This window comes from Nonomuraea sp. NPDC005501 (assembly GCF_040605905.1).
Taxonomy (GTDB): domain Bacteria; phylum Actinomycetota; class Actinomycetes; order Streptosporangiales; family Streptosporangiaceae; genus Nonomuraea.
This window is the reverse complement of the sequence record NZ_JBEXDT010000004.1, coordinates 1-56,650: the sequence shown is the minus strand read 5'-3', so window position 1 is coordinate 56,650 and position 56,650 is coordinate 1. Positions and strand designations below refer to the sequence as shown.

Genomic DNA, 56,650 nt, shown 5'->3' with positions numbered 1-56,650 from the left:
GGCGCGAAGGCCGGCTACGAGCGCCAGGCGCGCATGCGGGTCGGGCATCGGCTGCTGTCCTTTCACGGGGTTCGTGCGGGGTGGATGGTGTGGAGCAGGTCGGCGGCGAGTTGGTTGGAGACGCCCAGACGGGTTCGGAGCAGGTCGCGGGTGATGGGTCTGCCGTGCTTGGCGGTGTGCTCGTCGGCCACGCGCCTGGCGTAGTCGACAAGGGCCGGGTCGGGTGCGGGCCCGCCGTCCTGGCCGTCCTCGGTGGCGGGGACGAGAGCGGGACGGCCCGGGACCACTGAGGACGTCTCGGGGACGGCCGGGGACGCCGACACCGTGACCGGGGACGTCTCCGGGACGTCCCGCGGACGCGGAGTGGAAACCCTGCGTTCGAGCATCGAGACGGCGACGAGGAACGCGCCCGCGGGTGTCGCGGCGGTGATCCAGCCCCAGGCGGTGGGTTCGGCCTGGGCCAGGTTGGCGGCCAGGGACAGGGCGATGCCCCCGCTCAGGACGAGGGCGGGCCAGGAGATCGGGCCGCGCCGTTCGCGGCCGGTCTTCTTGTCGCGTTGGCGTTCGCGGGCGGCCATGACGCAGGTGAGGTCGATGCAGACGGCGATGGCCCAGGACATCCAGCCCGTCTGGCCGTGCTCGCCGGCGGTGTCGCGAATGTGGGCGAACGAGCCCGCACCAGCGATGACGGCCAGGACGAGGACGGGGCCGGTGTCCACAAGCCAGGCGGCGAAGTGTCGCATCGGTGTTCCCTCCCTTCGTGAGTGCGGTCAGGCTGCGGGGATCTCGTGCGACTGGGCGGCCATGACCTCGTCCCAGGCCGGGGCGAGATGGGCGTGGGTGCGGGCGGCGTGTTCGGCCGCCTGCTCGGTGACGTAGAAGGAGCGGGCGCGGTACCACTGGCCGTCCTGGCCGGCGACGATGGCGACGCCGGGTGTCTCGGCCGGGATGGCGCGGGCGGAGACGAGGGCGGCCGGGTCGAGGTCGCCGAGCGTCATGGTCGCAGTCTCCGGGTCGTTGACCCGGTGGCAGATCCGGCCGGAGCACTGGGCCCGTAGGGCGGTGACGCCGGGACCAAGGTCGGAGCCGATGCGCTGGCCGCAGCAGAAGAGGTAGATGCCGAACGCCCGCCCGAGCTGGGCCACCCGTAGCAGCGCGGTGGAGGTCTTGGCGATCTCGTCTTTCTCGCTCTTGTCGGCCATGAGGTACAGCTCGGCCAGCTCGTCGACCAGGACGACGATCGGGACTGGCCGTACGGCGGGCGGTAGCTGCCAGATGTTGCGGGCCCCGGCCATCCGGCACACGCCCATCCGGTCGGCCATGAGCGTGACCAGGTCGTCCAGCAGGGCCCCGCATTCGGTCCTGGTGGTTGCCAGCGCGGACAGGCGCGGCGCGTACGGGGTGAACTCCACCCCTCCCTTGAGGTCGAACCCGACCAGCACCACGGGTTGCGGTGCCAGGCCGACGATGAGGGCGTTGGCCAGGTTGGACTTGCCCGACTGGGTCGCTCCGGCGTTGATCCAGTGCGGGACGGTCGTGAAGTCGATCGTCCATGGCCCGCCGGTCTCCAGCTTGCCCACGGTGACCTTCAGGAGTTCGGTCGAGGCCGGGAGGTCGGCGACCTTGACCAGTGGATCGCGCATCGTGGTGGCTAGGACGACCCGGCCGGGGCGGGGCGAGGAGACGCGGACGGCGTGCACGCCCCAGGAGTGCGCGAGCCGTTCGGCTACCTCGGCGTAGTCGGCCGGGATCTGCCCTTCGAGCGTGTGCAGGGTGACGCGCCAGCCGTGCCGGGTCGGCATGGGCAGCCACATGAACGGCTTGGTGTCCACGGCGATGCGCTGCCACTTGCGCCGGACGCGGACGACGCCGGTCGAGGCCACCAGCCCCGGAACGGTGGTGAACCAGAAGCGCTGCCGCTTCTTGGTCAACCCGCAGCCGAGAGCGACCTTGCGCCAGGTGGCCCACACACTGATCGCGGCCAGTGGGTAGCCGAGGACGAACCAGTAGGAGCGGTAGTGCCAGTGGTGCCAGGCCCAGAGCCCGGCCGCGATGGCGGCCGAGACTCCGAGCAGGGTGAGCAGGTCAGACATCGGCGGCCTCCCGTAGCGGGAGCAGGGCGGAGGCGCGGTAGCTGATGCCCCAGCGGCCGGCGATCTCCCAGACGTAGCCGATGAGACCGACGGCGTTGACCGGGTCGCCCGCGGTGATGGGCGGCTCGCCGGTGATGCCGATCTTGACGAGTTCGATCCGGCCGAACTCGTCCTCGACGGAGACGGTGACCTCGTAGACGGTGTTGCCGTTCTTGTCGGTCTTGATCTCGCCGGTGTCCTTGTTGAGCACGCGAGGCCGCGGTGCCTTCACGCAGGTGATGGTGAGCTTGCTGCTGTCCACAGGGATGGGGACGGTGCGCATGGCGATTTCCTTCGTTCGATCGGAGTGAACCTCTTGGCATACATAGAACGCTTGGAATTCTAAGTTGTCAAGGGATTCCACGAAGACTTGGTTGGCATGTCGGATGGGGTGTGCTGAACTGGAGGCAGACAACCTCGCGAAGGGCACGGGATGGTCGAGAAGACGGGTCGCCCCGGCTACCTACAGATAGCCGACGACCTGCGCACGCAGATCAGGACGGGATCACTCGGTCCCGGCGCCGCGTTGCCCTCGACCGCCCAGCTCTGCCAGCGCTACGACGTGTCCGCGAGCGTGGTCAAGGCGGCCATCAGCGTGCTCCGTACCGAGAGCCTGGTCGTCGGCCAGCAAGGCAAGGGCGTGTTCGTTCGCGAAGGGGCCGCCGAGGCCAGCGGCAAGACCAACGCCGAGGGGCCGGCGTCGCCGGCCGTCATGGACCAGCTCGCTCAGATGCGCCAGACCCTGGCTGATCTCGGCGGGCGGATCGCCGATCTGGAGAAGGCCGTGTTCCAAGAGCGGAAGCGATCTCGCTGACCCGGCAGGCCAACTCTTCTATCTCGGCCTGAATGGCACGAAGCTCGTCCAATAGCCGCTTGTTTGTGGTCATACCGGCACCCCTTTTCTGGTCGGTCGTTATCCCGGCGGGGATGCCGTTAGTTCATCGCTCATTCGCGCTGTTGAGTATCACGGAGCGTTAGCTAAGCTTCTTCATTGCTGCCTGCACGGCGGTTACACATGCGCTTTCACATGCCCGCTTCTCAAAGTGCGCAAAAGGATGCGATGAAGACAATCCAGCGCCCCGGATGGCGACCCCTGCTGCTGCGCCAGCATCGCGAAGCGCATGGTCTCACCCTCGAAGCAGCAGGTGATCAGCTCCGCCAGATCGCCCACCGGCACGGCTTGGTCGCTCCAGCCGCCAATTTCCAGACACTCTGGGCACACGAGCAGGGATCGGTATATCCCGGACCTCACTACCGACGGGCATATTGCCTCCTCTATCAGGCAAGTGAGCCCAGGCTAGGTTTCCGGCTACCACTACCCGGCGAAATACCCGAAGTGGAAAATTCCATCTCGGATTTGCCCGCGCCCACCGACCCCGCAGCCGACAACGCCGCCGCCCAGGTCATCGAACAGACCCTTATCAAAGTGTCGGGCAGCCCTTCCAACGCCGAGCAGAACGCACTCCTCAGCCGCGTGGTCGACGCCTGGCGCCGCCGGCACGGCAAAGGCAGCCCGAAGCCGATTCTCACCCTCGTCGGCGGCTACGCCGGATCCGGCAAGACCGAGTTCTCACGGTTCCTGTCCGACATCACCGGCTGGGCCTTCCTCGACAAGGACTCCCTCACCCGCGCCATGGTCGAACGCCTGCTCGTCTCCCTCGGCGGCGACCCGCACGACCGGCACACCGAGCTGTACCTGCGCGAGGTCCGGCCACTGGAGTACCGGTGCCTGATGGAGACCGCGTTCGACAACCTCAACGTCGGCACCTCGGCCATCCTGTCGGCCCCGTTCATCGCCGAGCTGGCCGACCCGGACTGGATCTCCCGCCTGACCAACCGCTGCGCCGCCAAAGGCATCGACGTCGCCGTGGTGTGGGTGCGCTGCGACGCCGAGTCCATGCGCGAGTACATCGAATTCCGCGGAGCACCCCGCGACGCCTGGAAGCTCGGCAACTGGGACACCTACACCAGCGGCCTGAACACGGAGACTTGCCCACCCACCGCGCACATCACCGTCGACAACCGTCTCGGAGCCGCGATCAGCCTGGCCGACCAGACCCGCGAGACCCTCAAGCGGATTCTGTCGTGAAGGGCATCGTCCTGTACGGCCCGCCGGCCAGCGGCAAGAGCACCATCACCGCTGCCCTGACGGCCCTCGACCCGCGGTTCGTCCTGCTCCGCAAGCTCAAGGCCGGCGACCGGCGCGGCACCGAATACGACTTCGTCACCTCCGAACACCTCGCCCGGCTGCGGGCCGCCGGACGGCTGCTCGCGGAGACCCACCGCTACGGCAACGTCTATGCCATCGACCGCCACCAGATCGAGCAGTCAGCCCAGGCGGGGCAAATGCCTGTCGTGCACATGGGCAACATTCCAGACATACTGCGCCTGGCAGAAGCGGGCCCTTGGCTGCCCGTCCTGCTGTGGGTGCCGCGCGACGTCTGCGAGCAGCGGTCTCGGCAACGTGGTGACGGCGACACCGCCAGGCGCCTGAGCGCATGGGACGAGACCCTGCTCGACCTGCAAGCCCACGACACTGGCCTCTTCTCGCTGCGGATACGGACCGACCAGACGACGCCTGAGGACGCGGCGCGGCAGATAGCCCATGCCTACCTCCGCCAGGAGGTGCCGCCGCTCGGTCACCACGCCTGACCATTCAGGATCCGGTGCCATAGGTCCTTCGCCGCACGCTCCCGCATCCAGCTTGTCTCGACGACGTCGGCCGGCGACCCACCTGACATGCGCCGGACGAACCACAGACCACCCGCCGTACACAGCTCGAAGGACGGGCGCCGGCAGCAGCAGGTGTGTGCCCGTACGCGCAACCGGTCGGCGCGTGGCAGGCTCGGCTCCCACTCCACCGGCTCGGCCCACGGCTGGGGAGGATCAGCATGCGGCCCGTGGTAGTCATACACGTCCATGACGCCGCCGCATCAGTGCCGGACCTGCTGCGCTTGCAGCAGTGTCACGAGGGTCACGTAGTCGTCGGCGCTCACCGTCTGATCAAGCCCCGCGTCGATCTCTGCATTGCGTAGGGGAGTGCCCCGCCTGGTCGCGTAGAGGGCGCCAGCATCGCTGCGGAAGAACGACCAGCCGGGGAACGTGGCGCGAAGCGCGTCGAGGTCGCAACCGGGGAGTGCCATGGGGCCAGCGTAAGCAAAGCTCAGATGGGTTGTCTATAGGGCTCCATAGGGCCATCCGGAGAACGATGGGACATCACGGGTTCCTACAGTGACGTCATGATCGAGTTTCGCCACGACCGGCCTCGCTGGGAGCAGGTCGCCGACGTGATCCGCGAGCGCATCGCCGCCGACGTCTACCGCCCCGGCTCACGAGTGCCGAGCGAGAACGATCTGATGCAGGAGTTCGGCATCGCCCGCATGACCGCCCACAAGGTGATGCGAGCCCTCCGCGAGGAAGGCGCCATCTACACCGTCCGTGGCCTTGGCAGCTTCGTCAGCCAGCCGAGCGACACGAAACCGCCTGAAGATCAGGCATCCAGCACGTAGGCTCCGGACCGTGACCCGCAGGATCGACTTCTACAACGACCCGCAGGCGCCAGCCGCGAACAGCCTGGTGCCCTCGGTCAACGTCGTCGTCACCAACGAGGCCGGCCACATCCTCCTGATCCGCCGCTCCGACAACGACAACTGGGCCCTACCAGGCGGAGCCATCGATCTCGGCGAGTCCATCCCGGCAGCAGCCGTACGCGAGACGCTGGAAGAAACGGGCATCACCTGCGAGGTTACTGGGCTCGTCGGGACCTACAGCGATCCCGCCCACGTCATCCTCTACACCAGCAACGGCGAGGTCCGGCAGGAGTTCTCCATCGTCCTCACTGCCCGAGCTGTTGCCGGCAAGCCGACACCCAGCGCCGAGTCTCGCGAAGTCCGCTGGGTTCCGCGGGATGAGATGACGAACTACCGGATGGATCGCTCGATGAGCCTGCGCATCAGCCATTACCTCCAGGCGGATGGGAAACAGAGTCCGCACGTCGGCTGACTCAGTCCCTCCGCTCCAGCGGCAGCCAGCAACCGAATCCGGAGCACCAGCAGCGGAGCAAAACTCCCAGGTCACAGCCATGCCCGTTGCTGTCAGGTCTCAGGACCCGTGTGACAGATCCGGCTCGGGAGGTGGGTGACACTCCGGCTAGATGATCTGTTGTTCTCTGGTGCCTATTGAAGCGGGAATCTGTGCTCTGGTCGCTGTGATTCGGTGGGGAGTTCTTCGATGTGCAGGTCGGAGAAGATCAGGGTGAGGTCGTGGGCGTTGGTTTCGATCCGGACTTCATGGAAGTCGATGCCGACGGCGGCGGCCCAGGTCCGGGCGCTTGGCGAGTCGGTGATGAGGGTTGCTCCGGGGTAGAGCATCTGCCAGCTGACGCCCCAGACGTATCCGTCGAGGTCGACGCCGGTCTCGTAGGTGATGAGCCGGTCGTCTAGGGAGGTGCGCCAGGTGGCGGCCGGCACCGTTGTGGTGCAGGTGGCCTGCACGCAGTGGCGGAACAGGTAGCGCAGTGTCGTCGGCGCGATCCCCGTTCGAGGGTCGGCGGTCGTGCGGATGACGAGCTGGTAGTCGCGCATGTAGCCCACGAAGCCGTGGTGGAGCAGGGCGTGGTCGAAGATGTCGTCCAGGGCCTGTTGCAGCGTCACGGGATCCATGACCGCAGTTCTGTCCGCCAGGTGTGGTCTTCCGTGGATGCTGGGGCTTGCGGACTTTGAACCGGGCGATGGGTTTGGTGGTGGTGCGGGCGACCTCGGCGATGATCTGGCCGGCGTGGGTGATGCGGAAGGTCCCGTCGGTGTCCTCGACGGTCACGGTCGCTCCGGCGTGGCCGATGCCGACGCGGATGCGCTGACCAGCGATGGCGAGCTGACCGCGGCTGCTGACCCGCCGCTGCACCTGGACGGGTTGGAGGGCTGGTTGGGGCTCAGGTCCGGCGGGGCGAGCGTCGCGCAGGCGGGCCATCTCCTCGGTGGTGAGGGGATTGGGCAGGGTGCGCAGGAGTGTGTGTCCGTCGGTCAGGTGCAGCACGGCATCGTCGATGCGGACGGTCAGCCGGCGTCCGGCGAACTGGTAGCCGACCGGATGCTGCCTGCCGCCGAGGGAGACCAGGCCGCAGGCGTTGATGATCCTGTCGACCTCGACCGTCTGGCCGGGGCCGGGGCGGGCCGATTTGGGTGCGGGCTGGATGCGGGTGCCGCCTTCGGCGAGCAACCGACGCAGCTGCTGAGGCGTCAGCCGGGACGGGACCTTCTTGATCCTGACCCCAGCGGCCAGCAGTTCGACGGTGCCGGTATCGGCCCGCAGCGTGATGGTGAGACCGGCCCGGTGGGTGCCGAGCCAGAACTGCTGTCCGCAGACGGCCAGGTTTCCCGAGGCCGGGACGATCCGGGTGAACTCGACGGCCAGGTCGACCAGGTCGATCCCGTCCACCGGCATCACCAACGGGGCCGTCTCAACCTGAGGTTCGGGCTCCGGTGTGAGCTCGGGTTCGACGTGAGGATCGGGGAAGGACTGGAGGGCTGGTGGCAGCCGCAGCGGCAGCTGCTCGTCGTCGCGGGGTTGGAACCGGTCGGCGGGGCGGTCCATGTGCAGCGACTGGTGAGGCCGGCGGGTGTTGTAGTCGGCGACGAAGGAGTTCAGGACCTGCTGGGCATGGGCGATGCTGGTGAACGGGCCGTGGTCATCCAGCAGTTCTCGCCGCAAGGTCTGGTGGAAGCGTTCGACTTTGCCGGTGGCGGTGGGTGAGTGCGGTCGGGTCAGCCGGTGGGTGATGCCGTTCTCGCGGCAGATCCGGTCGAACAGCACTTCCCCGCCGCGGCCGAACCGGGCGGTGAACTGCTTGCCATTGTCAGTGAGCAGCTCATCGGGGATCCCGTAGCGGCGCATGGCCGTGGCGAGGGCCGAGCAGACGGCCCGGCCGGTGGGGCGGGCCACCACGGTGGCGGCGACGCAGTAGCGGGAATGGTCGTCGATGCCGGTGACGACCTTGCACTCGGTGCCGTCGGCCAGCATGATCCCGCCGACGATGTCCATCTGCCATAACTGCATCGGTTCAGATCGTTGCCAGCGCGTGTAGTCCTCCCGCCGCCGGCCTCTGGGGGTGGCCTGCACGAGGCCGTGGCGCACCAGCACTCGGTGCACCGTTGCCCGCGACGGCACCGGCCCGGGGCAGTTCCGGCGGGTCAGTTCCCACACCAGTCGGCGGGCGCCCCACCGGGGGTGGTTACGCCGCAGTTCGCAGATCAGCGCCTCTACCTGGGCCGGTGTCCGGGTCGGTGAGGTGCGGGGACGGGATGGACGATCCGACAGCCCGGCCAGTCCCTGATCGCGGTATCGGTTCAGCCATCGATGCACCGCCTGACGGGAGACCCCGAACCGTCGGGCGACCTCGGTGACACTCGCCCCTGATAACACCTGCAGCACGGCTTGGTACCGCTGCTCGACCACGCTCAACTCCACCAGCACTCGGCGAAGTGTTACGCACGTCCTGAGCACGATGTGTCACACGGGTCATGAGACCCGACAAGCCATGCCCGTTGCGTGGATGAGTACTTTCTCCACGGTTTCAAGGCGCGTGCCGCCTGCGGCGTCCCGCGCGCGTCGGGCGGTTGCTGGCCGCGCTGCGGCTCTTCGGCCGGTCGCGGCCAGCACCGCCCACGCGCACATGTCAACAGGCGCGTAGACGGATTAATTGTCGGACCTGGATTCTATGCTGTATCGCGTATCTGTCAGTCTAACTTGGCGCAGGCAGGGCATCATGGGCAAAGATCACATTCAATCGGCTGTCCAAAAAGCGCTCTTTTACCTCAGCCGCAATCAGTGCTACGCCCCAGACTGTCCAAGGCCAGTCTTGCAGGTTATCGACTGCCTTCCTTCCGTTTTTGCCGATATTGCACATATCTGCGCCGAGGAAAAGGGCGGAGCTCGGTACGACTCCCGCATGACGCGGGAAGAGCGAAGGAGCTTTAGTAATCTGATTCTTCTTTGCAAAGGCCATCATAAGCTGATTGACACCGAACCTACTGCGAGCGATTACACCGTTGAAATACTGCGCGGCTGGAAGGAGGACCGCGAGGGAAACTATATGTCGGAGCTCAATAGGCTGGGCTCCTTGACAGAAGAACGACTTCAGGAACTCATGCTCCAAGCGGTGAGTGACACCAAGCAAGATCTCTTGGCCGCTGTAGGTGATCTAAAATCCGTAAGTAGTGACACTGCAGAGACGATACGATCTCTACTGCTGGAATCCTTCGACAGGCCATATATTCTTGACGCAGCTCAGCTCCTTAATGAAGCGGCCAGAAGGCTCGGGGATCTAGAATACAATGCTCATATGCTATACCGCGCTGCAGGAATGCTCGGGAACCTCGAACAAAATACCAACCTTCTGGCGGATTCGGCGAACAAGCTGCGCCATCTAGAAGACAACGCCCAAGCGCTTAATTGGGCCGCATCAAAAGTAGCGCATCTTGAAGGAAATTCCTACGCTCTCTCGCAGGCGGTGGACAAGATCGAGTGGGGAACGATCAGAGAGATGTCGCAGCGCATTCAAGACGCAAGTTATCTTATGCAAGGACAACTAGAGCCGCCGACCACCAACAACGCATCTGCCTTGGAGGAGGTTGCACGAAAAGTGGAGATTGCGGTAAGTGCGCTTGAGGCCGAGAAAGCATCGTATATCACTGGAGGCGGCAAGCTTAGATGGCCTTCAAGTCGACTTGATTGGGATTTCCTCAAGCAGGGATTTTATTTTGGAGTAGGATTTTCAGCACTGATAGCCCTTTTAGTCCTTCTCCTAGTGCGCCATAACTCTTGATTGAATTTTTTGAGGTTCCTCTGTTCGAATATCAAATCAGTAACATGCTGATATCTTGACTTTTGCGGTTCTGAGTGTAGATCATGCGACGTCTGTTCAGGCCAGGAGATTAGCCAGCATTTCTTAGGACTTTGGCTAGTCAGGGCGACCCGGCTGATAATTGACGGTGATGACGCGCGGCGCAGGGCGGCAAGTCCTCAACGGGGTGACTGGCTCCTGTTTGCAAGCAGGCTCAGAGCGGCAATAGCTCAATTGGCAGTTCAAGATTCCTACACATGGAGCTGCTGGACATCAACTGCCGCTGCTTTAGCAAAGTCGAGAAGGGCTCGACGGGCCTTCCGGCCTCGGGCAGTACGATCTTCTTCGTCTGTAGCGTCGTGGATTTCCTCGGTCAACCTTAATGCCAACGATGCCAAGTCATCGAGTTCCTGGTTCGTTGTGACCAGCCGCAGCCTGAATAGCGCAGCCGTCGCGTTTGCGCGCTGGCGGTAGGACTCGTCTCGCACTGTAGAGTACGCAGCGCTCTGTGGGTCTTCCTGTTCCCTGTGCCATCGGTCGTTCTGGCTCTTCCGGAAGTCCGTAAGCGCGCCGGCGAAGGTGCTGTACGCCGCCAAACGTTCTTGCCACAGTCGTTCTTCCCGCGCGGACTGGCGTGCCTGCTTGGCGGTCCGTAGTTGAAAAACATATGTGGCGGCGGCTCCCATCAGCGTCCCAAAGATTGCTACTAGGCTCGTTACTACGCTCTCCATCTGACCAGTGGATCACGCGCACGTGCCGCTGTCATGCGCTTTCGCGTTTCCAGTACTACCGCCACATGTTGTGATCTGGCTAACGCGGCTGCTAACAACGACCTTGGATTGTCCTGGACGACTGTGGACTTCCTGTTCGCGTGTTCGCGCGATGACCTGGGCCTTTGACTGCTCGTGGACGGAAATGGACGCTGTCGGCCTTGCTACGGGTCAGAAGGCGGCGCAGTGGCTGAGGCCGATACGATCGCGGACTTCGGTGCCCGTCGTACGGGCCGGGGCGATCGCCGGCAAGGCCCTCCTTCGTCGGGCCTTGCCACCGGGTGACCATGGCTGAGGTGACAGCAGCGCTGACAGCAGCGCTGACAGCAACATCACCACACGCGGACGCACCCGCGCCACCGTCCACGCGTGCCTGACCACGGTTTCGATCAGCCGAGCAGGGTGATCGGTCCGCCTGAAAAGCGGAAGGTCATGCTGTCGCGCCGCGTCCGGGTGCTAACGACCGTGGGCAGGTCACGCCCCGTCGGCCGGAGCCACGTGGATGCCTACTTCCGGTGCAGGATGCTTGAGAGCGTTCCGCCCAGGATGAGGGCCTTGGACGACTGGCAGCTGGGCGTGTCTGCCTTTGATTAGAACGGCATCGAAGGCCACTCGCGCAGGGTTTGCAAGAGTCAGGTCTCGCTGCCGTTAGGCGGTTTCACGCATAGTCGCGACACTTCAGGGGTGAGGGGAAAGTAGAGCCGTGAGCTTGGTCACGAGCTCATCGGCACTGGCCTTGTGCTCGGGCATACCAACCGCGATACGCACGGCGACTGCCGTGACGGTATCGGTGTCATAGTTGATCGTACGAGCTATGTGCTCGGGTTGGTGGTGATGATCGAGGCCTTCCGCGCCAGCTACGGCGACGTCCAAAGCGTGACGAGAGACGCCGAGTCGCTCAGCAGCCAGGTCAGGGCATGCCCGAAGAGCTTGAAGCAGGAGCGCCTCGGGCGCATGGTCACCCGGCAGATACGCTAGGTGATCTCCGTTGAATTGCTGCCGTGCGTCACCGTCAAGCACACCGATCACCCGGACACCGAGCTCATGCTTGGCCAGAGTACGCACCCCACGCTCCAGGAACGCGCGCCGGCTCTCTCGGGAGTCCATCGCGACATTGAGTTTCTGACCCAGTACTTTGACTCCCAGATCGACTTTGCCGTCACCGCCGACCTTGGCAGCACGGACCTGGCCGATCAAACGTGGCGCATGTATGGCGATGATCGTTTCAAGCAGGTGGACGGCCAGATCGTCCTCCACAAGCGCGAGGACCCTTGGCAAGGGGTCAAGCCCGAGCGCCCTCACCGCCGCGGAGTGGTAATCCGCGGCGTCAACGTGGATCTCAGCAACCGACCGCTCCATGACACGTAGTGAAGAGGCCGGTAAGCGGGCAACGAACTCCGCCGAATGAGAGGCGATCACTACCGAGAGCTTCCTCTTCACGGCCCGAGTGGCGATGACATCGAGCAGGTGCGCACGAGCGCGTGGGGACAGGAAGTTCTCGGGCTCGTCAAGCAACAGAATCTGCCCCTCGCCGGCGCGTTGCACCAGGGTAAGGATGACGCATGCGGCGAGTTCGCCGAGGCTCATTTCGGCTGGACCGTAAGAACGTCCGCCGTAGTGGAGCGTGAAGTGGCGCCAGTGTTCGGACCGTCCGTCGTTTCGGCTGACTTCTCTTAGCTCGGCTTTCGAATAGTCGCGGCCGAGGACATAGCGGAGCCGGACCACCTCTTCCTCCAATGTCAGAGGCTCCGCGCTTTCCAGTCGGTCGGGCAGATCAGGTGAGGACGTCTGCTGAAGGATATCAAAGCACTCTCGAGCGAGATCCACATACTGGCACTTAGCGCGCCGCCGCATCACGTCGTGTGATGCGGGTGGTGTCGCGCCATAGAGGTCACAGAGATCTGTGGTGACAACTGAATGATCTCCATCGGCGAGATGGGCTGCCAGCGCCTTCAGAAACTGGCTCTTACCGACCCCGCTGGCGCCACACAGCACGGTCACTCCCGGAGCGATGGATGTCTCGAGGTATCCAAGATGAGGATGATCTCCCACATAAACATGGCGCAGAGCGGAGACCGCGGTGCTCTCGTGGAGCGCTCGATAGGTGGCGTCCAGCTCTGTTGCCTTCATGCCCATCGCCCCCAACCCGTCTTCGTCACGAAGCGGTTGAGCAAAGAACGCATGTCCGTGCCCTCGCTGATTTGGTGTGCGAGCTCCAGCAGATCCGGCGTCGGAGTCGACTCGCGAGCGGGAGAGCCGCCGTGTGCCACAAGCAGCAGCCAGAGGATGATGTCCCTGATCATGATGGACTCGAGGCGCCTGGCATCGAGAGCCGCGGCCTCGTTGAAGGCTGACAGCAAATCTGGGTAAGGCAGCTGACGAAAAGCGGGCCGAACTTGCGGTGGAGTCGGATCAAGCCCAGCTTTGAGTCGGTGGCGCTGGGGCTCGAACCACTCCATCACGGCACCGAGATAGTGCACGGCACTTTCGCCGAATCGCCGCCGCACGTGGATGATCAACAGGAGCCATGAGAGCAGGGTCGCTTGGCTGAAGCGCACTCCCTCGTTGTCCATCGCGGGCATGGTCAACAAGTCGCGAAGGGCAGCTGCCACCTCTTCCCGGACACCGGAAGCCACCGGATGACCGGCGCGGACTCTAGAATCGAGGCCTTCGTCCACAGCTGCGAGATGGTTCTGCTCCGCGGCGACCAATGCTCGTGTCACCACATCGTCGTAAACCAAAGCCGTGTTGGAGAAGCCAAGCCTCGGTCCATCCATGCCCCACTGCAGCGCTGCGTCGGCGATCAACTCGTGGGCCTGCTCGCCCAGTATCCCCGATTCTTTCAACAATCGTTGTTCCGATGTAAGGCGGTCGTTGTCGGCAAGTCGGAAAAGGGCGGGGCGGACGGACTCGGGCGGCAGGTCACGTAGCTCCACGACTGTCACCTGATAGTCATGAAGAGCCTGTTGCAGCCCGGCCGGCAGGCGGCTGAAGAACCGTCCGTCATTCTCGCGGAGCATGGGATCGGCCGGCGAGACAAAGCCGTCGAGCGCGAACTGGCCTTGCACGAAGTCACGCAAAGCCGCCAGCCTCCTGCCGCCATCGATGACACTCGACCGCCCGGCTTCCGTAAGCGTATAGACGGTGCCGATCGGCCAGCCACGTAGTACGGAATCGACCAATAGGCGGCGGCGTGCCAACGTCCAGTCAGGACTTCCGGTACGCCCTTGCTCCAGCCTGAGCTCGCCCGTATGCAGCTGGAGCAGCAACTGCGCCACCGTGCGCACCCGCGGCCTGACTGCCTCGCGCTGGGTATGAGAAGTGGCCACCGTCGGACCTTTCGGTTGGTGCCTGACTCAGTAGTGCTCAGCGATGTAGGCGTAGGCCCGGGCGAACAGGTCCTCGTCATGATGCATGCGATGGGCATAGAGAACCTTGCGTAGAGCTCGCTTCACCTCTCGCTCGCCCCTCGTCGTGCGTTGCCAGCCTTCCCAGCGCATCCCCATGACAATCCGGTCGATCTCCTCCACCACCTGCTGCACGTCAGCGGGTGTCTTCCCATCTCGGCCTGCCTGCTCGAACAGTCTTGTGAGTGCCTCTCGCCCAGATTCAGTATTACGTTCGAGACTGACAGATTCCATGCTGGCAGTGCCTGTCGCCTTCTCCGAGGCGACCACCTCCCGGGCAATGTGGAGGAGGCGCTTCAGATAGAGGATGCTGGTGAGCTGGTTCGCCTCGTAGGCGTTCCTGAGCTGCTCGAGCTTCTCGCTGAGCGGCGCATAGCTGGGATCGTCACGTCGCTCCAGCAGCCGCTGCTTCAGGTCGTCGTGGACTCTCCTAGCATGTGGGGCAGGGTTCTCTTCTAGCTGACGGGCCATGTCAGCGTCCAGCACGAGGGTGTCTAGGTCGGCGTGGACTGCCTCGAACTTGAGATGGGAGGCCACGAGCGCACGTGTCTGTGCGCCGAACTTGCGCCAAAGGATTCGGCCCTCATCGTCCCGTGGCCGTACTGACTCGTATATCTGGCTTAGCCATAGATAATCATCACGGTGCGGGGCCAATTGAGGATCCGGAGAGATCGCCTCCCAGATTCGGGAGAGTCTGAGATAGGCGGCGGCGAACTGGTCCCGCGTCTCGGGGTGCGCGAGCGCGCGCTGAGCCGCCTCCAAACCATGACCGCTGCCGTCGGTGCGATCCAGACCGGGGAAGAAGGCCAAGCACCCCGTGAGCGCCTCGGGCAGCTCGGACGCCAGGTCGGACAGCCGTTGTACGGCATGCTGCATGGACCGCTCGTCGAACTGCAGCGCGCGTTTGAGATCGCTGAACACCCCGACATAGTCGATTACCACGCCATGGTTCTTGCGCTGGTCGCCACGCGAGTAGGGGCGGTTGACCCGACAGATGGCCTGAAGCAGTGTGTGATCCTTCATCACCTTGTCGAGATACATCGTCTGCATGATGGGCGCGTCGAAGCCGGTCAGCAGCTTGGCGGTGACAATCAGAATCTGTAGCGCATCCTTGGGGTCACGGAAACGCTCCAGCAGATTCTCCTCCTCGGTCCGCGTGCGTACGAAGCGCTTGAGGTTGAGATCACGTGCCTGCTGCGTGAAGTCGCCGTCCGAGATGACGATGTCACTGGCCTCCTCTCCGAGCAGGAGATCAAGGCGCTGCTTATAGAGCCAGCAGGCCTCCTTGTCGAAGGTAACGACCATGGCCTTCAAACCCTTGGGCGCGACATGCTCGGTGAAGTGCTCGGCGATGTCCATGCATACAAGGTCGAGGCGGTCGGGCTGCTTGATGACCTCCTCCATCCGCGCCGTCCGGGTCACTAGCTTGTGCCGCTGAGTCTCCGTGAGACCTTCGGTAAGCGCTGCGAACTCCTTGTCTAGCAGCTCGCCAGGAAGGTGCAATGAGGTGAGCCGTGGTTCGAAGCGCAGCTCAACTGTGGTTCCATCGGTCAGCGAATCGGCCTGGCTGTAGCGGGACAGGTAGCGCTGTGAGTCCTCGTCTGCGCCGAAAGTTTTGAAGGTGTTGCGGTCCCGCTGGTTGATGGGTGTGCCGGTCATGCCGAAGAGGAAGGCGTTGGGCAGCGCGTCGCGCATCCGGGTGCCGAGGTCGCCCTCCTGTGTGCGGTGGGCCTCGTCTACCAAGCAGATGATGTCATCCCGATCCGACAGCACCTCCCGGGCGTCGCGGAATTTCTGAATCGTGGTGATGATGGTCATCCGCTGCCCAGACCTAAGCCAGTCTATGAGTTCCGGGCCGCTGTTGGTGCTCTTGACTCCCGACACGTCCGCGGCATTGAACGTGCTGCTGATCTGCGTGTCCAGCTCGATACGGTCCACCACGATGAGGACGGTCGGGTTGCCCAGCCGCGGGTGGCGGCGGAGCTTACCCGCGGTAAAAACCATGAGCAACGACTTACCCGACCCTTGGAAGTGCCAGATCAGCCCCTTGCGCGGGGACCCGGCCAATACCCGGCTCACGATGCGGTTCGCCGCGTCGAACTGCTGGTGCCTCGGCACGATCTTGGTCATCTGATGGTCGTCGTCTGAGCCGTAGACGGTGAAGTAGGCCAGCATGTCGAGCACCGTCTCGGGGGCCACGAGATGACGTACGGCTGCCGCCGCCCGCTCGATCTCCACACCTTCCGGGCTCGGTGCAGGCCAGGGGGTCCAGTCTGCGAAGTCGGTGCCGACTGCCGCGTATCGCACCTCGCGCCCGTCAATCGCGAAGCTGAACACGTTGGGCACGAAGAAGGGGGTGACCTCTTCCTCATACGAGCTGACCTGATAGGCGGCGTCCAGCCAACTTACCGACGGTCGTGTCGGATTCTTGGCCTCACCGATAACCAGCGGCATCCCGTTGACCCACCCCACCACATCGAACCTGCGCCTCTTGGTGCGATGGTGGAACGTCACCTCGGTCGACAAGATGAAGCGGTTGTTCTCTAGCACGTCGAAATCGAGCAGGCGGATGGCGACGTGTTTGCCGTTTTCACCGATCGGCAGCGTCTTCTCGCCCAGTAACCAGGACCGGAGGTCCTGATTGGCCTTCACCAGGCCCTGCCGGCCACTCGACAGGACGATAGCGCCAAGTTCGTACTGAATACGGTCAATGTGGCCGGGATCTGCAGCGATGTCCGGATTGAGGCGGATGAGGGCATCCCTGAACTCCTCATCGAGCCAACCGAATGCGCTCCGGTCGAGGTCGGTGGCGGGCACGAACCGCCAACCGCCTTCTATCTGGGTCAGCTCATCCCTGACCCGGTCTCTGACACTGCTCGCCTCATCGAAGCTCATCTGGGGGGTCGTCCTCGCCGAGAATCCGATCGATCAGCCCGTGCACGAGACATCTGGAGTTGGCGGCATGCTCCTCCAACCGCCGCCGCGCCTCCCGCGCCTCGGCGACTCGCTCAACGATCTTACGCTGCATGTCAATTGGGGGCAAAGGGAACGGCATCCTCTTGAACCTGGCGGCGGTGAGATGGGCCATGGAGGTGGTCTTCTTTGCCTGTTTGATGAAGTCGCCGCGGTAGAACGACCGCCGGAGCCATCCGTAAGCGAATTCGGGATCGAGGCTGTCACTCGCCCGGAAGCGCAGCAACGTCATCTGGAAGCAGCCTTCGTCTATCTCGCCGTTGTACATAGCGCACCGACCGACCAGTTCCAGGCTTTGACCTTCGTTCAGAAGTATGTCACCGGGCCGAAGCCGGTACTTGTCGAACTCGCCAGGCGGAAAGTCCATGTGGAGAACATCTTTTAGTAGGAGCTCGTCATCTCCGACATTAGCGACACGGAGGTAAGGCCTGGTGTAGTGGCCCGTCTGGTCACGCGAGTTGAGCTTCTTACCCAGCTGTACGTCACCTGCCTCGCCTGTCGCAATGGTCGGCCAGGTGGGGTCGCTGTAAGCGTCTTCCAGTACCCGCTTCTCCACGTCCCAGGCCGCAGCGGCGGCATGCTCAGCCCGGATCGTCACCGTCTCCGCCGCCCAGACCAACCTGGCGATGCGCTCCTGCTCTTCCAGATCTGGAAGGCTGAACTCATAATCCGCGAGCGCCTTCCAATTGGTTCGCGGCGATAGCGAGCCGGCAGACCGCGTGACGGCATGCTGGATGAGACCTTCGCTCTGCATCACGAGGGGCAGGAACAGGGGATTCATACCGGGAAGCGCTTCCAAGACGAGAATGTCACCCGAGCAAACGCCGGCGAACTCCGCTCGCGCGGCTTTACGCTGATAGGCGCGGCGCCTGCCGAAGAGCACGTGTCCTGCACCGAATCGACGCGTGAAAGTGTGCTCCAGATCAGCCCTCGCCCACTTGCGAACGGTCAGCACACCGGATTCCAGGTGCTCCAATCCCACCACGCGTTCGCCGGGCGAGGCCGAAGGCTCCTTAGCGATTCTGGCGACTTCGCCCAAGCGGACGCGCTGCCACGTTGGCCGGTCGACGTTCACTCGGATTCCTTGATGTTCAGCAGCGCCTTGACCGCTGCAGTGGCGGCCTTAGAGCTGTCTTCCCACAATCCGCGCACGAGCTCCAATTGGGGTCGGTCGGCGTCGAAGCCGCCCACGACATATAGCGGGATGGCGAGCGAGGCGTCGCGGGAGAGGATTTCGTCGGTGGTCGCCACCTTGGCGAATCCGGGTTCGTCGGCGAACGCCTCGTAGGCGTCGAGGATCCGGGTGATGTGCTCCTCATCCAAGCGGCTCTGGCCGTTTCGCGGCCGAGTGACCTCGTTGACCGCGTTGATGAACAGCACCCTGTCTCGCTCGCCGGGCGGACGTCCCGTACGGCACACCACCACACAGGCCTCCATCGGCGAGTTGTAGAACAGTCCAGGCCCGAGACCTAGCACGCACTCCAGCAGACCGGAGCGGATAAGTGCCTCCCGCATATCACGCTCCTCCTTACGAAAGAGCACGCCGTGTGGGAAGAGGATCGCGCACCGACCGCTGCCGGGCTTGAGTGAGGCCGCGATGTGCTGGAAGAACGCATAGTCGGCTCGGCCTTGCGGTGGAGTTCCCCAGGTGTTTCGCCCCCATGGGTCATTGAGGAACTTGGCGCGGCTCCACTGCTTGATCGAGTACGGCGGATTGGCCAGCACAACGTCGAAAGTGCGCAGTCCGTCGTCCGCGACGAACGCGGGTGCATCCAAGGTGTCACCGCGGGCAATTTCGAACTCTTCGATGCCGTGCAGGAACAGGTTCATCCTGGCGATCGAGGAGGTCATCACGTTGCGCTCCTGGCCATACAGACGCAGGGCACGATGTTCCAGCCCTCGATCGCGGACGACGCGCACGGTCGTGATCAGCATGCCGCCAGTACCGCAAGTGGGGTCGTAGACGCTCTGGCCGGGCAGTGGTTTGAGCATGCGGGCCATAAGGTCGACGAGGGTGCGGTTAGTGTAGAACTCCTGTGCTGTGTGTCCGGAGTCATCGGCGAATTTGCCAATGAGGTATTCGTAGGCGTTGCCCAGTTCGTCTTCAGGGACGCGCGCCAGGTCGAGCGTCTGCGTGGAGAAGTGCTCCAGCAAGCTGGAGAGTGTCGCGTCGGGGAGGCGCTCAGCGTTGGTCCAGTCGGCATCACCGAAGATTCCCGCCAGGTGCCGTGGGTTGGCATTCTCGATGGCGCGCATCGCTTCGCCGATGGCCTTGCCGACCTTCTGCGGCTTGCGGCGGACGTCGTCCCAGTGCGCATTGTCGGGGATCTGGAAGCGGTGGTTCTCTGGAGCGTTGGCGATTGCGTCGTCTCCGTAGTCGACCAAGGCCTGGGCGCACTCCTCGTCGTAGACGTCGCTGAGACGCTTGAAGAACAGCAGCGGGAAGATGTACTGCTTATAGTCGCCTGCGTCAATGAGGCCGCGCAGCAGCGTGGCGGCGCCCCACAGATACTTCCGGAGCTCGGCCTGGCTCAGGCGAGCCGGCTCTTCGGGAAGCACGGATCCCTGATTCACCATGAGGCGAGTTCCTCCCGGAGACGGCTCTCCGCGACCGTGAGCGCGTCGAAGGCCGCACGAAGCTCGGCCAGGGCTTCCGGCATACCGGGCAGTTCCGTCGTAGCGCGAGATTCGAGGTAGAGCGAAACGTTTAGGTTGTGGTCGTTCTTGATGACCTCTGCCAGGTCGGCGGCCTTGGCTCGGCCCGGCTTGTCGCGGAAGTCCTGATACCAGGTCAGAACCTGCGCGATGTGGCGGCTGTCCATCGTGGCCTGCGCTCTGCCCTTGGTGAACTGGTCGGAAGCGTCCACGAAAAGGATCTTCCCGAGGTGCGAGGGCGCGTGCCGTATAACAAGGATGCAGGGGGCGAGGCCGGTTCCGTAGAAGAGCTGCTCGCCGAGGGTGATGACCGCTTCAATTTTGCCGCTCTCAACGATGCTACGGCGGATCTTGCCCTCCTCACCACCGCGGAAGAGCGCGCCTTGCGGCAGGACAACAGCCACCCTTCCTGAATCCGACCGCATCGAGGACATCATGTGCTGTACCCAGGCCCAGTCGCCGCTGCTTTCCGGAGGCAAGCCGGCAAACGCTCGGCCATACGGATCCTTCGTCCAAACCTCGCGACCCCAGGCACGGAGAGAGAAAGGGGGATTCGCGATCACGCAGTCGAAGGTCCGCAGGCGATTGCCCTCGATGAACGCGGGCCTGCGCAGAGTGTCACCACGGGCAATCTCGAAGTCCTCGATGCTGTGGAGGATCAGATTCATCCGGGCGATACCGGCAGTAGTGAGGTTCTTCTCCTGGCCGAAGAGCGTCCCACCCAACTCGGCGGTATTGGCTCCTGCCTCGATCGCGTGCTGGACGACTTCGATCAGCATGCCGCCCGTCCCGCAGGCCGGGTCGTAAACGGTCTCGCCTGGCCGCGGATTGAGGATCGCGACCAGGAGCTTGACGACGTTGCGCGGTGTGTAGAACTCCCCAGCTTTCCTATTAGACATGTCGGCGAACCGCTTGATGAGGTATTCGTACGCCTGCCCGAGCATGTCCGGTTCCACCGCGGAGTTCCCCAAGAAGCGAGCGGAGAAATGCTCGATGAGCCTGGTGATCACCTCGTCCGAGATACGCTCCTTGTTGGTCCACGGCGCATCGCCGAAGATCCCCCAGAGGGTGTCCTGGTTGGCCTTCTCGATGGCCCGTAGCGCCTCTGACAGAGCTTGTCCGGGTGGCTTCGTGGCGGTCCGGACGGCTTCCCAGGAGTGCCCAGCAGGGATCTGGAAGCGGTGGTTCTCGGCGAAGGCGGCGGCTTGCTCGTCGCCCTCGAAGTCCGCCAGGGCCTGCTGAAACTCCTCCTGATAGACATCGCTGATCCGCTTGAAGAACAGCAGCGGGAAGATGTAGCTCTTGAAATCGGCTTGGTCGATCGGTCCTCGCAGGATGTTGGCAGCCTCAAGCAGGTGGGACTCCAGCTCGCCCAGCGTCATCCGGCCTTCGAGAAGGTCGAGTTGCTGTGTGAATCCCATGCCGCTCCCTATCCTGTGACACTTGCGCCTCATTATGTTGGCACAGCTGGGGCAGCGTTGAGGAATGGGCGACTCTGCCCGGAAACCTGAGGCCACCGCCCGTCTGGGGGGCGACCTGCATGATCATAGGGCGTCGGCTCTTTCCCCAGGAGCACCGCGTGTCCGAGCACCCTCGCAGCGGTGTCGAGATCAGGTCCCCACTGCACGCTTCGCCCGTGCCGACAACGCTCAGGGCACGACCGCGATGAGGATGCGGGACCATCTCGACGGCTTCTGACTGAATGAGCCTTCGCCGCCCGGTATCCTCGCGGTGGACAACCAGCCTGTCCGCCGCGCACCGTGAGCGACTACAGTTGGGCCCGCCGAGAGCTTCAGCCCGGGCAGAACACCAGCAAATCGCATGTTAGATGATGTGGGACATTCGCGAGATGATCTTGCTCCTTATGGACATCCGTACAGCTGTTCTCGCAGGTCAAAGGCTATGCGGTAGAAGGATCGGCACTGCTCTCCTAAAGCGGGTGCCGCAGGTTCTCATCCTGCCCGTGGCACTCATTTCCACCAGGCCTTGTACCCTCTGACCTGTGGTTTCGCGGCCGCAGGTCTTTTGCTTCCCAAGCCCTTGGTAGCCCACCCAAGGCACCCGTATGCACCCTAAAGGTTGACGCCCGTGTCGACCACGGCGACCGGTATCCCGGCACCATGGGTGACGAACCAAACCTTCGTGTTCACGTCCCAGAACGTGAACCACCACTGCTCGGCGCGGGCATCGGCGCCGCCTGCGCGGGAGAAGGCAGGAGCACGGCGAGTACGGCGAGGCCAGTCACCAGCGCCGTCGCCGCCCTTCGCCCCGGCGCACCGGGCGGTCGCCGTCATGGGACCGCCATCCATGGCCGGCGCAGGTGTGCGGTGGCCAGCACGGTGTGTCTGCGACGCGCCATCTCGAGCAGCCGCTCGCGGGTCCTGCGCGCGGCCTCCGGGTCTGCCTCGTACCGGTATGCCACCGCCGGGTCAACCAGCTGAACCGCATGCACCAGGGCGTCGCCGGTGATGACGACCTGATCGCGGTCGCCGTCGATGATCACTGACTGGTGGCCGGGCGTGTGCCCCGGCGTTGGTGTCACGCGGATCGACCCGACCAGTCCCCCGCGGGCCGTTGCGAGCCGCGCCGCACCGTCCACCTGCTCGAGCTGCCCGGCGGCACGCAATGGATCGACGACGTATGTGAGAGCCGTATCGCCGGCCGGCAGCGCGGCGACCTCGCTGCGTTGGATGACGTACCGGGCATTGGGGAACATGGGTGTGCCGTCCGGCCCGACGGACCAGCCGTAGTGGTCCTCGTGGAGATGGGTCAGCACCACGATGTCGATGTCGGCCTCGTCGATGCCGGCCTGGCGCAGTTCGGACGGGAGGCGGCCCGGGGTGGGAGCCCAGCTGGAGGCCGGGCTGTCGGCAGGCCCCACGCCCGTGTCGACGAGCATCAGCCGGTCCCGTGGTCCGCGGACCAGGAAGCAGCGGAAGTCCAGCTGCCAGGTCTCCCCGGTCCCGAACGCGTCGGGGTCGATGCTCCGGGCGAGGTCCCAGTCGTGCGGCGTCGCTCCGGGAAACGCCTGCTGCCGGTCCAGGAAGAACGGCCCCGAGGCGTCGATTATCGGTATCACCTCGAAGGCGCCGACCGATCGCGACAGCACCGCCGTCCGCTCCATCGACCGGGCTTCCGCCCGTCGGGCGATGCCCACGGAGCCGGCGACCGTGACGGCCATAGCGGCGAGCAATGTTCTGCGCCGGAGCCCGGCAGATGTCTCACGCATGTCGATGCCTTTCGCCGAAGTGCACCTCTGTTGACTGACCGAGCCGATCAGGCCCGCAACCGACGTTAGGACCGTGGCGGCATGCCGGTGCCACCCGCGCGGGCGACCGGCGTGATCCTGTCGGTTCGTGACCGGACACTGTCGCCAGGCGGGCCGGTGAGTGTTGAGGTGGAGGAAACACCTGCGCGAGCTGCTGTGGCCCGCAGCCTTCGTGGGTCGCGTTATGTCGATTTGCGGAGGGTGTTGTGGCGATCGAGTTCCTGACCGATGAGCAAATCAACTGGGTGCGAGGCGTTCCGCGGGCCGCCATCGCGGGCGGAGTTGGAGCGGGACGCTTTCTGGACGACGCGAACCGGGCATTGGCGCAGGCAAAGCGCCGGGAGCACAAGCGGCGGGAATCCGCTGGCTGCAGAACGTCATGAGACCGCCTCCCGCGGCAACGCCTCGAAAGACCGTCACCCGGGTTAGCGAACGCTCAGCGCACGATCTCGTATGGATGTTCCTAAGGCTGCGTCTTCCTAAGATGCTCGTTAGCCCCATCTCCCGATGGGACCGACAGCAAGCGAGGTGCGGGAGGTACGCGGTGTCGCTCGACGGTCCAGCTGTGGCCATCCTGGTCTACGCTGGCGCGGGCAGCTTCGACTACATCACCATCAACGAGATCTTCGGCGTCGACTACTCCGCACGGTTCGGCTCCTGGTACCGGACGAAGGTCTGTGCCGTCACGCCCGGCCAGGTCGAGCTCGACGGCGGGGTCAGCGTTCACGCGCCGTACGGGCTTGAGGATGCGGAACAGGCGGGCCTGCTGATTGTTCCGGGGTGGATTCCGGAGGAGGCCGTCCCACCCGCGGCGTTGCTGAGGACCTTGCGCCGCGCACACCGGCGCGGCGCGCGGATCATGTCGATCTGTACCGGCGCCTTCATCCTCGGACACGCCGGTCTTCTCGACCACCGCCGGGTCACGACCCACTGGTCGACGGCCGGGCTGCTCGCCACGCTGTTCCCCACCGCCGCCGTCGACCCGCGCGCCCTGTTCGTCGACGATCGCAGCATCCTCACCGCTGCGGGCATGTCAGCCGGCATCGACCTCGCCCTGCATGTCGTACGGGGTGACTTCGGCGCGGACGCCGCCGCCGCCCTCGCCCGCCGGCTGGTGCTCGCCGGCTACCGCAGTGGGGGCCAGGCCCAGTTCGTCGACGTCCCGCTCAGCCCCGACCCCGGTGACCCGCTGCCGGACCTTCTCGACTGGATGCGCCGGAACCTGGACCAGCGGTGGTCGCTGCGCTCGATGGGCGCACGCGTGCACATGAGCCCGAGGACGCTGACCAGACGATTCGAGCGCCTTACTGGCACCACCCCGCAGAAATGGCTCACGCGGGAACGGATACTCGCAGCGCAGCGGCTCCTCGAGGCAGGCGACGAACCGATCGGGAGGATCGCCGCGCTGACCGGCATCGGATCAGCCAGCAATCTGCGCCAGATCTTCCGTCGCGAGGTCGGCATCTCGGCCCAGCAGTACCGCGCGAGATTCCGTTCACGCCGGAACACGAACCGAGCGCCAGCTGGTCACCCGTCCTGACGGCTCGCTCGACGACTTCTTCGGGTGATGGGTGGGCCGCGGTTACCGATCGGGCTCGATCACGGCTGCGCTGCGAAGACGTGGGCGACGGCTCCGCCGCTGAAGATGGTCGTGCTTGCAAGCTCGAGGCTCAGCGACGCCGGGAAGATCGGCTCGCTAGCGCCGAGGACGGCCGGGTGGACGAGAAGGCGGCATTCGTCGATCAACCGGGGCTCGACCAGCGACCGGGCGAACCATGTCCCGCCATGGGTGAAGTTCCGGGCCGGCCGGTTTCGATCCGGGCCCGTGGAACCCCGCCCTCCGGGGCGACAGCCGGGCCCTTCGCGTTGACCACCGCGTGAAATTAATCCCCAGCCGAACCACTCAACTCACCAATACGAAGATCGTGGGCAATAAGCCGCCCGAGCATTAGCCACGAAACCGCGTGGAAAAATGCCACGCGAAGTAGCGACGGTTATCCTCCGAGAACGAGAGGCACGGGCGCCCCGCGAGGCTCTCAAGACGATCAGCAAGCACTCCATCTGTATCTGGTGCGGACGACACAATGATGCCATCGTGGCCAACAGAGATATAGCCGGCTTCATAGAGGGCATCACAACCGAACTGGCATGCAGGCATCGCAATGTTGGCCAGATCGCGGCGTTCTTCGTCGCTACAGAGGCTCCGCATTTTGATATGCGCTGCAACCAGGAAACGGACAGGGTAAGCATCACCACAGAGAGCGCACGTTGCAATGGTGGTAGAGCCGAACAGAAGCTGGCGCAAGGCGGACTGTTCGCCGCGCTGCGCTGCAGTCACTGGACGGCTTAGATCGCCCTCGTAAGTGTGTGTCTCTTGAGACTTTGCAGGCGTATCAGCGGCAGTAAGAGAGCGGACAGCGATGACTGGCGGCGTCTCACCTACCAACTCAACTCCTGGAAGAGTGAGCAGGACTGCTCCAATGAAGGCACTGCGATATCCCACCTCGGTAGGGTGTATTTGCACGCGACCTGCGGTACGGAGAGTTGCGAGCGCAGCCTCCACGTCAGCGATGGGTATCTGTTGCCCGTTCGGCGAGCGTTCCGTTGCCACGAGGACATACGGGGGCTGCACGTCGATGATGCGATTACGGCGTCCATGGAGCGTCGAGATGTCGTGACCAAGTAACCGTCGGAGTAGGTCGGTGGCGCTGTCCTTCACCTCAGCGGGTAGCACGACAGGCGCGCCTGGAAACAGGTCACCAAAACGCCCCATGAACCGCTCGAAAAACGTATCGTCCACCCGAAATAGATAACCTTGTTTCACGCCACCATCGTGTTTGAATGGCCCATCCGACGAGTGGCTGGCGCGCCAGGCTTCGGGAATGTCTTGTAGTGGAACTACCTGCGATGCCTCTCGGTAGACGGTCCGCACGAGTCTGCCATCCCCGCCCCAGAGGCCAGGGATTTCCCGAGGGCGCCGCGCGGGGATCGCGATGGTTGTCGTGAGGCTGAGCGCTCTCACTTGGGAGGCATAGTGGATCACTGTGTCGCCTGGACGCACCGCCGTCATCGTTTCCCAGTGTGATTGGCGGCTACCAGCCCGGGTTCGGGTAGGCGCCCAGAGGATCCCAGCCTCTATCTCCTGACGAAACGAATGACCCTGATTCACCCACCAGTACGCCATACATCGGGTCCCTTCTCGATCTCCGGATCCCGCCCGAAGCCCCATAAGGCGGGGAGGTGGTTTCTAGATGATCTTGAGAGCTGCAGCCGATTGTACGGTAATTTGCGCAGTTTGAGGACTATGAGCTGGCTGTGCAGTCACTGCCCTTCTTGAGCAGGAACGCTGTGCCCCCTCGCCGCGGACATCGGTTCCAAACCCGGATCCGACAGCAGCCAAGAGATGGGTGACTCAGCTCGTTGCTGAGGAGCTGAGGATCACTCTCCGAGTGATCGAGTTGGTACGGGAGGCGGCGCTTCCCAAAGGCGTTCGAAGCCATCGCGGTGATGGCCGGCGAAAACAGCCCGATCGAGGTCGCAACCCGCGGCACCGACGGAGCACGCCGAACTGCGCCTGGGTCACCAGGTATCGGTGGTCACAGCGCGGTCATACACTGCGCTGGGCTGCAAGCCTCAGAAGACCGGACAGCCGATGACCTCAGCCGCGGGCGGGCGTGCGGAAGACCTGACGGCTGTGCCAGCTGATGTGTTCCTGTTCAACTGTGTCCAGGCCGGGCTGAGGCTTTCGGGCGGGCCGGCCTGCCAGGGAGAGCACCATGTCCAGGGAAGACTGCGAGCGGCCGACGAACTTGGCTGAGACAGCGATGGTGTGCTCCCCGGTCAGTCCGAGCACGCCCTTGTCGAACAGCTTGTGGTGGATCGCGCACAGGCACAGCCCGTTCGCCACATCGTCGGGCCCGTCGAACGCCCACCAGCGCACATGCGCCGCGTCCAGGCCCACCACCGCGCCGTCCAGCCATCCGTCGTAGGAACAGAACGCGCAGCAGTACTCGTACGCCATGAGCACCCGATCGCGAAAGCCCGGGTCACGGCGTACGGCTTTCTTGACCTCTCCGGCGGTTTCGAGTGTCTCCAGGTCCAGGCCTGCCAGCAGGCACAGGTCCGCGTGCAGGGACGGGGCGAAGTTGGCGTCCAGGAGGTAGCGGGCGATCCGCCCCAGCAGGCTCGGCTCCTCCGACGGCGCGCGGGCCAGGTCGGGATGGAGGCGGCCGGCGGCCTGGCTGTCGCGGAGGCGGCCCAGCTCCGGGCCCGGGCTGCCCGGGCCGTGGCGGGTGTCGACCAGCCACAGGCCGTCGTTCGTCAGGTGGTGGAACGGGTAGCCGGGGCTGGTCTCGCGCGGTGGGCCGTACTCCTTCAGCAGCTTCTTCAGCTCCGTTTCGGCGGCGCTGAAGGGAATGGGCCGATTGCCGTGCTGCTGGAAACGGCCCAGAGCGTACAGCAGGAGGAGCGGCTTGTGCGGCGCGCGCTCGCCACCTCTGGTCCAGCGCCGCATCTCGGCGACCCGCTCGACCCAGTCCACGATCGGCCAGTGTAAGGCGATTATCCGGCCCCGGCACACGATATTTCGCGGTGGCCGGCCGCGCCCTATAGTCGCCAGGTGAGCGATCTTCAGCCGGGCGTTTACCAGCACCTGATCACTCGTGAGCTTGATGGCCTGCTGCGTGCGGTGTCCGATCACGAGCTGATTGACCGGCGGTCGTTGGACCTTGCCGACTCCCATGAGACCTTGGCCCGGCATCTGGGCGCGCTAACCCGCCGAGCGCTGCGCTCCGTACGGGGCGAGAATGATACGGCGCGGCTGGCCCGGCAGGTGGAGATCGTCAATCGGATCGCGGGCCTCATCGGCGACCTGGTGCCCGAGGCCGCCGCGCCTCACGAGCTGGTGGAGGCCGCCGAGGAGTTGCTGGGCATCGCCAGGAGCCGGGACGCGGCCGGGCAGGTGCGGTTCCCGGCACGGCCGGTCATTCCCCTCACCGGGAGCGCGTTGCTGGTCAACGGGCGCGGGCAGCCGGAGATCGGCCATGAGCTCAAGCGGGAGCTGGGCTCGGCCGATCGGGTGGATCTGCTGTGCGCGTTCGTGAAGTGGAACGGCGTGCGGGTACTGGCAGAGGCGATCGAAGATTTCCTAGTGCGCGGCGGCCGGCTGAGGGTGGTGACCACCACCTATATTGGCGCCACCGACCGCCTGGCCCTGGACCGACTGGCGGCTATGGGCGCCGAAATCCGCGTCTCCTACGACACCCGGATGACCAGGCTGCATGCGAAGGCGTGGCTGTTCCATCGAGGCAACGGTCTGTCCACCGCCTACGTGGGATCCTCCAACCTGTCGCAGACCGCCCTCAGTCACGGGCTGGAGTGGAACGTACGACTCGCGCAGGCCGAGCAGCCTCATCTCATCGACACGTTTGCCGCCACGTTCGACGACTACTGGGGTGATCCGTCGTTCGAGCCCTACGACCCGGCGCAGGACGCCGAGCGGCTGGACCGCGCCCTGTCCGCCGAGCGGTCCGGGGGCGGGGCGCTCGTGCTCGACTTCGCCCATGTGGACGTGCGCCCGTACTCCTACCAGCGCGAGATTCTCGACGAGCTCGCCGCCGAACGGCAGATCCACGACCGGTGGCGCAACCTGGTCGTCGCGGCGACCGGTACCGGCAAGACCGTCATTGCCGGGCTCGACTACCGGCGGCTGCGCGCGGCCGGGCAAGCGGAGTCGGTACTGTTCGTCGCCCACCGCAAGGAGATCCTGCGGCAGAGTCTGCTCACGTTCCGGCAGGTGCTGCGGGACGAGACGTTCGGCGAACTGTACGTGGACGGTGCCCGGCCTGAGAAGTGGCGGCACGTCTTCGCCTCGATCCAGACGCTGCACCACAACCCGCTGCCGGAGCCAGAGCGGTTCGACATGGTGATCGTGGACGAATTCCACCATGCCGAGGCCGCGACGTACCGGCAACTGCTGTCGAGAGTGCGGCCCAAGGTACTGCTCGGCCTGACGGCGACGCCGGAACGCGCCGACGGCCAGGACATCAAGCACTGGTTCGACGGCCGGATCGCCGCCGAGCTGCGCCTGTGGGAGGCGCTGGAGCGCGGTCTGCTGGCCCCGTTCCAGTATTTCGGCGTCCACGACGGCACCGACCTGCGCCAGATCGGCTGGCGCAGGGGTCAGGGTTACGACCTCGGCCAACTCTCGAACGTCTACACCGGCAACGACCGCCGCGCCGCCATGGTCCTGGAAACCTTGCAGCGCAAGATCGGCGATGTCGGACGGATGCGAGCACTCGGCTTTTGCGTGAGCATCGAGCACGCCCGTTTCATGGCTGACCGCTTCACCCGAACCGGCCTTCCTTCCGTGGCCGTCACCGCGCACAGCTCGCGCGACGAACGCGACCAGGCATTACGCGACCTGCGGGATCGCCGGATCAATGCGGTGTTCACCGTCGACCTCTTCAACGAGGGCGTCGACGTGCCGGAGATCGACACCGTGCTGTTCCTGCGGCCCACCGACAGCGCCACCGTCTTCCTGCAGCAGCTCGGGCGTGGATTGCGGCTGGCCGAAGACAAGCCCTGCCTGACCGTGCTCGACTTCGTCGGCCACCAGCACAAGCAGTTCCGCTTCGACCGGCGCTACCGGGCGCTCACCGGCGCCAGCCGTACCGGAATCGCGAGGGAGATTGAGCAGGGGTTCCCCACGTTGCCCGCCGGCTGCGTCATCGACCTTGATCGGGACGTCCGCCGGCTCGTTCTCGACAACGTCCGGCAGGCGCTCAGCCTGAATTGGCGGGATCTGGCGCGCGAACTAGGCGAGTTGGGGGACGTCGGTCTGGCCACCTTCCTGCAGGAGACGGGGCTGGAGGTGGAGGATCTGTACCGCCGCAGCCGCCTGGGCTGGGCCTCTCTCCGGCACGCCGCGGGTCTGTCGGTTACGCCTCCTGATGCAGGGCTCGGACGAGCCTTCGGCCGGATGCTGCACATCGACGACGTCGAGCGGCTCGCGTTCCTGACTGAGGTGCTGGCGGGAAAGGCTCCGCGGTCCCCCCGCGAGCTGCGCCTGCTGGCCATGCTGGACACGATGTTGTGGGGCGGCACCGAGCCCGTGTCCGGGATGGAGGCTCGGCTCGCCCGCCTCAGCGGTGCTCGGGCCGCGGAACTCGGAGAGCTGGCGGACGTGCTTCGCTCGGGGCTGCGTCATGTGGCGTCGCCGCTGGATCCTGTGGTGCCCTTGCATGTCCACGCTCGCTACAGCAAGAACGAGGTGCTGGCCGCCTTCGGCGTCGACAAGCCCGCTCATATGCGGGAAGGGGTCAAGTACGTGCAGGAGCACCAGGCGGACCTGTTCTTCGTCACCATCGACAAGTCCGAGGACCACTACTCCCCCACCACGCTCTACCACGACCGGGCGATCAGCGAGAGGTTGTTCCAGTGGGAGTCGCAGAGCACCTTGCGCTCCTCGACTGCCACTGCCCGCCGTTACCTTACGGGTGAGTCGACAGTCCACCTCCTCATCAGACAGTCCAAACGCGACGAAGGGCTCGGCGCTCCGCCCTACACCTACGCGGGTCCGATGCGCTACGTAAGCCACGAGGATGAGCGGCCCATCCGCTTCGTTTGGCGCCTGGACCACGCGCTCCCTCCCGAGGTGTTCCATTACGCCAAGGCCACCGCCGGCTGAGCTGACTGCAGCAGCACCGAGTCGGGTGAACCCGCTGAGCCCTAGGCTCGGCCTCAGCGGAGCGTCGCGGTGAAGGTGCGGCCGTGGGCGTGGTGGGTGGTGGCCTGGATCAGGGTGCCGCCTGGTACGCGGCGGACCGTCACCCCCTCGTCCGCCGCCTCCACGCGAAGAGGCGCGCCCTGCACAACCACGGAGACGCGGTCGCGTTTCATCGTCGGGTCGGACAGGGCGACGACCGTGCGCCGCCCGGACTGGACCATGACCGAGGCCGGGCCGTCGATGAGCAGGCGGCCGGCGTGGCGGGGGCCGTCGGTGAAGACGTTGGCGGCGATGATTCCGAGACCCTCGTGCTTGATCGCCTGTACGTCCCGGGTGTTGGCGAGGACGGTCAGCGGGCCGCGCGGGTAGCGGCGCAAAGTGGCTTCCGTCGCGTTCGGGACCAGGGCGTAGGCGAAGGCGGAGAGCCCGCCGGCCGCCGGGTGGGTGACCGAGGCGGTGAAGACGTTCTTGGTCACCGCCGTGTCGGGGTTGGACGTGCGGACGACTCTGCGGCTGCGGGTCACCGTCTCCAGGCCGGCCGTCACAGGCTGCCGGGTCAGGAAGGCGTAGCCGATCGCCGTACGGCGGGTGGCGTTGGCGTAGCGGAGCCAGCGCGGCGGCCTGGTGTCGCCCGTCTGCCAGGCCCCGCCGTCCCAGCCCTCCCCGCTCACCGCGACCGCGTCGCCGAGGGCGGCGATGCGGCTGTCCACCGTGGTCACCGCGTCGCGGCCGCCCTGGCCGGAGACGCCCGCGGCCAGCACCACGATTTCGTCGTCGAGCATGAACCAGGACTTGGTGGCGCGGGCGTTCTGGTAGGCGACGAAGTCGTCGGGCAGGATGCCCGCATGCTTGGCGGTGTAGGCCACGTCGTCGGACTGGACCATGCCGGCCACCCCGTACGCGCCGAGCGTCGCGCCGCCGGAGAACGTGTTCTCGGCGCGCGGGAAGTACACGTACGTGTTCTGGGACTCCGAGGAGGAGGTGAAGTTCAGCGGGTGCCCGGGGTTCTCGTACCAGAACCGGCCGCCGTACAGCTCGGGGATCGTGCGTCGCTCCTCCACCGGCGCGGTGATGCCGGCCAGCCGGTACGGCGAGACGGTCGTGTAGTAGTCGACGCCGAAGACCTGGCTCTGGTCCTCGCCCGAGAGGTAGAGGTGGAAGGCGCCCTCGCCCTGGAACCAGGGCATGAGGTTCTCGCCGTTCATGTACTCGTACTTGCTGATCCGCTCGGAGTTGCGGGCCAGGGCGAAGGCGTAGCCGGGGCGGCGGTGGACGGTCCGGTCCATGGCGTTGAAGGCGACGCAGCGCTGGGGCGGGTTCAGGTCGGCGGCCGGGACGGCGGCGTCGGCGCGGATGGCGGCGTAGCGGGCGATGCTGATCGGGGAGACGAAGGCGGTCGTGTCGGCGGCCGGGAGGAACTTGACGTACTTCTTCAGCGGAAGGGGGTCCTCGACGTGGTCGGCCAGATCGGTGACGGCCTCCACGATCACCCCGACGTCGGCGTAGCCGGTGGCGGTGCGGGAGACCGCCCTGCCCTTGACGATCTCCATCAGCCAGCCCTCGAAGATCAGCGGGGCGAAGCCGTCGGCGATCCAGCGGTAGACCACGCCGGGCAGGTCCGCCGGGGTGCCGCCGGTCGTCACGCCCTCCAGCATCTTGAGGGTCTGTACGACGCGGGTCAGCAGGATGCGCCCGTAGGAGCCGGTGTAGGCGACCGAGTCGTGCTGGATGAAGGAGCCGTCGCGGTAGTAGCCGTCGGTGACGCCGTGCTGGAGGTTGTACGGGTCGATGGTGGCGAAGACGGTGGCCTGGTCGGCGATGGCCTTGCCGACGCGGGCGTCGTCGCCGGTGAGCGCGCCCTGCAGGATGCGGTTCGCGGTGATGTCGGCCAGGTTGGCCCCGGTGTGGAAGCGGGAGTCGAGGTCGACGTCGCCGTTCTTGCCGTTGCGCAGGTAGGCGTCCATCGAGGCGAGGTAGGTCGCCGTCAGGCCGGGGCGTTCCTCCCGGACCCGGTCGGTGAGCAGGGCCAGGGTCCTGCTCACGTGGGTGGGGATGCCGATCTCCCAGTTGTGCCAGTTGCCGTAGTAGCCCTTCGACTGGTCGCCGTAGTAGCGCTCGTACAGCCACACCAGGCCGTCGGCGACCCGCCGCTGTACGGCGGCGTCATCGGCGAGGCCGCCGCCGGGCGTGCGGGTGGCGAGGGCGATCTCGTACAGGTACTGGTAGGCCAGCCGCAGGTTGGCGTCGTCGGTGCCGAGCTTCAGGCCGGAGAACAGCTCACCGTCGGCGGCCTTGTCCATGGCGGCCAGCCTCTGCCTGGCGGTGGCGAGGATCGAGGCGAGCTTGGCGGCGACCTCAGGGCGGGCGTTGACATCGGGGGTTCCGGCGAGCATCGCCACGGTGTTGGTGAGAAGCCGGGCGTGATCGATCCCCGCCGCGGCGCGCGCGGGGGCGGCCATGGCCGGCAGCCCGGTGGCGGGGAGCAGGCCGGCGGCGGGGAGCAGGGAGAGGACCTGGCGACGGGACATGTGCGGCACTGCGGGCTCCAGGCCGTAGGGGGGATGCCGGGCTGGCCCTACATGATCTATTTTGTCCGGGCCGTTAAGTCAAGCTCCGTGACTCCGGTTTCGGCGCTGGACGTACAGCCGGTCGCCCTCGGGGCCGGTCCATTCCATCCGCACGACGCCGGCCACGGCGGCGTCGGCGACGCGTGACGGGTCGGCCCAGTAGCCGAAGTTGGGGTTGCGGAAGAACGTCGCCCACAGGCGGCCGCTGTGATCAACGAAGACGTTGTTGTGGCCGGCGCCGACGCCCGCGGTCCACCGCTGGGAATACGGTCCCTCGAAACGGTCCGACACGGCGACGATCGCGTCGTACTGGTACTGCGTGCGACCGGGGCCGGCCGGGTCGTAGGCGTGGCGCGTGCTGCCGTCGGGATCGGTCGACGTCCGGTTCCACGCGGCGTGGAGGAGGTAGTACCTGCCGCCGTGCTTGAACACGTACGCGCCTTCGAGATACGGCTCGGGCGAGTAGGGCATCTGCCGGAACTGCGGGAGGTTCGTCGTCGGGACGATGTCCTCCATGTCGTCCCGGAATTTCGCGTAGAAATTGTTGTGCAGCACGAGCCACGCGTCGTCGCCCTCGGTGTAAAGGCCGCCGTCAATGTGGTGGTAGGCGCCGGGCTCGATGAACTTGGGTCCCCCGACGAAAGAATCGCCGAAGGGCTTTTCGTGGTTGCCCTCGACCAGCCGGTACGGGCCCTCGATCCCGCCCTCGCTCACGAGCATGAACGAGCCGACCTTGCGGGAGTGGTCGCCCATGCACGCGACGATGTACCACTTGCCGCGGAAGTGGTGCACCTCCGGCGCCCACGCCTGGCCGCGCTTGCCGAACTGGGCGTCGTACCAGTACTCCTGCCACGGAGCGACGACCGTGCGCCCGGGCCGGTTCTCCCCCGCGAACTCGGGTGACCACACCTTGCCTCTCTCGGCGTCAGGCCGGATGCCGGTGGTGTCGACGAGTTTCCACGGCCCGCGCAGGGACGGGGAGATCCACACGAAGATGCCGTCGTTCCACGGGGCGGCCGCTTCGAGCCCGGGTACCCGGGTGGTGCCCGTGGCGACGTACATCGGACGCCCGTCGACGACGAAGCAGTTGACGTAGGTGTCCCGCATCCAGACCTGGCCGCGTTCCTTGTCACGGGGGCGCAGTTCGAGCGGGAGGATGAAGGAGTTGTCCTCCCGTGGCCACAGGTCCGGCCGGGTGTCCGCGAGGCCGTAGGGGGCGAGGGCGGGCCAGTTCGGCGGGTACCGCCGCGCCGAGGCCACCGACGCCCGCGCGGCGGTGGCGGGCAGTGCCGCCGCTCCCAGAAAGCCGGCGGCACCGGCCAACAATGACCGCCGGTCGACGTTGTTCATTGGTCTTCGTCCTCCTGTGTCGTGCAGGTGCCTGGGGAACACGTTAGTGAGGCTTATTTCGACATTGAATGGACGACAAATAAGGAGAACGATTCTCAGCGCGCGACGGTGCGGAATCCGGCGTTGGCCATCGACGAATCAGGGGTGTTCGCCGAACGCGCCGAGTTGCGGTAACGGTTGCAGTAGGAGTCATGGCACAGGAACGAGCCCCCGCGCAGCACCCGGGCCGTGCCGCGAAGCGGGCCGCGGGGGTCGTCGGGCGGTGCGTAGGCGTAGTAGTCGGGCGCGTACCAGTCCGAGCACCACTCCCAGACGTTGCCCACCGTCTGCCAGAGTCCGTACGCGTTGGGAGCGTACGTGCGGACCGGGGCGGTGGTCAGGTAGCCGTCGGCCGTGGTGTTCTCGGTGGGGAAGACGCCCTGCCAGATGTTCACCCGCCACTCGTCCTCGGGCAGGTCGTCGCCCCAGGGGTAGCGGGCGCCGTCGAGGCCGCCCCTGCTGGCGTACTCCCATTCGGCCTCGGTGGGCAGGCGCCGGTCGGCCCACGAGCAGTACGCGACCGCGTCGTTCCAGCTCACGTGGACCACGGGATGGTCGGGCTCCGCCGACGACAGGGGTCCGCCGGGGCGCCGCCAGTCGGCGCCCCGCACCCCCACCCACCAGGGGGTGCCGGGAACGGGGCCCATCACGTCTCCGGGGCGGGCGCGCAGGGCCAGGTGGAAGACGGCGGAGAAGCCGTACTCCTCCGCCTCGGTCCGGTAGCCGGTCGCGTCGGCGAAGGCCGCGAAGTCGGCCGTGGTCACGGCGGTGGCGTCGATCGAGAACGGCGGCAGCGCGACCCGGTGAACGGGCGACTCGCCGTCGCCGGGGTTGCCGTCGCCGGTGGCGTCGCCCATCAGGAACGCGCCGCCGGTCAGGTGGACCTGCTCGATCCCGTGCCGGCCCTCCGCCGCGAAGCGCACGGCGGGCCCCCTCGGCGGTCCCGGCGTCGCGGGCGTGCAGCAAGACACCTCAGATCCCCTCGGGCACCGGCTGGCCGGGATGCGGCTCGTCGCCGAGGGCGGCCTGCGCGCGGTGCATGCGGACCTTCATCTCCTCGCGGACCGCGCGGTACGCCGGGTCGTGGTAGACGTTGCGCAGCTCGTCCGGGTCCGTCTCCAGGTCGTACAGCTCCCATTCGCCGCTGTAGGTGAACGAGCCCGTGCCGGGGAGGCCCATGCCGTCGTTGTAGAAATAGATGATCTTGTAGCGGGACGTCCGGTAGCCGTAGTGGGCCGGCGCCTTGTGGAAGACGTCGTCGTGCTCCCAGTAGCGGTAGTACATCCCTTCCGCGGGCGGCGGACCCGGCTCGCCGGTCAGGTCGGCCAGGAAGCTGCGGCCCTGCATGCGTGGGTGGTGCGGCACCCCCGCCGCGTCCAGGACGGTCTGCGCGAAGTCCACGTTGGTGACGATCCCGGTGTGCACCTGGCCGGCGGGGATCCGCCGCGGGTAGCTCAGGACGAGGGGCATCCGCAGCGATTCCTCGTACATGAAGCGCTTGTCGAACCAGCCGTGGTCGCCCAGGAAGAAGCCCTGGTCTGAGCAGTACATCAGGAGCGTGTCGTCGAAGTCCCCGCGCGCGCGGAGCCAGTCGACGACCCGGCCCACGTTGTCGTCGACCGACGCGACGACGGCGAGGTAGTCCTCCATGTACCTCTGGTACTTCCACAGCGCCGTCTCCTCGTAGGACAGCCCTTCGGGCGGCTCCTGCTTGAGGTCGTCGGCGTTGAGGTGCTCGGCGATCCGCATCGCCGCGCGCCGGGCCGAGGAGGAGCGGGTCGCGTAGTCGTCGGTGAACGTCGCCGGCACCGGGATGGGGTCGGTGTACCTCCCGGCGTGCTTCTCGTCGGGTTCCCACGGTCGGTGCGGCGCCTTGTGGTAGATCAGCAGGCACCACGGGTCCTCGCCGTCGAGACCGTCCGCCCAGGCCAGCGCCATCTCCGTGATGAGGTCGGTGGCGTAGCCAGGCACGGTGCGCAGCCCGTCCTCGGACAGGAACGAGGGGTCGAAGTACTCCCCCTGCTCGATCAGCACGTCCCAGTAGTCGAACCCCTGCGGGTCATGACCGGGGCCGTCCCCCATGTGCCACTTGCCCACGATGGCGGTGCGGTAGCCGGCGGCCTTGAGCCGGCTCACGAACGTCGGCTGCGCGGCGTCGATGGGCGTGACCAGCGTCGAGACCCCGTTGACGTGCGAGTACGTGCCGGTCAGGATGCTGGCCCGGCTCGGCGAGCAGAGCGCGTTCGTCGCGAAGCAGTTGTCGAACCGGGCGCCGAGCGCCGCGATCTCGTCGATCCGGGGCGTCTGGTTGACCACCGACCCGTACGCGCTGACGGCGTGCGAGGCGTGGTCGTCGGTGAGGATCATGACGATGTTGGGACGTCTCATGGGGTCACCGATAGGTCGCCTCGTCGAGCCCGCTCAGGGTCGGGTCGTAGGAGACGTCGCCGACGTCGTACATCGACGTCATCCAGTGGTAGAAGTTGTCGCCCCGGTCACGCAGCACCTGGTACAGCCGCCGCATCAACCGTCCGCGCACCGCCTCCATCTCCGGATGGCCGTAGACGTTGAGCAGCTCGTCCGGGTCGGTGAACAGGTCGTACAACTCGTTCGTCGAGTCCGGGTTGACGACCAGCTTGTAGCGGTCGGTCCGGATCATCCGCTGTGGGTACGGGAAGTGGTGGCCGTGGAACTCGCAGACGATGTCCTGCTCCCACGCCACCTCGTCGGCGGACGCGAGCGGCATGAGGCTGCGCGAGTCGACGGCAGGAGCGGGGTCGATCCCGGCCAGTTCGAGGATGGTGGCCGTGCAGTCGAGCAGGCTGACGAACTCCGTGCGGACGACTCCGGGCTGCTGGCCGGGAACGCGCAGGATGCCGGGCGTGCGGTAGATGTCCTCGTACATCGCCGGACCCTTGTCGTGCAGGCGGTGGGCGCCGGTGAACTCGCCGTGGTCGCAGGTGAAGAACACGGCCGTGTCGTCGACCAGCCCGAGGCGCCGCATGGCGTCCATGACCCGCCCGATCTGGGCGTCGATGAGCGCGACGTATCCCCAGTAGACGGCGATGAGCTTGCGCGTCTCCTCCAGCGGCATGGTGTCGAACGTCCAGTGCGCGCTGTAGTTGGCCTGCACCGGCGGCTTGCCGGCGAAGGTCTCCGCGATCGACTTGGGCAGCTCGACCAGTTCGGGGTCGAACATGTCGAAGTACTCGTCCGGCACGATGTACGGCAGATGCGGGCCGAAGAAGTTGAGCTGCAGGAAGAACGGCTCCGGCTCGGCCGCGTACCGTTCGAGCATCTCGATCGCCCGCGTCGCCAGGTAGTGCTCGAACGTCGCCTCGACCGGCTGGCGCAGCCGCGCGGCGAGGAGGTTGCCCGGCCCGCCGTTCGGCAACGTCCCGCGGATGTGGTCGTGGATCTCGTACGGCGGCAGGCCGTTGGCCGCCAGGTAGTCCAGGTAGTCGGGATGGTCGACGGGGTTGTGCCAGCCCGGCAGGTCAGGCCCGTCGAACCCGAAGTCGGCCGCGCGCCGGTGGTGCCCGACGTGCCATTTGCCGATGAGCCCGCAGTTGTAGCCGGCGTCCCGCAGCGCCCCGGAGAAGCTCCACTGGTCGTCGGGCAGGTCCTCCATGTAGCCGACGTTGCGCTCGTGGTTGGCGAGCAGCCTGTGCCGGAACGGCGCCTGCCCGGTGAGCAGGCTCGCCCGCGCCGGCGTGCAGATCGCCGTGGGGGTGTACCAACGGTCGAAGCGGGTCCCGGTCCGGGCCAGCTCGTCGAGCACCGGGGTGGCGGCCAGCCGGTTCCCGTACGCGCCCAGCGTGTCGGCCCGGTGCTGGTCGGTCATCAGGAAGAGGATGTTCACTTGGCGGCGCCCGTGAACAGATCGCCGGTGTAGTACGTCTTGGGGTCGACGGCCCCGGTCAGCTTGCCCGCCCCGGTGAAGTAGTCGTTCATCCCGTTCAGCCACTTGTCGATGGTTCCGTCCTTGGTGTAGCCGTCCAGGTCGGACAGCGACAGCACCTTGGAGTTGGCCGCGTCGGCCTTCACCTGCTCCGGCGGCTGCTTGAGCATCTTGGCGGTGGCGGCGATCGTCTCGTCGAGGTGGTCGCTGCGGTACTGGATGGCGTCGCGGAGCACGGCGACGACCTTCTCCGCCTTGGCCCGGTCCTTCGCGACGACGTCGTTGCCGGCGACGAACGCGGTCGGGAACGACACCGTGTCGGCGAAGTCCTCGTTCTTGGCCAGCTCGACCAGGTCCGGGACCGCCTTCTTGATGGTGCCGATGGCCGGGTACCAGAAGCCGGCCGCGTCGATCTGCTTGGACGTGAACGCCGACACGATCGTGGACGCGTCCATGGGGACGATCTTGACGTCGTTCTTGGTCAGCCCGGCCTTGCGCAGCGCGAGCGTGAGGATCATGTCGCCGGAGGTTCCCTCGGGCACGCCGACGGTCTTGCCCTTCAGGTCGGCCATGGTCGTCGTACCGGCCTGCGCGATGACGCGGTCGGCGTTGCCGAGCGTGTTCATCGCGATGACCTTGGCCTTGCCGGTGGCGGGCAGCCACATGGCGCCCGGGCCGATGTAGCCGAAGTCGAGGTCGCCGGTGCCCAGCGCCTGGATCTGCAGCGGGCCGTTGGTGAACACGCTGGTCTTGACGTCGACCCCGTGCTTCTTCCACAGGCCCTGGGCGTCGGCGACGGCCAGCAGGCTCGCGCCGTTGAAGTCGGCGATGTAGCCGAAGTCCACCTGGGTGGCGCCGCCGTCCGCGCCGCCGGAGCCCTCCGACGAGCAGGCGGCCGCCGACAGCGCCACGACGACGGCCGCGGCGGCCATGAATGTCTTTCTCATTGCGCGGACTCCTTGATCTGCCGCTGGTGGTACACGGAATGCCAGACGCGGTTGCGCAGCGCCCCGAACTCGGGGCTCAGCCTCATGTCCTCGTCGCGTGGATAGGGGAGGTCGACGTCGATGACCTCGACGATCCGGCCGGGGCGCGCGCCCATGACGACCACCCGGTTGGCGAGGAACACCGCCTCGTCGACGTCGTGGGTGATGAACATGACCGTGCGCCGGTCCTTGCTCCAGGTCTCCAGGAGTTGCTCCTGGAGCCGCACCCGGGTCAGCGCGTCCAGCGCGCCGAAGGGCTCGTCCATGAGCAGGATCGACGGGTTCACCGCGTACGCGCGGGCGATCGCGCAACGCTGCTTCATGCCTCCCGAGAGCGTCTTGGGCAGCGCGTCGGCGAACTGCTCGAGGCCGACCAGACGGATGAAGTGCTCGGCCCGCCGCCGCCGCTCGTCGCCGGGGACCTTCGCGGTACGCATGCCGAACTCGACGTTCTCGCGGACGGTCAGCCACGGGAACAGGGCGTACTGCTGGAAGATGACCCCGCGCTCCGGGCCTGGGCCGGTGACCGGTTTGCCGTCCACCAGCGCGGTGCCGCCGGTGGGCTGGTCCAGCCCGGCGAGGATGTTGAGCAGCGTGCTCTTGCCGCAGCCGGACGGGCCGACGATGGTCACGAACTCGTTGTCGGCGATGTCGAGCGAGACGCCGCCCAGGGCGACGAAGTCCTCGTTCCCGACGGGGAAGATCTTCTCGACGTCGCGTACGGAGATCTTGGGAGTGCTCATCGGTTCTCCTGCCAGGCCGTCAGTTTGTTGCCGGCGAGCATGAGCAGCCGGTCCATGATCAGGCCGAGGATCCCGATCGTGATGATGCCGACGAAGATGGTCGGCAGGTCGTAGTAGAGCTGCGCGCTCTGCATCCGGTGCCCGAGCCCCGCCTGCGCGGCCAGCAGCTCGGCGGCCACCAGTGTCCCCCAGGCGGAGCCGAGCCCGACCCGCATGCCCACGAGGATGAACGGGGTCGAGGCCGGCACCACGACCCGCGCGAAGATCGTCCCGTCCTTCGCGCCGAGTACCCGGCCGGCGTTGATGAGTGTTCTGTCCACGCTCACCACGCCTTGGTACGTCGAGATGACGCAGGCCAGGAACGCCGCCAGGAAGATGACGAAGATCTTCGGGCTCTCCCCGATGCCCATCAGGACGAGCACCAGGGGCAGCATCGCCAGCGGCGGGATGGTCCGGAAGAACTGGATCCACGGCTCGAACAGGCCACGGGCGACCGTGTACCACCCCATGACGAAGCCGACCAGGACCGCGGCCACCGAGCCGAGGGCGAACCCGGCCAGCACGCGCCCGAGCGAGGCGCCGATGTCGGTGATCAGGGTGCCGTCCTGGATCATCGTCCAGCCGGCCGAGACGACCTCGACCGGAGACGGGAACTGCAGTCCCGCCAGGGACAGCCCCCACCAGATCGCCACCCCGGCCACCACCGAGACGATGTTGAGGACCAGGAAGGTCCGGCTCTTGCGCGGCCGGGCGTTCGCGGCCCTGGTGGTGTCCGCATTGATCACGGCCACTGTCGGCCTCCGTCCGTCGTGACGTTCGCTTCGTATCCGGCGAGCAGGGGGGATTCATGGAACAGGGCGGCGATGGCCCCGAGCGCCCCGCTCTCGTCCGAGAGCAGGGCCGGGCGGATCACCGGCGCCGCGTCGGCCAGCCACGACAACTCGTAGGTGACCGTGGACGCGACCTGCCGGATCAGGGCGGGGGCGATCTCGACGATGTCGCCGCCGAGCACGATCTCGCTCGGGTTGAGCGTCATGGCGGCGGTGCCGAGCATCCGGCCGACCGCCGTGCCGGCCTCGCGGAGCACCTCGTCGACGACCGGATGCGCGATCTCCACGGCCGCCTTGAGGTCGTCGAGCGAGTCCATGGGCACGCCCAGCTCCCGGCACCGCCCGAGGATCGCCGGGACCGAAGCCACGGTCTCGACGCAGCCGCGCTTGCCGCACCGGCACTGGGCGCCGCCCGGAACGGCGGTCACATGGCCGAGCTCGCCCGCGTACCCCTTGGAGCCGCGCGCGAGCTGGCCGCCGACCACCAGCCCGCCGCCGACGCCGTCGGACAGCCGCAGGTAGATGAGGTCGCGCACAGAGTCGGACTGGGCGTGCAACGCCTCGGCCAGCCCGGCGAACCGTACGTTGTTGTCGACGATCACCGCGGCGTGGAAGCGCTCGGCGAACACCTCCGCCACGCCGTCGGCGCCCGTGCGGTCGCCCCAGCCGGGCACGCCGACCCCGATGGCCTGGAGCGCGCCGTAGTGGACGCCGGTGTCGGTGCTGAGCCGGTCGATCAGGGCCAGCCCGGCGCTGAGCCGCTCGGGCCACTGCGCCGACTCCTCGTACCGTGACGTCCCCGACGCGATGATGTCGTGGGCCGCGTCCGCCACCAGGACGTTGACGCGGCGGTGGCCGAAGTCGACGCCCATGTACTGCCCGGAGGCCGGGTCCAGCGCGAGCCGCTCGGCGGGCCGGCCGCTGCCCACACGCTCGACGGCGTCGGTGTCGACGACCCGGATCACGCCGCGGCCGAGGAGGTCGCCGGTGATCTCGGAGACCGTGGTGCGGGACAGGCCGACCCGCGCCGCGATCTCGTTGCGGCTCTGCGCGCCGTTCTGGCGCAGCACGCGCAGCACTCGCTCCTCATGGGATCGGCGGACGAGCGCGTGCACTCCGTTGGGCGTCGTTGACACGCTGGAAACGTAAGCTTCGTCCCTTTTTTACGTCAACCTTCCGGCAGAAACAATCGAGAAATCCGCCAGATCCTTTACGGAAGTCCTTGAGCAGGGCGAACTCGCCGGAGGCTACTGGTTCGCCCCGAGGCTGACGTCGAACCGCACCTCGACCTCGTCGCTGAGCTTGAGCGTGCCGAAGAGCGCCGAGTAGGGCCGGATCCCCCACCGGGACTGCGCGATGACCGCCGAGCCGTGCGCGCGTCCCTCGGTCACCGAGCCCCGCACCGCGACGGGCCGGGTGACACCGACGATGGAGAGCTCACCCTCGACGCGGAACGACTCCGCAGTCCCGTCGACCCGTGTCGACCGGAACGTGATCGTCGGGTGCCGGGCGGTGTGCAGGATCTTCTCCCGAACGATCTTCTCGATCTCCTGGCGATCGGAACTCGTCAGCGGCTTGACGCCGCCGGTTCCCTTCCGGACCTCCAACGACTCGGCGTCGATCTCGACCGTGACCGAGGAACGGGAGGGAGCGACGGTGGCTTCGCCCCGCCAGCGGGTGACTTCGATGGTGAGATCATGGCCGGCCTTCGCGCCGATCCCCGTACGCGTCGTATGGACCAGGAGCCGGCCGGATTCGGGCCCCAACGTGTAGCTACCAGCGGCGATGCTCACCTTGCCAGGCTAGCCCGGCCCCGGGGAAGGCCGCCGACGCGCCCGAGGATGCGCCGAGGACTAGCGTGATCGCCGGGCAAGCAAGGAGGGTTCATGAACCGCAAGACCGCTGTCGCTTCGTTAGCCGCCGCCATGCTGGTGGCCGGCTGCTCGGTGACCATCCCGGAGCCCGACCAGAAGGGCATCGTCTACGACGCCGGCATGTTCTCCGACACCACGTTCCAGAACTGCGTCGAGCCCGGAGTGCGCGACGTGTCCGGCTGGGGGGACAAGGGCTATGTCTACCCGGCCGGCCAGCGCACCTTCGAGTTCGCCGCCGACCCGAACGATCCCTCAGGGGTCAGGACCAAACCGGCGGCCGAGGCGGGTCCGCTCACGATGTGGACCAAGGACCCGCTGGAGATGCGGGTGTCCGGCGTGGTGACGTTCTCGCTCACCAGCGACTGCAAGACCCTGCGGCAGTTCCACGAGCAGATCGGGCTGAAGTACGAGGCCGACACCGACGCCGGCTGGAAGAAGCTGCTCAGCGTCTACATCGGCCAGCCGCTCGACCGGGCGCTGGACGCCGCCAGCAAGGAGTTCGCCTGGCGTGACCTCACCTATCTCGACCCTCAGGCCAAGCAGCAGTGGGAGGCGAAGGTCGCCGAGTACATGGCGCAGTTCCTGCGCGAGCAGGGCGGCACGGCTTTCTTCGACAAGTTCTCGGTCACGCTTCAGCAGCCGCAGCCGCCGCTGAAGGTCCGCGAGGCGATGGCGGCCGTGCAGCAGGCGAAGGAGGAGAACACCGCGCAGAAGGCGAAGAACGAGAAGGCGCGCACGGAGCTGGAGGCCATCAAGGCGCTCAAGGACGTGCTCGGCGCGCAGGGCGCGGTCATGTGGCAGGCCGTCAAGGACGGACGCATCCAGATCATCGTCTCCGACAGCGGCCAGATCAACGTCACTCCGAACAGGACAGGCGGCAACTGACGCAGAGGCGCGACGTCGGGCTCCCCCGCGACGGCGGGGCCCGCTCGTCACCCCCTTCGACCCGGAGTTCGGCGCGCTCGCCGAAGCGAAGAGTACGGATTTCTAGCCTGTCCGCTTTGTCGGCGTATTTGGCTTACAGGGCAAAGCCGATAGATGTTTCCCAACAACGGCATTCAAATCCTGGACACGATGGAGCAATACGGAATGCGACTTGCCGGATACCGCAGAGGATCACGCGGTTAAACCCAGCTCAAGCCTGGGAGCCGTCCTCATTCCCGAGATTTCCGAGGTCCGGCCGATCCTCTACTCGTTTCGCGATGTGGTGGCATTGCGTACCTGCGTGAAACTTCGCAACGACGCTTCGCTGCAGAAAATACGCCGGGCCTTGGACACCTTGCGCGCCGACCTGGGTCAACGCGCCCATCTGTCGGCCTATCGGCTGGTCGCCGACGACTCGACGATGTATCTGGTCGAGTACGGCCAAGCCACGGACCTGGTGCGCCGTAAGGCGAATGTGGTGATCCACGAGTTGGTGAACGTGCTGCAGCCCTTCTACCGTGATGGCCGGCACATTCCGGACCTCTTGCGACCCCGGGAGCATGTCACTGTTGATCCGGCCGTCAGGGGCGGGATGCCGGTGATCGAAGGCACAAGAGTGCCGTACGACGAGGTCGCGGCGCTGTTGCGGGACGGGATTCCGGCGGAGCGCATTTCCGAGTACTACCCCAACGTGACAGCCGCGGCGGCGCTGGACGCAGGCGACTTCGCGGATTATGTCGACAGCTATGAATCCTCTGGGGAGCGGCGTGAGGCTGCTGCTGGATGAGAATGTCCCCAAACCCCTCCAGCAGGTGTTGACCGCCTTCATCGTGAATCACGAGATCGTGCATCTGCTCGAGCTCGCCGGCTGGTCCGGAACTCGGGATGAGAGCCTCTACCCCCGAGCGGCGGCCAAGGGGTTCGATGTGATCCTCACCAACGATGGTCGCCAGATGCAGCGGCCGCGCGAGGTGACGGCCATCGCTGCTTCGGGCATGCACCGGATCGAGTATCCCCACAGGCATCCCGGCCTTGTCGGCATGGGCGTCGCGATCGCTCGTGTCCGTTCCACCATGGGCCCGTACGCGTAGGTTGATGATCGTGCGGAGACTGGTGCTTTTCGACCTCGACAACACCCTGGTCGATCGGCTGGACGCCTTCCGGAGGTGGGCGCGGGAGTTCGTGGCCGAGCGGGACCTGGGTGAGGGGGCGTTCGAGTGGATGGTGCGGCTGGACGAGGACGGGGCGGTGCCGAGGGAGGTCTTCTTCCGGCGGGTGCGGGAGCGGTTGTCGTTGCGGGAGTCCGTCGAGGAGTTGTGGGGCGGGTATCGGGCCGGTATGCCGCGGATGGTGGAGTGTCCGGAGCCGGTGTTGCGGGCGTTGGAGGGGCTGCGGGACGCCGGATGGCGGGTGGGGATCGTGACGAACGGGATGGAGGACAACCAGCTCGGGAAGATCCGGCGGTCAGGGCTGGGTGAGCGGGTCGACGGGTGGGCGATCTCGGGGGCTGAGGGGGTTCGGAAGCCGGACGCGCGGTTGTTCGAGATCGCGGCTGAGCGGTGTGGGACGACGCTCGCGGATGGTGGAGGCTGGATCGTGGGGGACGATCCGGTGAAGGACGTCGAAGGTGGGCGGGACGCGGGGCTGCGGACCGTGTGGATCGATCGGGGAGCCGGCTCGTGGCCGGCTCGGCTGGCCGCGCCCGACCATGTGGTCACGGACGCCCGGCGGGCGGTGGAGGTGATCATGGCTGAGGGTGGAGGTGCCGGGTGACCTGGTGGGCGGTGGTCCGGTTCCTGCATGTGCTGTCGGCGGCGCTGTGGGTGGGCGGTCAGCTGACCGTGTCGCTGGTGGTGTTGCCGCTGGCGCGGCGGCTGCTGGACGAGGAACGGCGTGGCGGGCTGCTGAAGGCCGTGGGGCAGCGGTTCGGGGTGTTCACGGTGGCGGTGTTCCTGCCGGTGCAGGTCGCCACGGGGGTGGCCATCGCCATGCACAAGGGCGTCACGTGGGCGTCGCTGGCCGAGCCGGGGTACGGGCGGGTTCTCGCGGCGAAGCTGCTGGTGTTCTGCCTGGTCATGGTGGCGGCGGGGTTGCACGGGTGGGCGACGGGGGCGGGGCGGGCGGTGTTCGCCCGGGTGATGGCTCTGGGGGCGCTGGTCGGGTCGGTCGTGGTGGTCCTCTTCGCCACCGCTCTGCCCTACACGTGAGGTTCGAGGTGGGTGGTGAACCAGGTCGCGGCCAGGCGGGCGACCGCGTCCAGGGTTCCCGGCTCCTCGAACAGGTGCGTCGCCCCGGGTACGACCTCCAGCCGGGCCTCGCCCGCCAGCCGGGCCAGGGCCCGGCGGTTGAGGTCGAGGACGGCCGGGTCGGCGCCGCCGACGATCAGGAGGGTGGGCTGCTCGACGTTCCAGAGGAAGTCGCCGGCGAGGTCCGGGCGGCCGCCGCGCGAGACCACCACGCGCACGCCGTCCGGCAGCGCCGCGGCGGTCATGAGGGCCGCCGCCGCGCCCGTGCTGGCGCCGAAGAGGCCGATGGGCAGCCCCTCGGTACGGGCGTCCGTCCGCGCCCAGGCGACCAGCGCCTCCAGCCGGCGGGCCAGCAGGCCGATGTCGAACCGCAGCTCCCGCGTCACCGTGTCCAGCCGCTCCTCCTCGGGGGTGAGCAGGTCGGCGAGCAGGGTGGCCAGGCCGGCCGCCTGGAGCCGCTCGGCGACGTGACGGTTGCGCGGGCTGTGGCGGCTGCTGCCGCTGCCGTGCGCGAACAGCACCAGCCCTCCGGGCCGTTCCGGAGCGGTGGGCGCGGTGAGGTCGGCGTCCAGGGTGACGCCGTCGGCGGGGATCCGCAGCGCTTCCGTCAACGGGAAGCGCCTTTCACGGGCAGCCCGGCAGCCGCGTCGGGTACGGCGATGTCCATGCGGGCCATGCGGCGGTACCCCGTCCCCGGTGGCCGGGGCGGGATGCGCAGCCGTGGCCTGGCCACCTCCCGGTACGGGATCGAGGACAGCAGATGGGAGATCATGTTGATCCGGGCCCGCCGCTTGTCCTCGCTCTCCACGTCGTGCCAGGGCGCTTCGGGGATGTGGGTGTGGACGAGCATCTCGTCCTTGGCCCGCGAGTACTCCTCCCACCTGATGATCGACTGAAGGTCCATCTCCGACAGCTTCCAGCGCCGCATCGGGTCGTCCAGCCGGTCGCGGAAGCGCCGTTCCTGCTCGGCGTCGCTCACGGAGAACCAGTACTTGCGCAGCAGGATCCCGTCCTCCACCAGCAGCCGCTCGAAGATGGGGCACTGGTGCAGGAAGCGGGTGTACTCCTCCTGCGTGCAGAAGCCCATGACGCGCTCGACGCCGGCCCGGTTGTACCAGCTCCGGTCGAACAGCACGATCTGCCCGGCGGCGGGCAGATGCTCGACATAGCGCTGGAAGTACCACTGCGTCCGCTCCCGCTCGGTGGGGGCGGGCAGGGCGACGATGCGAGTCATGCGGGGGTTGAGGTACTCCGCGACGCGCTTGATGGTGCTGCCCTTGCCGGCGGCGTCGCGCCCCTCGAACACCACGACGACCCGCCGGCCCTCGGCCCGCACCCATTCCTGCAGCTTGACGAGCTCTCCCTGCAACCGGAAGAGCTCCTTCTCGTACGGCTTGCGCCGCAGCTTCCCGCCGGCCTTCGCCATGGGTCACCCCTGCCCCGCCGTACGCCTGCCGATGCGCACAGCGGGGCAGCCCGTGATCAAATCCATGGCGGGGCCGGTCAGACGCCGGCCGCGAGCCGGGTGCCGAGGCGTTTGAGCCGGATGCGGGCCCTGGTGCGGAGCGGTTCGAGCGCGATCGTGCGGGCCCCCGCGGGGACGTGGCGCAGGTCGTGCGTGATGAGGATCGTGGTCCGGCCGGCCATGAGCCGGCGCAGCGGCTCCATGATGCGGGCGGCCGTGACCTCGTCGAGGCCGGTCATCGGCTCGTCGAGCACGAGCACGGGCGCGTCGCGCACGAGGGCGCGGGCGATCGCGATGCGCTGCCGCTGGCCGCCGGACAGGAGCCGGCCCCGCTGGCCGACGGGAGCCTCGTAGCCGCGCGGCAGTGCGGTGATGAACTCGTGCGCCCCGGCGAGCACCGCGGCCCTGACCACCTCCTCGAACGTGGCTCCGGGACGGCCGTAGGCGATGTTCTCCCGCACGGTGCCGGAGAACAGCATGCTCTCCTGGTGCAGGATCGTGACGGCCTCGCGCAGCGAGGACCGGGTCAGGTCGCGGAGGTCGACGCCGTCGAGCAGGATGCGTCCCTGCTCGGGGTCGTAGAACCGCAGCAGCAGCTTGGCCAGCGTGGACTTGCCCGCCCCGCTGGGGCCGGTGCAGACGATCAGCTCGCCCGGCTCGGCCGTGAACGACAGGTGCCGAAGCGTCGGCCGGTGACGGCCCGGGTAGGTGAAGCCGACGTCGTCGAACTCGATCCGCCCGTGGCTGCGTGACACCAGTGTCAGGGCGGTGCCGCGGTCGTTCACCGACGGCCGGGTGCCGAGGATCTCCATGACGCGGTCGGAGCCGGCGGCGGCCTCGGACACGCTCAGCGCGATCTCTCCGAGCCCCTGCACGGCGGGGTAGAGCAGGCCCAGGTACGCGGCGAAGGCGAGCAGCCCGCCGAGCGTCAGGCGACCCTCGGCGATCTCCCAGGCGCCGACGCCGAGGATGACGACCATGCACACGGTCTGGATGACCTGCACCATCGGGCCGTACATCCCGGACAGCCGCGCCTGCCACATGTTGGCGCGCAGCCAGCCGCGGCCCTCATGGTGCAGCCGCCGCGACTCGGTGGTCTGCCGGTTGTACGCCTGGACGAGCGACTGGTTGGCCAGGCTCTCCTCGATGACGCTGTTCATGGCGCCGTTGCTGAGCCGCTCGTTGGCGGCGGCGACCCGGAACCGGGCGGCGAACACCTTGGACACCACCAGGAACGCGGGGACCAGCGCCATGGTGATCAGCGCGAGGTCCCACCTGATGAAGAACGCCGCGCCGGCGAAGAAGACGACGCTGACGACCGTGGTCAGCACCTTGACCAGGCCGGAGCCCACGAGCTGCTCGATGGCCTCGATGTCGTCGGTGAGCCTGGCCATGAGGTCGCCGAGCCGCCGGTTCTCGAAGAAGTCCGGTGACAGGGTCTGCACGTGTGCGAAGACCCGGTCGCGCAGGCCGAGCAGGAAGCGTTCGGCGCCGAGCGCGGTGACGTACGCGCCGCCGAACGACATGACGCCGGCCACGATCGCGAGGCCCAGCCAGGCCAGGGCGGGGGCCCAGAACGCGGACAGGACGCGGGTCGTCAGCACCTTGTCGGTGATGTGGCCGAACAGGGCGATCGCGGCGACCTCACAGGCCGCCGCGAGGATGGCGAGCACCGTGCCGGCCACGAAGAGCCGGCGCAGTCCTCGCGTGCCAGGCCAGAACTCCCGGAAAGTCCGGCGGATGGACACCGCCGGCGCGATCGCCGGGCGGTGGGCGCGGGCCTGGGGCGAAAGGGAGAGCCGGCGGGTGACCCGCCGGCTCTTGGGTGGTTTTACCACCACCCGCCGCCCCAGCCGCCGCCCCAGCCGCCGCCGCCCCAACCGCAGCCGCCGCCGCCGCAGCCGCCCCAACGGCGGCGCCAACCGCAGCCGCCGCCACAGCGACGACGCCTCCAGCACGGTCCCCAGCCCTGACGGAATCCGTTTGTAACGGACATAGTCCCCTCCCCCGAGATCGGACTTTCACTTCCAAACCGGACCGTACCACCCATAAGCCGATAAATCACCACTAATCCGGGCGAGCAAATCAGATTTGACCGGGACGCCCACGAAAAGCAACGGTTGCCTGAGTCCGGTAAATCGTCAGCAAAGATCGGGACGCCACTCGATACTTCGTCGACGGTTTACTCGCCTTCCCCGCCCTGACCTGGGGTTCCGTCTCCTCCAAGGTGAGCCGGAGTGGTGATTAGGCGGGCGTTGAAGAATGTCTTTACATACCGGTGGTGTTCGTTATACGCGGCCCTTCGGCCATGGGTCCGGGTGGCGCGACCCGGGCGCCATCCGGGAACGGCCCGACATGGCACCCGGGACACAGCCCCTGAACAGCCGGACAAACCGCGCGAGAAGCGTCGCCGAACGGACCGGACGCCACCTCCGAGAGCTCACCTCGCCCCCTTGCGGCCCAGCCTTGACAAACGTTCGTCGTGGACGGCTCGCGGCCGCCCGTCCCGGCCGACTTCGAGGAGCGGATGCGGGAGCTCGTGGCCACGGGCCGCCGCAGCGACGCGGTCCGCTCCTTCATGCGCGCCGGCGTCGGGCTGCCCGCCGTGATGGTGGCGATGATGCGGCTCATGCCGGCCTGGTCGGGGCTGAAGGCCGTGGCCCACACGCTGCCGTACGACCTGGCGCTGGCGGCGAGGTACCAGCGGGGCGAGCCGATCCCGGCGGGCACCTGGGCGGGCGTCACCGTCCCGACCCTGGTGATCGACGGCGGCAAGAGCCCCGCGTGGATGCGCGACGGCGTGCGCGCCGTGGCCGGGACGCCGCCCGCCGCCCGCCGCCCGCCGCCGCACCTTGGAGGGGCAGACCCACCTCGTCAAGGCCGACGCTCTGGCGCCCGTCCTCGCCGCGTTCTTCGCCCAGCCCACCGCACGCGTTCCCCGGCCTGCCGTCCCCACGCCGGTGAGGCCCGGCCGGGCGAGTCTTCGCCTGTCGAGTGGGCATAGGGAGCCCATGGCTGAGTTCCTGACCGACATCACCACCATCCGAGAGAGGGCCCGCGCCGAGATCGAGAAGGGCCCCATCACCGACGCGTACGGCGCAGACCTGGACCGGGTGATCCAAATCTGCAACGAGGCCCTGGCCACCGAGCTGGTGTGCGTCCTGCGGTACAAGCGCCACTACTACACCGCCACCGGGATCCAGTCGGAGGCCGTCGCCCAGGAGTTCCTGGAGCACGCGGGCGAGGAGCAGGAGCACGCGGACAAGCTCGCGGCCCGGATCGTCCAGCTCGGCGGCGAGCCGGACTTCAATCCCGACACGCTGACGAAGCGCTCCCACTCCCAGTACGACGCCAGCAGCGGGCTGATCGCGATGATCAAGGAAGATCTCGTCGCCGAGCGGGTCGCCGTGGCCACCTACACGGAGATCATCCAGTGGCTGGGCGACCGCGACATCACCACGCGGCGGGTGTTCGAGGAGCTGCTCGCCAAGGAGGAGGAGCACGCCGACGACATGCAGAGCCTGCTCGAACGCATCCCCGCCACCCCGCCCGTCCCGCCGGCGCCTCCGGCCTGACGGCCAGGCCGTTCCCGCCCACCGGCCCTCACCCCGCACGGCGGCGCGTGAGGGCGTGGGGCGAGCCCGACAGACGTACCGGGCCTTACGGGTGAGGGGGCTCGCTCTCAGGAGTGAGACGAAGGATCGCCCGTCACGGCGATCCCTTCTGACCAGGGAAATCGGAGGATTGACCTATCCCCGAAACGCCCTGGAGAACATCATGAACGTCCGCAGCGCCTTCGTCGCCGCCCCCCTGCTGATCTTCGCGTACGGCGCGATCCGCATCGTCGACGGGTTCGACGGAGAGAAGGGGCCCGGTCTGGCCTGGACCACCGGGCACCTGGCCTTCATGGCGGCCCTCGTCCTCTTTGTGCCGATATTTTGGGAAATGAGGCGGAGGTTGGAGCGGAACGCCCTGGCCACCACCGCCGTGGCGGCGGGCTTCGTCGGCATCGCCTGCGCGTTCGCGCAGTTCGCCATCGACCTGGTCGTCGGGTTCTCGGCCGCCGACCACGCGGCGATGGGGCCGCTCTTCGACCAGGTCAAGGCCGTGCCCGGGGTGTCCCTGGCCGTCTACGACGGCGGGCCGTTCCTGTTCTACATCGCCCAGTTCGTGCTGGTCACGCAGCTCGCCGCGCGACGGCAGGTCCGGGCGTGGACGCCCGTCCTCGTCCTGCTCGACTTCACGCTGCCGATCATCGACCGCGACCTGATCCCGGTCGGCGCCCTCCTGCTGCTCGTCTCGTTCGTGCCGATGGCGCGCCGCCGCGAGGAAGCGGCGCCCCGGCACGCCCTCGCCCACGCCTGAGACCACGCTCATGCCTGAGACCGCAGGCCACGCGAGGGAACACGCCCGGTATGCGGCAGGATGGGACGCCGTGCCCTCCCTGCCGTCCTATCCGCCTCTCGTCGACGCCGCCCGCCGGCGGCTGCGCGAGCTGCCGCCCCTCCTGGTCGACGCGGCCCTCACCGCGGTGATCCTGGTGGCCCAGCTCTGGCCGCTGCTCTCCGGTGACAGCCATGACGGCCGCCCGTGGGACTGGTGGGGGTACGCGGTCGCGGCCGGCGCCTCGCTCCCCCTGGTGTGGCGGCGCCGGGCGCCCGTGACCGTCCTGATCACGAGCCTGTCCGTCGGCGCCCTGTACGACCTCGCCGACAACGTCGCCCGGCAGCCCATCTGGTACGGCGCGACCGTCGCGTTCTACACCGTCGCCGCGTACTCGCCCCGCTGGAAGCGGCTCGTCATGCTGGTCCTGACGCTCAGCGGCGGCATGCTGGTGGTCGGGTCCACGGAGACCGCGCTGCGCGGCATCGTCCTGTTCGTCGCGGCGTACGCCATCGGCAGGACCGCGGCCACGTCCCGAGCGCACGCCGCGGCCCTGGAGGAACGGGCCGCTCAATTGGAGAAGGAGCGCCAGATGGAGGCGGAGCGAGCGGCCGAGCGCGAGCGGGCTCGCATCGCCCGCGACATGCACGACATCCTGGCTCACGCGGTCAGCATCATGGTGGTGCAGGCGGAGGCGGGCCCCGTGGTGGTGCGGACGAACCCCGTCCGGGCCGAGGCCGCGTTCGACGCGATCGCCGCGGCCGGGCGCGACGCGATGGCGCAGCTCAGGCGGATGCTCGGCGTGCTCAAGGAGGGCGAGGCGCCCAGGGCGCCGCAGCCGACCGTCGGCGACCTGCCCGCGCTGGCCGGCCACGTCTCCGGCACCGGCCTCGACGTGACGTTCTCCGAGACCGGCGAGCCGCGGCCGCTCACGCCCGACTGCGCGGTGGCCGCCTACCGGATCACGCAGGAGGCCCTGACCAACACCGTCAAGCACGCCGGCGCGCTCCATGCCGACATCCGGCTCACCTGGGAGGACCACAACCTCATGATCGACATCACCGACGACGGCCAGGGCTCGGGCCGCGGGTTGCCCTCGGGCGGCAACGGCCTGATCGGCATGCGCGAGCGCGCCGCGGCGTGCGGCGGCGTGGCGACGGCCGGGCCACGCCAGGACGGGCCCGGCTACCGGGTGTCGGTGCGTCTTCCGGTGGTGACCTCGTGACCGGCCCCGTCCGCATCGTCGTGGCCGACGACCAGGAGCTGGTCCGGGGCGGGTTCGCGATGATCCTCGACGCCCAGCCGGACATCGAGGTGGTGGCCGAGGCCGGTGACGGCGTCGCGGCCGTCGCGGCGGTCCGCGAGCACGATCCCGACGTGCTCCTGCTCGACATCCGCATGCCCCGCATGGACGGCATCGAGGCGGCCCGGATCGTCTGCGCGGAGACCGGCTGCCGGGTGCTCATGCTGACGACGTTCGACCACGACGACTACGTCTACGACGCGCTGCGGGCCGGCGCGAGCGGGTTCCTGCTCAAGGACGTGCGCCGCGACGACCTGGTCAACGCCGTGCGCGTGGTCGCCGGGGGCGAGTCGTTGCTGGCGCCCCAGGTCACCACGAGGCTGATCTCAGCGTTCACCTCCAGGCCCGCCGCGCGGCCCGCGGAGGCGCTGACGGTGCTGACCGCGCGGGAGCGGGAGACGTTGCAGCTCATCGCCCGCGGGCTGTCCAACGCGGAGATCGCCGAGCAGATGGTGGTGAGCGAGCACACCGTGAAGACGCACGTCAGCAACGTGCTGTCCAAGCTCGGCCTGCGCGACCGGGTCCAGGCGGTGATCGCCGCGTACGAGGCGGGGCTGGCCGTGCCGGGTGCGTGAGGCCGGGTGCCAGGGGCCGGGTGCGTAAGGCGGGGACGGGCGGGTATGCGGGCGTCTATGAGCGTTGACTCCGAGAACTACGACGCCGACCTGCTCTGGGAGGAGTTCCACGGAGTGGTCAACATGACCTCCGAGGAGCTCCGGGCGTACCTGCTGGCCGACGCCTCCGGCGAGGAGGCCTTCCCGGCGGAGACCGATTTGGGCCTCGACTCGCTGGGGCGTGGGGTCCTGCAGGTGCTGACCAAGCGGAAGACCGACCTGACCAAGGACGATCTCGACACCATGCGCCAGGTCGTGGACCTGGTGGAGACACTGAACGACCGGACCGACGACGAGGCCCGGCGGCTGCAGCTCTCCGTGGGCCATGACCCGTTGCGGGCCACGTGACCGGAGCTTGACCGAAGGGCCGGGAAAGGCCCGTCAGGAGGGCGACTCGTCGTGGCGAATCGTCAAATGGTGGATGGAACACGACTACAGATGGTGCAATGGGCCATGCCGTACGCATCCGAGGAGGCCCGTTGACAGACAACCTCGACCTCGCCGCCAGCGCCCAGGAGCTGGCCGACGCCGCGCCGGCCGGGTCGCTGGACCGTACCGCCGCGACGTCGGTGGCCATCACGCTGGCCACGACGCGCGACGCGAACCACGCCAGGCAGACGCTGGACGGGCTGGCGCCCGACGACGTGCGGCGGGCTGCGCTCCAGCTCTTCGACCGCCTCCAGGCCCACTGACCGGGCCCGGGGCCGCCCCTCAGGACCGCTGACGGGCCTGAGGGGCCTGAGGGTCAGAGCGCGATCTCGTACTCGACCTGGTCGATCGGGTGGCCGTCGCCGAAGTCGTGGAGCCGGGTGGCGCCCGACTCGGTGAAGCCGCACTTGGCGTAGAAGCGGCGTGACTGCGCGGTGTCGCGCAGTGTCCACAGGTGCGCGCCGCTGTGGCCGCGTGCCCGCAGGGCGTCGAGCGTGGCCGTCATCAGGGCGCCCGCCACGCCGCTGCCCCACCCGTCCGGGTGGTTGTAGAAGCCGAAGATCTCCGCCTCGCCCGGCCGCTGCGGCGAGGCGCCGAAGTACGAGTACGCCAGGGGACGCTCGCCGGGGCGCGCGGCGAGCAGGACGGTGTCAGCCGTCTCGGCGAGCACGGCATGCCACTTGACGCGCCGGTGCGCGACCGCCTGGTCGGAGAACGCGGGGGCGAAGAACGGCCGGTACGCCACGGACCAGGCCTCGGCGTGGATCTCGCCCACCACGTCCCCGTCGGCAGCGGTCGCCGGGAAGATCGTGAAGTCAGACATGGCCGAAGCCTAGGGACTCGCGGGCCCCCGCCGTACGGGCCGGGCTCAGGCGGACCCGCACCGCGCGGCGGGCCCGGTCGGCGGCCCGCGGGTCGCGGTGCAGCTGGAGGGCGTGGTTGAGCGCCATGAGCACGCCCATCAGCTCGAACGCCACCTGCTCGGGATCCGTGTCGTCCGGCAGGTCCCCGGCGTCCACGGCGCGCCCGGCCTCCTTGCGCAGCCGCGCCGTCCAGGTGTCGAACCTGGCCTCCACCGCGTCGCGCACCGCCCCGTCCCTCCCGTCGAACTCGTGGGCGGCGGCCACGAAGAAGCACCCGCCGGGGAACACCTCGCGCTCCAGGTACGAGATCCACGCCTCGCACAGGGCGACGAGGCGCGGCAGCCCCGGCGTGACCATCACGACGGGCTCCCACACCTCGGCGCGGAACACCTCCCCCGCCCGCTCCAGCACCGCGAGCTGGAGCGCCTCCTTGGAGCCGAAGTGGCCGAGCACGCCGGACTTGCTCATGCCGAGCTCCGTGGCGAGCCGGCCGATGGTCAGGCCCTCCAGCCCTTCGACCGAGGCGATGGCCACGGAGCGGTCGAGGATGGCGGAGCGGGTGCCGAGCGCGTCGGCGACGGACCTGCGGGGACTCATGCTGCCTCCGGGAGCGGCTTCATGGGAACACTTTAGCGTCCGAACGTTCGGTTGCTATAGTCCGGCCCATGAACGGATCACGCCTCGTCGCCACCGGCCACTACCAGCCCACCCGGGTGCTGACCAACGACGATCTCGCCGCCATGGTGGACACCAGCGACGAGTGGATCACCAAGCGCGTCGGCATCCGCACCCGCCACGTGGCCGGCCCGGACGAGGGCGTGCCCGAGCTGGCCGTGAACGCGGCGGCCAAGGCGCTGGCCGGCAGCGGCCTGGACGCCGCCGACATCGATCTCGTGCTGGTGGCGACGTGTACGCAGCTCGACCGGGCGCCGAACGTGGCGGCCATCGTCGCGGCCAGGCTCGGCGTGCCGGGCGCGGCGGTCATGGACGTCGGAGTGTCGTGTTCGGGGTTCACGCACGCGCTGGCCGTGGCCGACCACACGATCCGCGCGGGCGCGGCCAGGCACGCCCTCGTCATCGGGGCCGACACCATGACGGCGGTCACCGACTGGACCGACCGGACCACCTGCGTGCTGACCGGCGACGGCGCGGGGGCCGCCGTGGTCAGCGCGGCGCCGTCGCCCGAGATCGGCCCGGTCGTCTGGGGCTCGGCCCCGGAGCTGGGCGACGCGGTCCGCATCGGCGGCACGCCCACCCGGTTCGCGCATGCTCGACTCCATGACGATGTCCTCCGCCTCCGTGCAGAACGGCCGCATGGACGTCGTCGCGAGCAACGCGCTGGCCCGAGCCCTGTTCGCGCCG

The 56,650-nt window shown here is 67.3% G+C and carries 52 protein-coding genes and 3 pseudogenes (1 of these 55 cut by a window edge); 22 read left to right on the top strand and 33 right to left on the bottom strand.

Annotated features, from left to right (window positions below):
- The 4 genes in view from ABZS51_RS04160 to ABZS51_RS04145 are tightly spaced (at most 27 nt apart) and all read right to left on the bottom strand, a layout consistent with a single transcriptional unit that may run on beyond the window.
- Positions 1-48 carry the 5' end (the start) of a hypothetical protein gene (locus ABZS51_RS04160; RefSeq protein ID WP_355436004.1) on the bottom strand. It extends 300 nt beyond the left edge of the window, so 48 of the gene's 348 nt are visible here — the first part of the coding sequence; it begins with the start codon at positions 46-48; its stop codon lies beyond the left edge, outside the window.
- 14 nt (positions 49-62) lie between these two features.
- Positions 63-743 (bottom strand): DUF2637 domain-containing protein, encoded by a 681-nt coding sequence (locus ABZS51_RS04155; RefSeq protein WP_355436001.1) that lies wholly within the window; start codon positions 741-743, stop codon positions 63-65.
- A gap of 27 nt (positions 744-770) precedes the next feature.
- Positions 771-2,093, bottom strand: a complete 1,323-nt coding sequence (locus ABZS51_RS04150; RefSeq protein ID WP_355435998.1) for an FtsK/SpoIIIE domain-containing protein — start codon at positions 2,091-2,093, stop codon at positions 771-773.
- Complete coding sequence (locus tag ABZS51_RS04145; protein WP_355435995.1) at positions 2,086-2,415, bottom strand: hypothetical protein; 330 nt, start codon at positions 2,413-2,415, stop codon at positions 2,086-2,088. Before ABZS51_RS04145 ends, ABZS51_RS04150 begins: the two co-directional genes overlap by 8 nt.
- Positions 2,416-2,565: 150 nt before the next feature.
- Here ABZS51_RS04145 and ABZS51_RS04140 point away from each other — a divergent pair, with 150 nt between their 5' ends.
- The 3 genes from ABZS51_RS04140 to ABZS51_RS04130 all read left to right on the top strand — a co-directional run bounded on the left by ABZS51_RS04140 (position 2,566) and on the right by ABZS51_RS04130 (position 4,784).
- Complete coding sequence (locus ABZS51_RS04140) at positions 2,566-2,946, top strand: winged helix-turn-helix domain-containing protein (RefSeq protein WP_355435992.1); 381 nt, start codon at positions 2,566-2,568, stop codon at positions 2,944-2,946.
- A gap of 201 nt (positions 2,947-3,147) precedes the next feature.
- Entirely contained in the window at positions 3,148-4,221 is a 1,074-nt protein-coding gene (locus ABZS51_RS04135) for an AAA family ATPase (protein WP_355435989.1), read from the top strand.
- Positions 4,218-4,784 carry a guanylate kinase gene (locus tag ABZS51_RS04130; protein WP_355435986.1) on the top strand — a complete coding sequence of 189 codons (567 nt, stop codon included), beginning with the start codon at positions 4,218-4,220 and terminating at the stop codon, positions 4,782-4,784. Before ABZS51_RS04135 ends, ABZS51_RS04130 begins: the two co-directional genes overlap by 4 nt.
- 281 nt (positions 4,785-5,065) lie before the next feature.
- Here the strand turns inward: ABZS51_RS04130 and ABZS51_RS04125 are convergent, their stop codons facing one another.
- Positions 5,066-5,275 carry a hypothetical protein gene (locus ABZS51_RS04125; protein ID WP_355435984.1) on the bottom strand — a complete coding sequence of 70 codons (210 nt, stop codon included), beginning with the start codon at positions 5,273-5,275 and terminating at the stop codon, positions 5,066-5,068.
- Positions 5,276-5,371: 96 nt separating this feature from the next.
- Here ABZS51_RS04125 and ABZS51_RS04120 point away from each other — a divergent pair, with 96 nt between their 5' ends.
- Positions 5,372-5,641: a GntR family transcriptional regulator gene (locus ABZS51_RS04120; protein WP_355435981.1), complete on the top strand. Its 270-nt coding sequence runs from the start codon at positions 5,372-5,374 to the stop codon at positions 5,639-5,641.
- 10 nt (positions 5,642-5,651) lie between these two features.
- Complete coding sequence (locus tag ABZS51_RS04115) at positions 5,652-6,134, top strand: NUDIX domain-containing protein (RefSeq protein ID WP_355435978.1); 483 nt, start codon at positions 5,652-5,654, stop codon at positions 6,132-6,134.
- A gap of 173 nt (positions 6,135-6,307) precedes the next feature.
- On the opposite strand, the gene ABZS51_RS04110 is transcribed toward ABZS51_RS04115, so the two are convergent.
- Entirely contained in the window at positions 6,308-6,793 is a 486-nt protein-coding gene (locus ABZS51_RS04110; protein ID WP_355436367.1) for a hypothetical protein, read from the bottom strand.
- A gap of 967 nt (positions 6,794-7,760) precedes the next feature.
- Positions 7,761-8,585, bottom strand: a pseudogene (locus ABZS51_RS04105) (IS481 family transposase); the annotation flags it as partial.
- A gap of 310 nt (positions 8,586-8,895) precedes the next feature.
- On the opposite strand from ABZS51_RS04105, the gene ABZS51_RS04100 reads away from it, so the two are divergent.
- On the top strand, positions 8,896-9,954 hold the full coding sequence (locus ABZS51_RS04100) for a hypothetical protein (RefSeq protein ID WP_355435975.1): 1,059 nt from the start codon (positions 8,896-8,898) through the stop codon (positions 9,952-9,954).
- Between the two features lie 1,466 nt (positions 9,955-11,420).
- On the opposite strand, the gene ABZS51_RS04095 is transcribed toward ABZS51_RS04100, so the two are convergent.
- The 8 genes from ABZS51_RS04095 to ABZS51_RS04060 all read right to left on the bottom strand — a co-directional run bounded on the left by ABZS51_RS04095 (position 11,421) and on the right by ABZS51_RS04060 (position 23,006).
- Positions 11,421-12,872: an AAA family ATPase gene (locus tag ABZS51_RS04095; RefSeq protein ID WP_355435972.1), complete on the bottom strand. Its 1,452-nt coding sequence runs from the start codon at positions 12,870-12,872 to the stop codon at positions 11,421-11,423.
- Positions 12,869-14,020 (bottom strand): hypothetical protein, encoded by a 1,152-nt coding sequence (locus ABZS51_RS04090; protein WP_355435969.1) that lies wholly within the window; start codon positions 14,018-14,020, stop codon positions 12,869-12,871. Before ABZS51_RS04090 ends, ABZS51_RS04095 begins: the two co-directional genes overlap by 4 nt.
- Before the next feature lie 78 nt (positions 14,021-14,098).
- Positions 14,099-17,044 (bottom strand): HsdR family type I site-specific deoxyribonuclease, encoded by a 2,946-nt coding sequence (locus ABZS51_RS04085; protein ID WP_355435967.1) that lies wholly within the window; start codon positions 17,042-17,044, stop codon positions 14,099-14,101.
- The gene (locus tag ABZS51_RS04080) at positions 17,031-18,197 is read right to left on the bottom strand and encodes a restriction endonuclease subunit S (protein ID WP_355435965.1); all 1,167 of its coding nucleotides are present in this window, start codon (positions 18,195-18,197) and stop codon (positions 17,031-17,033) included. Before ABZS51_RS04080 ends, ABZS51_RS04085 begins: the two co-directional genes overlap by 14 nt.
- Positions 18,194-19,699, bottom strand: a complete 1,506-nt coding sequence (locus ABZS51_RS04075; RefSeq protein ID WP_355435962.1) for a class I SAM-dependent DNA methyltransferase — start codon at positions 19,697-19,699, stop codon at positions 18,194-18,196. The genes ABZS51_RS04080 and ABZS51_RS04075 overlap by 4 nt, the downstream gene beginning before the upstream one ends.
- Entirely contained in the window at positions 19,693-21,198 is a 1,506-nt protein-coding gene (locus ABZS51_RS04070) for a class I SAM-dependent DNA methyltransferase (RefSeq protein WP_355435960.1), read from the bottom strand. The genes ABZS51_RS04075 and ABZS51_RS04070 overlap by 7 nt, the downstream gene beginning before the upstream one ends.
- Positions 21,199-21,849: 651 nt before the next feature.
- Positions 21,850-22,071 carry a hypothetical protein gene (locus tag ABZS51_RS04065; protein WP_355435957.1) on the bottom strand — a complete coding sequence of 74 codons (222 nt, stop codon included), beginning with the start codon at positions 22,069-22,071 and terminating at the stop codon, positions 21,850-21,852.
- The gene (locus tag ABZS51_RS04060) at positions 22,068-23,006 is read right to left on the bottom strand and encodes an MBL fold metallo-hydrolase (RefSeq protein WP_355435954.1); all 939 of its coding nucleotides are present in this window, start codon (positions 23,004-23,006) and stop codon (positions 22,068-22,070) included. The genes ABZS51_RS04065 and ABZS51_RS04060 overlap by 4 nt, the downstream gene beginning before the upstream one ends.
- Before the next feature lie 604 nt (positions 23,007-23,610).
- Between ABZS51_RS04060 and ABZS51_RS04055 the strand changes: the two genes are divergently transcribed.
- Positions 23,611-24,585: a helix-turn-helix domain-containing protein gene (locus tag ABZS51_RS04055; protein ID WP_355435951.1), complete on the top strand. Its 975-nt coding sequence runs from the start codon at positions 23,611-23,613 to the stop codon at positions 24,583-24,585.
- Positions 24,586-24,644: 59 nt separating this feature from the next.
- Here the strand turns inward: ABZS51_RS04055 and ABZS51_RS04050 are convergent, their stop codons facing one another.
- The 3 genes from ABZS51_RS04050 to ABZS51_RS04040 form a co-directional block, all read right to left on the bottom strand.
- Positions 24,645-24,929, bottom strand: a complete 285-nt coding sequence (locus ABZS51_RS04050; RefSeq protein WP_355436349.1) for a dihydrofolate reductase family protein — start codon at positions 24,927-24,929, stop codon at positions 24,645-24,647.
- Between the two features lie 64 nt (positions 24,930-24,993).
- Positions 24,994-25,977 carry a hypothetical protein gene (locus tag ABZS51_RS04045; protein WP_355435948.1) on the bottom strand — a complete coding sequence of 328 codons (984 nt, stop codon included), beginning with the start codon at positions 25,975-25,977 and terminating at the stop codon, positions 24,994-24,996.
- Positions 25,978-26,703: 726 nt separating this feature from the next.
- A complete protein-coding gene (locus tag ABZS51_RS04040) occupies positions 26,704-27,585 on the bottom strand; it encodes a phosphorothioated DNA-binding restriction endonuclease (RefSeq protein WP_355435945.1) in 882 nt (293 codons plus the stop codon).
- 78 nt (positions 27,586-27,663) lie between these two features.
- Between ABZS51_RS04040 and ABZS51_RS04035 the strand changes: the two genes are divergently transcribed.
- Complete coding sequence (locus ABZS51_RS04035) at positions 27,664-30,732, top strand: DUF3427 domain-containing protein (RefSeq protein WP_355435942.1); 3,069 nt, start codon at positions 27,664-27,666, stop codon at positions 30,730-30,732.
- 53 nt (positions 30,733-30,785) lie between these two features.
- Here the strand turns inward: ABZS51_RS04035 and ABZS51_RS04030 are convergent, their stop codons facing one another.
- The 10 genes from ABZS51_RS04030 to ABZS51_RS03985 all read right to left on the bottom strand — a co-directional run bounded on the left by ABZS51_RS04030 (position 30,786) and on the right by ABZS51_RS03985 (position 42,980).
- A complete protein-coding gene (locus ABZS51_RS04030; protein WP_355435940.1) occupies positions 30,786-33,299 on the bottom strand; it encodes a polysaccharide lyase family 8 super-sandwich domain-containing protein in 2,514 nt (837 codons plus the stop codon).
- Positions 33,300-33,377: 78 nt separating this feature from the next.
- The gene (locus ABZS51_RS04025) at positions 33,378-34,688 is read right to left on the bottom strand and encodes a family 43 glycosylhydrolase (RefSeq protein WP_355435937.1); all 1,311 of its coding nucleotides are present in this window, start codon (positions 34,686-34,688) and stop codon (positions 33,378-33,380) included.
- A 95-nt stretch (positions 34,689-34,783) separates the two neighbouring features.
- Positions 34,784-35,650, bottom strand: a complete 867-nt coding sequence (locus ABZS51_RS04020; RefSeq protein WP_355435934.1) for a formylglycine-generating enzyme family protein — start codon at positions 35,648-35,650, stop codon at positions 34,784-34,786.
- A 49-nt stretch (positions 35,651-35,699) separates the two neighbouring features.
- Positions 35,700-37,115 carry a sulfatase gene (locus tag ABZS51_RS04015; RefSeq protein ID WP_355435932.1) on the bottom strand — a complete coding sequence of 472 codons (1,416 nt, stop codon included), beginning with the start codon at positions 37,113-37,115 and terminating at the stop codon, positions 35,700-35,702.
- A 4-nt stretch (positions 37,116-37,119) separates the two neighbouring features.
- On the bottom strand, positions 37,120-38,589 hold the full coding sequence (locus ABZS51_RS04010) for a sulfatase-like hydrolase/transferase (RefSeq protein ID WP_355435929.1): 1,470 nt from the start codon (positions 38,587-38,589) through the stop codon (positions 37,120-37,122).
- Positions 38,586-39,575 carry an aliphatic sulfonate ABC transporter substrate-binding protein gene (locus ABZS51_RS04005; RefSeq protein ID WP_355435926.1) on the bottom strand — a complete coding sequence of 330 codons (990 nt, stop codon included), beginning with the start codon at positions 39,573-39,575 and terminating at the stop codon, positions 38,586-38,588. The genes ABZS51_RS04010 and ABZS51_RS04005 overlap by 4 nt, the downstream gene beginning before the upstream one ends.
- A complete protein-coding gene (locus ABZS51_RS04000; protein WP_310715527.1) occupies positions 39,572-40,357 on the bottom strand; it encodes an ABC transporter ATP-binding protein in 786 nt (261 codons plus the stop codon). Before ABZS51_RS04000 ends, ABZS51_RS04005 begins: the two co-directional genes overlap by 4 nt.
- A complete protein-coding gene (locus ABZS51_RS03995; protein WP_355435923.1) occupies positions 40,354-41,148 on the bottom strand; it encodes an ABC transporter permease in 795 nt (264 codons plus the stop codon). The genes ABZS51_RS04000 and ABZS51_RS03995 overlap by 4 nt, the downstream gene beginning before the upstream one ends.
- A complete protein-coding gene (locus tag ABZS51_RS03990) occupies positions 41,139-42,323 on the bottom strand; it encodes an ROK family transcriptional regulator (protein WP_355435921.1) in 1,185 nt (394 codons plus the stop codon). The genes ABZS51_RS03995 and ABZS51_RS03990 overlap by 10 nt, the downstream gene beginning before the upstream one ends.
- A 111-nt stretch (positions 42,324-42,434) precedes the next feature.
- Positions 42,435-42,980 carry a YceI family protein gene (locus ABZS51_RS03985; protein ID WP_355435918.1) on the bottom strand — a complete coding sequence of 182 codons (546 nt, stop codon included), beginning with the start codon at positions 42,978-42,980 and terminating at the stop codon, positions 42,435-42,437.
- Positions 42,981-43,073: 93 nt separating this feature from the next.
- Here ABZS51_RS03985 and ABZS51_RS03980 point away from each other — a divergent pair, with 93 nt between their 5' ends.
- The 5 genes from ABZS51_RS03980 to ABZS51_RS03960 all read left to right on the top strand — a co-directional run bounded on the left by ABZS51_RS03980 (position 43,074) and on the right by ABZS51_RS03960 (position 46,192).
- On the top strand, positions 43,074-43,946 hold the full coding sequence (locus ABZS51_RS03980) for an SPFH domain-containing protein (RefSeq protein WP_355435915.1): 873 nt from the start codon (positions 43,074-43,076) through the stop codon (positions 43,944-43,946).
- A 211-nt stretch (positions 43,947-44,157) separates the two neighbouring features.
- A complete protein-coding gene (locus ABZS51_RS03975) occupies positions 44,158-44,772 on the top strand; it encodes a DUF433 domain-containing protein (RefSeq protein ID WP_355435913.1) in 615 nt (204 codons plus the stop codon).
- Positions 44,753-45,076: a hypothetical protein gene (locus ABZS51_RS03970; protein ID WP_355435909.1), complete on the top strand. Its 324-nt coding sequence runs from the start codon at positions 44,753-44,755 to the stop codon at positions 45,074-45,076. Before ABZS51_RS03975 ends, ABZS51_RS03970 begins: the two co-directional genes overlap by 20 nt.
- A 10-nt stretch (positions 45,077-45,086) precedes the next feature.
- On the top strand, positions 45,087-45,758 hold the full coding sequence (locus ABZS51_RS03965) for an HAD family hydrolase (protein WP_355435906.1): 672 nt from the start codon (positions 45,087-45,089) through the stop codon (positions 45,756-45,758).
- Positions 45,755-46,192, top strand: coding sequence for a hypothetical protein (locus ABZS51_RS03960; protein WP_355435902.1), 438 nt, complete (start codon positions 45,755-45,757; stop codon positions 46,190-46,192). Before ABZS51_RS03965 ends, ABZS51_RS03960 begins: the two co-directional genes overlap by 4 nt.
- Here ABZS51_RS03960 and ABZS51_RS03955 read toward each other — a convergent pair.
- The 3 genes from ABZS51_RS03955 to ABZS51_RS03945 all read right to left on the bottom strand — a co-directional run bounded on the left by ABZS51_RS03955 (position 46,183) and on the right by ABZS51_RS03945 (position 49,654).
- Positions 46,183-46,842, bottom strand: a complete 660-nt coding sequence (locus tag ABZS51_RS03955) for a dienelactone hydrolase family protein (protein ID WP_355435899.1) — start codon at positions 46,840-46,842, stop codon at positions 46,183-46,185. The genes ABZS51_RS03960 and ABZS51_RS03955 overlap by 10 nt on opposite strands.
- On the bottom strand, positions 46,839-47,657 hold the full coding sequence (ppk2, locus tag ABZS51_RS03950; RefSeq protein ID WP_355435897.1) for a polyphosphate kinase 2: 819 nt from the start codon (positions 47,655-47,657) through the stop codon (positions 46,839-46,841). Before ppk2 ends, ABZS51_RS03955 begins: the two co-directional genes overlap by 4 nt.
- Positions 47,658-47,734: 77 nt before the next feature.
- Positions 47,735-49,654, bottom strand: a complete 1,920-nt coding sequence (locus tag ABZS51_RS03945) for an ABC transporter ATP-binding protein (RefSeq protein ID WP_355435894.1) — start codon at positions 49,652-49,654, stop codon at positions 47,735-47,737.
- A gap of 524 nt (positions 49,655-50,178) precedes the next feature.
- Between ABZS51_RS03945 and ABZS51_RS03940 the strand changes: the two genes are divergently transcribed.
- From ABZS51_RS03940 to ABZS51_RS03910, 7 genes are all read left to right on the top strand, one after another.
- A complete protein-coding gene (locus ABZS51_RS03940) occupies positions 50,179-50,700 on the top strand; it encodes a hypothetical protein (protein WP_355435890.1) in 522 nt (173 codons plus the stop codon).
- A 7-nt stretch (positions 50,701-50,707) separates the two neighbouring features.
- The gene (locus tag ABZS51_RS03935) at positions 50,708-51,271 is read left to right on the top strand and encodes a ferritin-like domain-containing protein (protein ID WP_355435887.1); all 564 of its coding nucleotides are present in this window, start codon (positions 50,708-50,710) and stop codon (positions 51,269-51,271) included.
- A 169-nt stretch (positions 51,272-51,440) separates the two neighbouring features.
- On the top strand, positions 51,441-52,061 hold the full coding sequence (locus tag ABZS51_RS03930) for a hypothetical protein (protein ID WP_355435884.1): 621 nt from the start codon (positions 51,441-51,443) through the stop codon (positions 52,059-52,061).
- A 70-nt stretch (positions 52,062-52,131) separates the two neighbouring features.
- Positions 52,132-53,304 (top strand): histidine kinase, encoded by a 1,173-nt coding sequence (locus ABZS51_RS03925; RefSeq protein ID WP_355435881.1) that lies wholly within the window; start codon positions 52,132-52,134, stop codon positions 53,302-53,304.
- On the top strand, positions 53,301-53,957 hold the full coding sequence (locus ABZS51_RS03920) for a response regulator transcription factor (protein WP_310715558.1): 657 nt from the start codon (positions 53,301-53,303) through the stop codon (positions 53,955-53,957). The genes ABZS51_RS03925 and ABZS51_RS03920 overlap by 4 nt, the downstream gene beginning before the upstream one ends.
- Before the next feature lie 57 nt (positions 53,958-54,014).
- Entirely contained in the window at positions 54,015-54,344 is a 330-nt protein-coding gene (locus ABZS51_RS03915) for a DUF3140 domain-containing protein (protein WP_355435878.1), read from the top strand.
- Positions 54,345-54,475: 131 nt separating this feature from the next.
- Positions 54,476-54,688 (top strand): hypothetical protein, encoded by a 213-nt coding sequence (locus tag ABZS51_RS03910; RefSeq protein WP_355435875.1) that lies wholly within the window; start codon positions 54,476-54,478, stop codon positions 54,686-54,688.
- Between the two features lie 53 nt (positions 54,689-54,741).
- Here ABZS51_RS03910 and ABZS51_RS03905 read toward each other — a convergent pair whose 3' ends face one another.
- Together ABZS51_RS03905 and ABZS51_RS03900 are read right to left on the bottom strand one after the other, a co-directional pair.
- Positions 54,742-55,248 (bottom strand): GNAT family N-acetyltransferase, encoded by a 507-nt coding sequence (locus ABZS51_RS03905; protein ID WP_310715561.1) that lies wholly within the window; start codon positions 55,246-55,248, stop codon positions 54,742-54,744.
- The gene (locus ABZS51_RS03900) at positions 55,241-55,885 is read right to left on the bottom strand and encodes a TetR/AcrR family transcriptional regulator (protein ID WP_355435871.1); all 645 of its coding nucleotides are present in this window, start codon (positions 55,883-55,885) and stop codon (positions 55,241-55,243) included. Before ABZS51_RS03900 ends, ABZS51_RS03905 begins: the two co-directional genes overlap by 8 nt.
- Positions 55,886-55,953: 68 nt before the next feature.
- Between ABZS51_RS03900 and ABZS51_RS03895 the strand changes: the two are divergent.
- Positions 55,954-56,439, top strand: a pseudogene (locus tag ABZS51_RS03895) (3-oxoacyl-ACP synthase); the annotation flags it as partial.
- Between the two features lie 115 nt (positions 56,440-56,554).
- Positions 56,555-56,650, top strand: a pseudogene (locus ABZS51_RS03890) (transcriptional regulator); the annotation flags it as partial.

What these genes read in the sequence shown, in the direction of transcription:
- ABZS51_RS04145 (WP_355435995.1), bottom strand. Translation starts at nt 2,415, where the DNA reads ATGCGCACCGTCCCCATCCCTGTGGACAGCAGCAAGCTCACCATCACC.
- ABZS51_RS03980 (WP_355435915.1), top strand. Translation starts at nt 43,074, where the DNA reads ATGAACCGCAAGACCGCTGTCGCTTCGTTAGCCGCCGCCATGCTGGTG.
- ABZS51_RS04070 (WP_355435960.1), bottom strand. Translation starts at nt 21,198, where the DNA reads ATGGGATTCACACAGCAACTCGACCTTCTCGAAGGCCGGATGACGCTG.
- ABZS51_RS04025 (WP_355435937.1), bottom strand. Translation starts at nt 34,688, where the DNA reads ATGAACAACGTCGACCGGCGGTCATTGTTGGCCGGTGCCGCCGGCTTT.
- ABZS51_RS03915 (WP_355435878.1), top strand. Translation starts at nt 54,015, where the DNA reads ATGAGCGTTGACTCCGAGAACTACGACGCCGACCTGCTCTGGGAGGAG.
- ABZS51_RS04065 (WP_355435957.1), bottom strand. Translation starts at nt 22,071, where the DNA reads ATGACGGCGACCGCCCGGTGCGCCGGGGCGAAGGGCGGCGACGGCGCT.
- ABZS51_RS04100 (WP_355435975.1), top strand. Translation starts at nt 8,896, where the DNA reads ATGGGCAAAGATCACATTCAATCGGCTGTCCAAAAAGCGCTCTTTTAC.
- ABZS51_RS04015 (WP_355435932.1), bottom strand. Translation starts at nt 37,115, where the DNA reads ATGAGACGTCCCAACATCGTCATGATCCTCACCGACGACCACGCCTCG.
- ABZS51_RS04000 (WP_310715527.1), bottom strand. Translation starts at nt 40,357, where the DNA reads ATGAGCACTCCCAAGATCTCCGTACGCGACGTCGAGAAGATCTTCCCC.
- ABZS51_RS04150 (WP_355435998.1), bottom strand. Translation starts at nt 2,093, where the DNA reads ATGTCTGACCTGCTCACCCTGCTCGGAGTCTCGGCCGCCATCGCGGCC.
- ABZS51_RS04030 (WP_355435940.1), bottom strand. Translation starts at nt 33,299, where the DNA reads ATGTCCCGTCGCCAGGTCCTCTCCCTGCTCCCCGCCGCCGGCCTGCTC.
- ABZS51_RS04135 (WP_355435989.1), top strand. Translation starts at nt 3,148, where the DNA reads ATGCGCTTTCACATGCCCGCTTCTCAAAGTGCGCAAAAGGATGCGATG.
- ABZS51_RS03900 (WP_355435871.1), bottom strand. Translation starts at nt 55,885, where the DNA reads ATGAGTCCCCGCAGGTCCGTCGCCGACGCGCTCGGCACCCGCTCCGCC.
- ABZS51_RS04120 (WP_355435981.1), top strand. Translation starts at nt 5,372, where the DNA reads ATGATCGAGTTTCGCCACGACCGGCCTCGCTGGGAGCAGGTCGCCGAC.
- ABZS51_RS04085 (WP_355435967.1), bottom strand. Translation starts at nt 17,044, where the DNA reads ATGAGCTTCGATGAGGCGAGCAGTGTCAGAGACCGGGTCAGGGATGAG.
- ABZS51_RS04140 (WP_355435992.1), top strand. Translation starts at nt 2,566, where the DNA reads ATGGTCGAGAAGACGGGTCGCCCCGGCTACCTACAGATAGCCGACGAC.
- ABZS51_RS04110 (WP_355436367.1), bottom strand. Translation starts at nt 6,793, where the DNA reads ATGGATCCCGTGACGCTGCAACAGGCCCTGGACGACATCTTCGACCAC.
- ABZS51_RS04095 (WP_355435972.1), bottom strand. Translation starts at nt 12,872, where the DNA reads ATGAAGGCAACAGAGCTGGACGCCACCTATCGAGCGCTCCACGAGAGC.
- ABZS51_RS04005 (WP_355435926.1), bottom strand. Translation starts at nt 39,575, where the DNA reads ATGAGAAAGACATTCATGGCCGCCGCGGCCGTCGTCGTGGCGCTGTCG.
- ABZS51_RS03935 (WP_355435887.1), top strand. Translation starts at nt 50,708, where the DNA reads ATGGCTGAGTTCCTGACCGACATCACCACCATCCGAGAGAGGGCCCGC.
- ABZS51_RS04155 (WP_355436001.1), bottom strand. Translation starts at nt 743, where the DNA reads ATGCGACACTTCGCCGCCTGGCTTGTGGACACCGGCCCCGTCCTCGTC.
- ABZS51_RS04125 (WP_355435984.1), bottom strand. Translation starts at nt 5,275, where the DNA reads ATGGCACTCCCCGGTTGCGACCTCGACGCGCTTCGCGCCACGTTCCCC.
- ppk2 (WP_355435897.1), bottom strand. Translation starts at nt 47,657, where the DNA reads ATGGCGAAGGCCGGCGGGAAGCTGCGGCGCAAGCCGTACGAGAAGGAG.
- ABZS51_RS03905 (WP_310715561.1), bottom strand. Translation starts at nt 55,248, where the DNA reads ATGTCTGACTTCACGATCTTCCCGGCGACCGCTGCCGACGGGGACGTG.
- ABZS51_RS04060 (WP_355435954.1), bottom strand. Translation starts at nt 23,006, where the DNA reads ATGCGTGAGACATCTGCCGGGCTCCGGCGCAGAACATTGCTCGCCGCT.
- ABZS51_RS04075 (WP_355435962.1), bottom strand. Translation starts at nt 19,699, where the DNA reads ATGGTGAATCAGGGATCCGTGCTTCCCGAAGAGCCGGCTCGCCTGAGC.